Source organism: Actinomadura rupiterrae, from assembly GCF_024172125.1.
Classification (GTDB): domain Bacteria; phylum Actinomycetota; class Actinomycetes; order Streptosporangiales; family Streptosporangiaceae; genus Spirillospora; species Spirillospora rupiterrae.
In genome coordinates this window covers 1-44750 of the sequence record NZ_JAMZEA010000022.1, presented here as the reverse complement: position 1 = coordinate 44750, position 44750 = coordinate 1, and the positions used below count along the sequence as shown (strand labels likewise).

Annotated in this window: 44 protein-coding genes; 15 read left to right on the top strand and 29 right to left on the bottom strand. The window is 71.8% G+C overall.

Going from position 1 to position 44750, the window contains the following annotated elements; genetic code table 11:
* From FHU30_RS45450 to FHU30_RS45440, 3 genes are all read left to right on the top strand, one after another.
* Positions 1-289 (top strand): SAM-dependent methyltransferase (locus tag FHU30_RS45450; protein WP_253883946.1); only part of this gene is annotated, 289 nt, incomplete at its 5' end.
* A 111-nt stretch (positions 290-400) separates the two neighbouring features.
* Positions 401-1603 carry an MFS transporter gene (locus FHU30_RS45445; protein ID WP_253883945.1) on the top strand — a complete coding sequence of 401 codons (1203 nt, stop codon included), beginning with the start codon at positions 401-403 and terminating at the stop codon, positions 1601-1603.
* Positions 1604-1646: 43 nt separating this feature from the next.
* Entirely contained in the window at positions 1647-2561 is a 915-nt protein-coding gene (locus tag FHU30_RS45440) for a leucine-rich repeat domain-containing protein (RefSeq protein ID WP_253883944.1), read from the top strand.
* Here the strand turns inward: FHU30_RS45440 and FHU30_RS45435 are convergent.
* The 14 genes from FHU30_RS45435 to FHU30_RS45370 all read right to left on the bottom strand — a co-directional run bounded on the left by FHU30_RS45435 (position 2558) and on the right by FHU30_RS45370 (position 14938).
* A complete protein-coding gene (locus FHU30_RS45435; protein WP_253883943.1) occupies positions 2558-2968 on the bottom strand; it encodes an ASCH domain-containing protein in 411 nt (136 codons plus the stop codon). The genes FHU30_RS45440 and FHU30_RS45435 overlap by 4 nt on opposite strands.
* A gap of 38 nt (positions 2969-3006) precedes the next feature.
* Positions 3007-3306, bottom strand: coding sequence for a putative quinol monooxygenase (locus FHU30_RS45430; RefSeq protein ID WP_253883942.1), 300 nt, complete (start codon positions 3304-3306; stop codon positions 3007-3009).
* 27 nt (positions 3307-3333) lie between these two features.
* The gene (locus tag FHU30_RS45425; RefSeq protein WP_253883941.1) at positions 3334-4698 is read right to left on the bottom strand and encodes an NADH-quinone oxidoreductase subunit N; all 1365 of its coding nucleotides are present in this window, start codon (positions 4696-4698) and stop codon (positions 3334-3336) included.
* Positions 4698-6200, bottom strand: a complete 1503-nt coding sequence (locus FHU30_RS45420; protein ID WP_253883940.1) for a complex I subunit 4 family protein — start codon at positions 6198-6200, stop codon at positions 4698-4700. The genes FHU30_RS45425 and FHU30_RS45420 overlap by 1 nt, the downstream gene beginning before the upstream one ends.
* Complete coding sequence (locus FHU30_RS45415) at positions 6197-8029, bottom strand: NADH-quinone oxidoreductase subunit 5 family protein (protein WP_253883939.1); 1833 nt, start codon at positions 8027-8029, stop codon at positions 6197-6199. Before FHU30_RS45415 ends, FHU30_RS45420 begins: the two co-directional genes overlap by 4 nt.
* Entirely contained in the window at positions 8026-8331 is a 306-nt protein-coding gene (gene nuoK / locus FHU30_RS45410; protein ID WP_253883938.1) for an NADH-quinone oxidoreductase subunit NuoK, read from the bottom strand. Before nuoK ends, FHU30_RS45415 begins: the two co-directional genes overlap by 4 nt.
* Complete coding sequence (locus tag FHU30_RS45405) at positions 8328-8912, bottom strand: NADH-quinone oxidoreductase subunit J family protein (protein WP_253883937.1); 585 nt, start codon at positions 8910-8912, stop codon at positions 8328-8330. Before FHU30_RS45405 ends, nuoK begins: the two co-directional genes overlap by 4 nt.
* A gap of 12 nt (positions 8913-8924) precedes the next feature.
* Positions 8925-9836 (bottom strand): complex I subunit 1 family protein, encoded by a 912-nt coding sequence (locus tag FHU30_RS45400; protein ID WP_253883936.1) that lies wholly within the window; start codon positions 9834-9836, stop codon positions 8925-8927.
* On the bottom strand, positions 9829-10923 hold the full coding sequence (locus FHU30_RS45395; RefSeq protein WP_253883935.1) for a hypothetical protein: 1095 nt from the start codon (positions 10921-10923) through the stop codon (positions 9829-9831). Before FHU30_RS45395 ends, FHU30_RS45400 begins: the two co-directional genes overlap by 8 nt.
* Complete coding sequence (locus tag FHU30_RS45390) at positions 10914-11261, bottom strand: NADH-quinone oxidoreductase subunit A (protein ID WP_253883934.1); 348 nt, start codon at positions 11259-11261, stop codon at positions 10914-10916. Before FHU30_RS45390 ends, FHU30_RS45395 begins: the two co-directional genes overlap by 10 nt.
* A gap of 195 nt (positions 11262-11456) precedes the next feature.
* On the bottom strand, positions 11457-12071 hold the full coding sequence (locus FHU30_RS45385; protein ID WP_253883933.1) for a response regulator: 615 nt from the start codon (positions 12069-12071) through the stop codon (positions 11457-11459).
* Positions 12068-13291 carry a sensor histidine kinase gene (locus tag FHU30_RS45380; RefSeq protein WP_253883932.1) on the bottom strand — a complete coding sequence of 408 codons (1224 nt, stop codon included), beginning with the start codon at positions 13289-13291 and terminating at the stop codon, positions 12068-12070. The genes FHU30_RS45385 and FHU30_RS45380 overlap by 4 nt, the downstream gene beginning before the upstream one ends.
* Positions 13288-14028: an ABC transporter permease gene (locus FHU30_RS45375; protein ID WP_253883931.1), complete on the bottom strand. Its 741-nt coding sequence runs from the start codon at positions 14026-14028 to the stop codon at positions 13288-13290. Before FHU30_RS45375 ends, FHU30_RS45380 begins: the two co-directional genes overlap by 4 nt.
* Before the next feature lies 1 nt (position 14029).
* Positions 14030-14938, bottom strand: a complete 909-nt coding sequence (locus FHU30_RS45370) for an ABC transporter ATP-binding protein (RefSeq protein ID WP_253883930.1) — start codon at positions 14936-14938, stop codon at positions 14030-14032.
* 424 nt (positions 14939-15362) lie between these two features.
* On the opposite strand from FHU30_RS45370, the gene FHU30_RS45365 reads away from it, so the two are divergent.
* The 7 genes from FHU30_RS45365 to FHU30_RS45335 all read left to right on the top strand — a co-directional run bounded on the left by FHU30_RS45365 (position 15363) and on the right by FHU30_RS45335 (position 20617).
* Positions 15363-15485 (top strand): lasso RiPP family leader peptide-containing protein, encoded by a 123-nt coding sequence (locus FHU30_RS45365; RefSeq protein ID WP_253883929.1) that lies wholly within the window; start codon positions 15363-15365, stop codon positions 15483-15485.
* A gap of 178 nt (positions 15486-15663) precedes the next feature.
* Positions 15664-17478, top strand: coding sequence for an asparagine synthase-related protein (locus tag FHU30_RS45360; protein ID WP_253883928.1), 1815 nt, complete (start codon positions 15664-15666; stop codon positions 17476-17478).
* Complete coding sequence (locus tag FHU30_RS45355) at positions 17475-17894, top strand: lasso peptide biosynthesis B2 protein (protein WP_253883927.1); 420 nt, start codon at positions 17475-17477, stop codon at positions 17892-17894. Before FHU30_RS45360 ends, FHU30_RS45355 begins: the two co-directional genes overlap by 4 nt.
* Positions 17891-18487: a MauE/DoxX family redox-associated membrane protein gene (locus tag FHU30_RS45350; protein WP_253883926.1), complete on the top strand. Its 597-nt coding sequence runs from the start codon at positions 17891-17893 to the stop codon at positions 18485-18487. The genes FHU30_RS45355 and FHU30_RS45350 overlap by 4 nt, the downstream gene beginning before the upstream one ends.
* Complete coding sequence (locus FHU30_RS45345) at positions 18484-19485, top strand: ATP-binding cassette domain-containing protein (RefSeq protein WP_253883925.1); 1002 nt, start codon at positions 18484-18486, stop codon at positions 19483-19485. Before FHU30_RS45350 ends, FHU30_RS45345 begins: the two co-directional genes overlap by 4 nt.
* A gap of 59 nt (positions 19486-19544) precedes the next feature.
* Positions 19545-20309, top strand: coding sequence for an ABC transporter permease (locus FHU30_RS45340; protein WP_253883924.1), 765 nt, complete (start codon positions 19545-19547; stop codon positions 20307-20309).
* A 26-nt stretch (positions 20310-20335) separates the two neighbouring features.
* Entirely contained in the window at positions 20336-20617 is a 282-nt protein-coding gene (locus FHU30_RS45335) for a lasso peptide biosynthesis PqqD family chaperone (RefSeq protein WP_253883923.1), read from the top strand.
* Between the two features lie 6 nt (positions 20618-20623).
* Here FHU30_RS45335 and FHU30_RS45330 read toward each other — a convergent pair whose 3' ends face one another.
* From FHU30_RS45330 to FHU30_RS45320, 3 genes are all read right to left on the bottom strand, one after another.
* Positions 20624-21319, bottom strand: coding sequence for a DUF4389 domain-containing protein (locus FHU30_RS45330; RefSeq protein ID WP_253883922.1), 696 nt, complete (start codon positions 21317-21319; stop codon positions 20624-20626).
* Between the two features lie 151 nt (positions 21320-21470).
* A complete protein-coding gene (locus tag FHU30_RS45325) occupies positions 21471-22193 on the bottom strand; it encodes a response regulator (protein WP_253883921.1) in 723 nt (240 codons plus the stop codon).
* Positions 22190-23458 (bottom strand): sensor histidine kinase, encoded by a 1269-nt coding sequence (locus FHU30_RS45320; protein ID WP_253883920.1) that lies wholly within the window; start codon positions 23456-23458, stop codon positions 22190-22192. The genes FHU30_RS45325 and FHU30_RS45320 overlap by 4 nt, the downstream gene beginning before the upstream one ends.
* Before the next feature lie 132 nt (positions 23459-23590).
* Between FHU30_RS45320 and FHU30_RS45315 the strand changes: the two genes are divergently transcribed.
* Complete coding sequence (locus tag FHU30_RS45315; RefSeq protein ID WP_253883919.1) at positions 23591-25141, top strand: nitrilase-related carbon-nitrogen hydrolase; 1551 nt, start codon at positions 23591-23593, stop codon at positions 25139-25141.
* Here FHU30_RS45315 and FHU30_RS45310 read toward each other — a convergent pair.
* On the bottom strand, positions 25122-26606 hold the full coding sequence (locus tag FHU30_RS45310) for a sensor histidine kinase (protein ID WP_253883918.1): 1485 nt from the start codon (positions 26604-26606) through the stop codon (positions 25122-25124). The two genes, FHU30_RS45315 and FHU30_RS45310, sit on opposite strands and share 20 nt — an antisense overlap.
* Positions 26603-27331, bottom strand: coding sequence for a response regulator transcription factor (locus FHU30_RS45305; protein WP_301324570.1), 729 nt, complete (start codon positions 27329-27331; stop codon positions 26603-26605). Before FHU30_RS45305 ends, FHU30_RS45310 begins: the two co-directional genes overlap by 4 nt.
* Positions 27332-27477: 146 nt before the next feature.
* Here FHU30_RS45305 and FHU30_RS45300 point away from each other — a divergent pair, with 146 nt between their 5' ends.
* From FHU30_RS45300 to FHU30_RS45290, 3 genes are all read left to right on the top strand, one after another.
* Positions 27478-28932, top strand: coding sequence for a ferredoxin reductase family protein (locus FHU30_RS45300; protein WP_253883917.1), 1455 nt, complete (start codon positions 27478-27480; stop codon positions 28930-28932).
* A 299-nt stretch (positions 28933-29231) separates the two neighbouring features.
* Complete coding sequence (locus tag FHU30_RS47550; protein WP_253883916.1) at positions 29232-29456, top strand: FMN-binding protein; 225 nt, start codon at positions 29232-29234, stop codon at positions 29454-29456.
* Entirely contained in the window at positions 29449-30198 is a 750-nt protein-coding gene (locus FHU30_RS45290) for an FAD:protein FMN transferase (protein ID WP_253883915.1), read from the top strand. The genes FHU30_RS47550 and FHU30_RS45290 overlap by 8 nt, the downstream gene beginning before the upstream one ends.
* A gap of 52 nt (positions 30199-30250) precedes the next feature.
* Here the strand turns inward: FHU30_RS45290 and FHU30_RS45285 are convergent, their stop codons facing one another.
* From FHU30_RS45285 to FHU30_RS45245, 9 genes are all read right to left on the bottom strand, one after another.
* A complete protein-coding gene (locus FHU30_RS45285; protein ID WP_253883914.1) occupies positions 30251-30916 on the bottom strand; it encodes a hypothetical protein in 666 nt (221 codons plus the stop codon).
* A gap of 1296 nt (positions 30917-32212) precedes the next feature.
* The gene (locus FHU30_RS45280) at positions 32213-32392 is read right to left on the bottom strand and encodes a hypothetical protein (RefSeq protein ID WP_253883913.1); all 180 of its coding nucleotides are present in this window, start codon (positions 32390-32392) and stop codon (positions 32213-32215) included.
* A gap of 307 nt (positions 32393-32699) precedes the next feature.
* Entirely contained in the window at positions 32700-33284 is a 585-nt protein-coding gene (locus FHU30_RS45275; RefSeq protein ID WP_253883912.1) for a hydrolase, read from the bottom strand.
* An 837-nt stretch (positions 33285-34121) separates the two neighbouring features.
* Positions 34122-35245 (bottom strand): IS3 family transposase gene (locus FHU30_RS45270; protein ID WP_372503897.1). Its coding sequence is split into 2 segments (ribosomal slippage): positions 34122-35026 and positions 35026-35245, totalling 1125 coding nucleotides; the frame shifts between segments, so codons are not numbered across the junction.
* A 1383-nt stretch (positions 35246-36628) separates the two neighbouring features.
* Positions 36629-37090 (bottom strand): MarR family winged helix-turn-helix transcriptional regulator, encoded by a 462-nt coding sequence (locus FHU30_RS45265; protein ID WP_253883911.1) that lies wholly within the window; start codon positions 37088-37090, stop codon positions 36629-36631.
* Between the two features lie 1187 nt (positions 37091-38277).
* A complete protein-coding gene (locus tag FHU30_RS45260; RefSeq protein WP_253879859.1) occupies positions 38278-38853 on the bottom strand; it encodes an IS630 family transposase in 576 nt (191 codons plus the stop codon).
* Positions 38850-39365, bottom strand: coding sequence for a winged helix-turn-helix domain-containing protein (locus FHU30_RS45255; RefSeq protein ID WP_253879857.1), 516 nt, complete (start codon positions 39363-39365; stop codon positions 38850-38852). The genes FHU30_RS45260 and FHU30_RS45255 overlap by 4 nt, the downstream gene beginning before the upstream one ends.
* A gap of 54 nt (positions 39366-39419) precedes the next feature.
* The gene (locus FHU30_RS45250) at positions 39420-40328 is read right to left on the bottom strand and encodes a TIGR03854 family LLM class F420-dependent oxidoreductase (RefSeq protein ID WP_253883910.1); all 909 of its coding nucleotides are present in this window, start codon (positions 40326-40328) and stop codon (positions 39420-39422) included.
* Between the two features lie 60 nt (positions 40329-40388).
* Complete coding sequence (locus tag FHU30_RS45245; RefSeq protein ID WP_253883909.1) at positions 40389-41540, bottom strand: hypothetical protein; 1152 nt, start codon at positions 41538-41540, stop codon at positions 40389-40391.
* Between the two features lie 217 nt (positions 41541-41757).
* Here FHU30_RS45245 and FHU30_RS45240 point away from each other — a divergent pair, with 217 nt between their 5' ends.
* On the top strand, positions 41758-42609 hold the full coding sequence (locus FHU30_RS45240) for a DUF72 domain-containing protein (protein ID WP_504928397.1): 852 nt from the start codon (positions 41758-41760) through the stop codon (positions 42607-42609).
* Between the two features lie 13 nt (positions 42610-42622).
* Here the strand turns inward: FHU30_RS45240 and FHU30_RS45235 are convergent, their stop codons facing one another.
* Positions 42623-44638: an ATP-binding protein gene (locus FHU30_RS45235; RefSeq protein ID WP_301324568.1), complete on the bottom strand. Its 2016-nt coding sequence runs from the start codon at positions 44636-44638 to the stop codon at positions 42623-42625.
* Between the last annotated feature and the right edge of the window lie 112 nt (positions 44639-44750).

Here is a 44750-nt window from a genome sequence, read left to right as displayed (position 1 = left end):
GCGGATCGTCCGGGCGTACATGGACGCCGTCCCGTCCGGCAGCCACCTGTTCCTCTCGCACTTCTGCCGCTCGGGCCCCGAGTCGGAGGAGCTGGAGAAGACCTTCCTGCACTTCCTCGGCACCGGCCGCTTCCGCACCCCGGAGGAGATCGCCGTCTACATGGACGGCCTGGACATGGTCGCCCCCGGCCTGGTCTACCTCCCCGAATGGCGCCCGGACGCCCCGCTCGACCACGAGCTGTCGATCAGCGAGCGGCTGATGGTGGGAGCCATCGCCCGCAAGCCGTAACCCGCGGGCCGCAGCCCGCGCGTCCCGGTTTCAGCAACGCTTGTTGCCCGTTCGGAGGGCCGGGGATCAGCCTGAGTCGTAGTCGATCACTACGACTCAGGAGAACCCCCCATGCCGAAGAAGGCCACCACCTCCCGCGCGGGACGCACCGTCCCGGACGCCGCGCCATCGAGAGCGCTGCCGCTGCCGGTGTACCTGCTCGCGTTCAGCCTGTTCGCGATGGGCAGCACCGAGTTCCTCGTCGCGGGCGTGCTGCCGCACATCGCCGACGACCTGCGCGTCTCGCTGCCGTCCGCCGGATGGATGATCTCCACGTTCGCGATCGGCGTGGTCCTCGGCGGGCCGCCGCTGGCCGTCCTGACCCTGCGCTGGCCCCGGCGGACGACCCTGGTCACCGCCCAGCTCGCCTTCGCCGCCTGCCTCGCGGCCGGCCTGCTCGCAGGCGACTACGCCGTCCTGCTGGCGACGCGGTTCGCCTGCGGGCTGGCCTACGCCGGGTTCTTCGCGGTCGCGACGGTCACCGCGGTCGCCCTCGTCCCGCCCGACCGGACGGCCCGCGCGTCCGGCGTGGTCGTCAGCGGGCTCAGCCTGGCGATGGTGCTCGGCGGCCCGGCGGGCGCGCTGCTCGGCCACTTCACCGGATGGCGCGGCGGCTTCTGGGTCATCGTCGCGCTCACCGCGACCGGCGCGCTGCTGACGCTCGCCGCCGTGCCGGCGACCCGTGCGGCGGCCGAGCCGAGCGTCCGCCGCGAACTGCGGGTGCTGAGCCGTCCGGGCCTGTGGGTCGTGTTCGCGGCGACGCTGCTGAGCACGGCGTCCTACATGGTCACCTACAACTACCTCGCGGCCCTGCTCACCGACGTCACGGGCATTCCGGACGTGTGGGTCCCGGCCGTCCTGACCCTGTTCGGCGTGGGCGCGTTCGCCGGCCTCACCGTCGGCGGACGCATCTCCGACGGCCGTCCGCACCGCGCGCTGCTCACCGGAGCGCTGGGCATCGCCGCGGTCTCGGCGCTGCTGGCGCTGCTCGCTTCGCATCCCGTCGCCGCGGTCGTGCTCGTCCCGATGCTCGGGGTCGCGGGCTTCGTCCTGAACCCGGCGCTCTACGCCCGCGTGTTCGCGATCGCGGGCGAGGCGCCCACGCTCGCCGGCGCCACCACCGTCTCGATGTTCCAGCTGGGCATCAGCCTCGTCCCGCCCGTCGCGGGCGCCGTCCTCAACGCGGGCTCGGGCCTCGCCGCCATCCCCTGGACCGGCGCGGCCCTGGCCCTCCTCACCCTCGCCGCCGCCCTCCTCGACCGCGCCAAAAGTTGATCTTCCGGACATGCCGACCGAACGGTCACTAGACTCGTCCGCCATGCCCGGATATATCCGTACCGAGGAGTTCCACGGCCTGCCCGTCGCGGAATTCAACCCGGAAGGCCATCGGCAGATCGTCCGCCCGGGAGTGGCCTGGCGGCTCTCCGCCGCGATCTCTGGGCCGCCCGAGTTCGGGGAGACCTTCGAAAGCTTCCTGAAGCGGGTCGACTCCACGCAGGTCACCGCGCTGCTCGTCGCCTTCACCGGTTTCGACGGCCCGTCCGCCGCCGAGCATCTCCTGGACAGCGCGGACCGCTTCCCCAACCTGCGCGCGCTGTACCTGGGCGACGAGCAGGACTTCCCCCTCATCTGGCAGGACGACATCACCCCCGTTCTCGAACGCTTCCCGCTGCTGGAGCGGCTGGACGTCCGCGGAAGGCAAGGGCTGGAGCTGCAACCCTTCCGCCATGAGGCTCTGAGAACGTTCCGGGTGGAGTCATGCTGCCTGCCGTCCGGAGTGCTGGACGCGATCTCGAACAGCGATATGCCCGAACTGGAACACCTCGACCTGTGGCTGGGCGTCGACAACGTAGCCGGTCCGGCCGACCTGGAACAGCTCGCGAGCGGCGCACGACTGCCGTCACTGCGGCGTCTCGGCCTTCAGAACAGTGACCGCCAGGACGAGGTGGCCGAGGTGATCTCGTCTGCTCCCGTCGTGGCCCGCCTGGAGGCGCTGTGTCTCGCGCGGGGTACTCTCACCGACCTGGGGGCCGGGCACCTGCTGTCCGGCCGGCCGCTCACCCGCCTGCGGCAGCTGGACCTCCACCACCACTACCTGTCCGACCACATGATGCGACGGCTTCGGGACTCGCTTCCGGACACCGAGATCGATCTCGGCGACGGGCGCGGCGAGTACCACGGGCCTTTCGAGGACGAGACCTACCACTACGTCGCAGACGGGCGGGACTTCTAGCCGACGACGCGGAAGCGTTCCGCGACGATGAGGGTTTCGTCGTCGATGTCGGGGACGTGGCCGAGGAACTCGGCGACGCCTTCGCTCTGGAAGAACTCCTCGTGGGCCTTCCGCCATTCGGCGGCGTTCGCGTAGCCGCGGCCCTCGGCGCGGGCGAAGTCGTCGTCGATCTCCTTGATGGGGACGACGCGCACCTCGGTGAGCTCGATCGTGAGCGCCGGGAGGCCGTCCGAGTCCAGCACGGCGAAGCGCTGCCCTTCCTCCGGCAGCGGCTCGCCGGCGTGCTCGTAGATCTCCATGAGGCCGGTCAGGGCGGTCTTCCGGCCGTCCTCGATCGCCGCCACACCGCGGTCCCGCTCCGGGCCGGGGAAGGCGAGTTCGAGCGCCGGAAGTTCGTCGTTCTCCATCGTCGAAGCCTATGCGGCCCCGATTCCGGTGATCGCGTTCAGGGGGTCTCGTAGCGGGCGACGGACGGCGGGTCTCCGGGTGCCCAGAGCTTCATGAGGGGCTCGATGAGCTTGGTGTACTGGGTGCGTTCCACTTCCTGGTGCCGGTCGAGCAGGGCCTGGTCGGTCCAGCGTTCCAGGATGACCAGCTTGTCCGGGGCGTCGAGGCTCTGGAACAGCTCGTACTGTTCGCAGCCTTCCTCTTGCTGGACGGCGCTGCGCAGGGTGTTGAACGCGGCGGCGAACTCGTCCGCCCGTCCGGGCGCGACGTGGATGGTGACGACGTGGTGTACGGCCATGTGTCCTCCCGCCGCACACGCTAGCGGTCAGTTGAGGGACAGGGCTATGCCGCTGCCGATGCCCAGGACGAGTGTCAGGGCGGTCGCCAGGTAGGCGACCATCGCCGCCGGACGGGACGGAACCGGGCCCTCGTCCGCGCGCGCGAAGCACGGGACGATCCAGCGCAGGTAGTAGAAGACGCTGGCGACCGTGTTCACGGCGGCGACGACGGCGAGCCAGGTGTAGTGGCCGTCGAGGGCCGCGCCCAGCATCAGGACTTTTCCGACGAAGACGGCCGTCGGCGGTGTGCCGATCAGGCCCAGCAGGCAGATGACCAGCGACAGGACGAGCAGCGGCGAGCGGGGCGCGAGCCCGCGGTAGTCGCCGATGCGGTCGCGTCCCACGGCGACCACGACCGCGAAGGCGCCCAGGTTCGTCAGGGCGTAGGCGGCGATGTAGTAGAGCAGGGCGGGCTCGGCGAGGTCGGTGCGTCCGGCCATCGCGACCGGGACGAGCAGGTACCCCGCCTGGCTGATGGTCGAGTAGGCCAGCAGGCGGCGGACGTTGTCCTGTCCGAAGGCGGCCAGGTTGCCCAGCGTCATCGTCGCGGTCGCGACCAGCGCGAGGGTCAGCGCCCAGGAGTGCGGCGTGACCTCCGCGCCCAGGCGGAAGAGCGCGGCGAACGCTCCGATCTTGGGGATCGTCGTGACCAGCGCCGCCACGACCGGGGACGCGCCTTCCGCCACGTCCGGAACCCAGAAATGGGCCGGGACGCCGCCTGCCTTGAACAGCAGGCCCGCCACCAGCAGGATGGCGCCGACCGTCACGACCGTGTTGTCCGGCAGGTTCCGCCCGAGCGTCTCGTAGGACGTGCCGCGTCCGAGGCCGTAGAGCAGCGTCACGCCGGTGAGCATGAGCAGGCCGAAAAGCGCGCCCATCAGGTAGTACTTCAGCGCGGCCTCGGTGCCCTGGGCGTCCTTCCCGAACCCGGCCAGCGCGTACGACGGGATGCTCGCCAGCAGGTAAGCGGCCACCAGCACCAGGAGATCGGACGAAGCGCCCAACGCGACCGTGCCCAAAGCCGTGAAGACCGTCAGCACATGGAACTCGGTCTCGCGGCGGTGCCCGCGCAGCGGTTTGAAGGCCAGCGCCATGACGAGCAGCGTCGAGCCCAGCACGGTCACGCGCGTGACGTGCGTGACCGGGTCGAGCATGAACGCGTCGAACGTCATCACGCGCGGCCCCGGCACGGCGAACGCCGCCGACACCAGGCCCGCCAGAACCCCGAGCGCGCAGACCAGGACCGCGGCCCACTGCCGCTGCCGCGGGACGAACATGCCGGTCAGCAGGCCGAGGACGGCGCCGAGCAGCGTGCACAGCTCCGGCAGCAGGTCGGCCGGGTTCTCGCGCATCACCGGGCGACCAGCGCGATCACCGCGGACGGCACGGGCTCGACCAGGTCCAGCAGGAACCGCGGCGCGATCCCGATGACCACCGCGAGCGCGAGCAGCGGGACGATCGCCGCGCGCTCGGCCCGTCCGGCGTCGGTCACCTCGGCGGTCAGGGTCCCGGGCGTCCCCAGCAGGACGCGCTGCAGCACCCGCAGGAACAGCGCGGCCGTGATCAGCACGCCCAGCACCGAGATCCCGCCCGCGACGGCCGCGCCCGTCGTGCCTGCACCGATCACGCCGGTGAAGATCTGGAACTCGGCGATGAACCCGGACAGACCCGGCAGCCCGAGCGAGCCGAACGACGCGACGGCGAGCATCCCGGCGAAGACCGGCGCGGCCTTCGCCACGCCGCCGTACTCGTCCATGTCGTAGGACGACGTGCGGTCGTACAGGACCCCGCACAGCAGGAACAGCGCGCCCGTGAGCAGGCCGTGGCTGACCATCTGCGTGACCGCGCCCGTCACCGCCAGCCGCCGGGCCGCCCCGTCCCCGGCGAGACCGGCCGCGCCGACCGCGAGGACGATGTAGCCCATGTGGTTCACCGACGTGTACGCGACCAGGCGCTTGAGGTTGCGCTGCGCCAGCGCGACGAGCGCGCCGTAGACCACGCTCACCACGCCGACGATGACGATCACCCACGCGTAGCGGCGCCAGGCGTCCGGGAGCATCGGCATCGCGATCCGGACGAACCCGTAGGTGCCCATCTTCAGCAGCACGCCCGCCAGGATCGCGGACCCGGCGGCGGGCGCGTCGGTGTGCGCGGGCGGCAGCCACGTGTGGAACGGGACGGTCGGCGTCTTCACCGCGAGCCCGACGGCGATCGCGAGCAGGACGAGATCGGCCAGGCCCGGCGAACCGGCGAGCGGCGGGTTCCGCGCCAGCTCGACCATGTCGAACGTCTTCGGGGACGAGCCGAGGTACAGGCCGATGAAGCCCAGCAGCAGCGCCAGCGACCCGAAGAAGGTGTAGAGGAAGAACCGCAGCGCCGAGCGCAGCCGGTCGCCGTGCCCCCAACCCGCGATGACGAAGTACATCGCGACGATCGACAGGTCGAAGAACACGAAGAACAGCAGCAGGTCCAGGGCCGCGAACAGGCCGAGGCTGACCGTCTCCAGGAACAGGAACAGCGCCGCGAACGTCCGCGCCCGCTGCGTCCGCCGCGCCTGCTTCAGCGAGTACACCGCGCAGCACAGGAACAGCAGGGCGGTGAGGGCGAGCAGCGGCAGCGACAGGCCGTCCACGCCGAGGTGGTATCCCGCCCGGACGGACGGGATCCAGCGCGCGTTCTCCTCGTAGCCGACGCCGGGGTCGTCGTAGCCGATCCAGAGCCCGGCGACGAGCGCCAGGTCGGCGGCGGACGCGGCGACCCACGTCCAGACGGCGGCCCGGTCGCCCAGGCGCAGCAGGAAGAGCGCGAGCGCGGCGGCCAGCGGGAGGAAGATCACGAGGGAGAGCACGGTCACCCGACCAGAACGACGACGAGGGCCAACACGACGAGGAGGACGGCGGCCTGGGCGTAGTAGGTGTGCACCTGGCCGGTCTGCGGGCGGCGGGCGAGGGCGCCCAGCCGCCGGACGGCGCGGCCGAGGCCGTCCACCAGGCCGTCCGCGGGGAACTCCAGCCGACGCGACGCGACGGACGCGGCGGCCCGTCCGCCCGCCGCGACCATCCGGACCGCGCCGTCCAGCACGCGGTCGTCGAACCGGGCGAGCGCTTCCGCGAACGCGAGCACGGGCCGCGCCACGAGCCGGTCGGCCGCCCGTTCCAGGTAGAACCAGTTCGCGGCGACCCTGAGCTCAGGGACGGGACGCCGCGACACCGCAACGGCCACCACCAGGGCGATCGCACCGGAAAGCAGCAGCTCGACCGCCGTGGGACCGTGCTCTCCGGACGCGCCGAGCAGCCTTTGCCACGGTCCAAGGACGCCGGGCAGCGCGACGATCCCGAAGCCCGCGCCGATCGCCGCCAGCACCGGCATCGGCAGGAGTTCGGCGAGGCCGACGTGCCGCGTCCCGCGCTGATCGGTGTCGTCCCTGGTCAGCGCGTCCTCGGGGCGCCACACCGCGACGAGGGCCTTCACCGAGTACGCCGCCGCGAGGACGCCCGCCGCCAGCCCCACGGCGTACAGCGGCGTCGGCGCGGACGCCAGGACGACGTCCTTCGTCACCCACAGCGACAGCGGCGGAAGCCCGGCGAGCGCCAGGGCGCCCGCGCCGAACGTGACGCCGACGAGCCGGAACCGGCGCGCCGCGCCGTGCAGTTCGCCGAGATCCTTGGTGCCGAGGGCGGTGAGCCAGGCTCCGGCCCCGAGGAAGAGCAGGCACTTCACGGCCGCGTGAGCGACGAGCTGCGCCGCCCCGCCCGCGACCGAACCGACGCCCGCCGCGAGCACCATGAACCCGATCTGCGCGCAGGTCGAGGCGGCCAGCAGCTGCTTGAGATCGCGCTGCGCGACGGCGACCGCGCCCATGACCAGCGCCGTGAGCGCGCCGACCCAGGCGACCAGCGCCTCCGCCCACCCGGTCGCCTCCAGCAGCGGATGGACGCGGATCAGCAGGTACGCCCCGGCCGCGACCATCGTCGCCGAGTGCAGCAGCGCCGACACCGGGCTCGGACCCGCCATCGCCCGCGACAGCCAGAACGAGAACGGCAGCTGCGCCGACTTCCCGAACGCCGCCAGGACGATCCCGGCGGCGACCAGGTCGCGCCAGGGGGACGCCGCGTCCGCGAGCGCGCCGAGCGAGAGCGAGTGCGTGCCCGCGACCGCGCATCCGGCGGCGAAGTACAGCCCGAGGTCACCGGCGCGGGTCGTCAGGAACGCGACGTTCGCCGACTCCACGCGCTCGGGGTCGTGCCACCAGAACCCGATCAGCGCGTAGGACATCGCGCCCATGACCTCCCAGGCCATGAGCAGCACCGCCAGATCGGACGCCGTGACCGTCACGAGCATCGCCCCGGCGAACACCAGCATCAGCCCGAAGAACCGGGCGCGCGGCTCGTCCGCGCCGATGTCCCCGGCCGCGAAGACCAGCACGGCGAGCGCGGCGGACGCCACGGTCAGCACCATCACCGCCGACAGGCCGTCCACGTGCAGGCCCGCCGGAAGCCCGGCGAACAGCGGGAACGTCACCTTCGGGCGCTGTGCCGCCGCGGCGACCGCGAGGACGAGCGTGCCGAGCGCGACGAGGACGCCGGCCAGGGGCGCGATCCTGTCCGCGCGGCGTCCGGCCAGCAGGAGGAGCGCCCCTGCGGCCAGGGGAAGGACGGGCAGCGCCCAGGCGAGCGCGCTCATCCCTTGAGATCCGATGCGTCGTCGGTGACGTCCACGTCCCGGGCGCGGAACAGGGCCGTCACCACGGCGAAGCCCATGGCCATCTCCAGCGCCATCACGGTCACCGCGACGAGCACGAGGACCTGGCCGTCCGCCGAGCCGGGCGCGACGTAGAACCAGAACGCGCCACCGGCCACGACCAGGCCGTTCACCATGAGCTCCAGGCCCATCATCAGCATCACGACGGACTGCTGCGACAGCGCCCCGTACAACCCGACCGCGAACAGCGCTGCCGCGAGCAGCAGGAACGTCTCCAGGTTCACGCCGCACCCCCGTGCCCGTGGTGCTCATGCGCGTGGTGCTCGTGCGCGTCCTGGGGCTGCGGCTCGTGCTCGTGTTCGTCCTGGTCGTAGCGGCCGCGGTGGGTGGCGAGGACGACGGAGGCGATCATGGTGGCCAGGATGGCCAGCCCGATCACCATCATGACCAGCATCTTCGGGCCCATGAGCGCCTCGCCCAGCGCGCGCGTCGGGTCGGCCGGCGGCGCGCCCTCGCGGTGCGGCCAGCGGACGGTGAGGATCCCGCCCGCCAGCAGGACGAAGACGCCGGCGGAGATGCCGAGCGCGTTGCGGTGGTTGTGCACCATCGTCATCGGCATGAGCCCGGCCGGGTTCATCATGTACATGATCATGAAGACCGCCATCACCAGCATCTCCATGATCATCATCAGCACCACCAGGACGCCCAGGTAGTGCAGGTCGATGAGCAGCAGCACCGCGCCGACGCAGAGGAAGGACGCGAGCAGCGCGAAGGTGGCCCGCGCCATCGAGTCGACGACGAACACCGCCGCTCCGGTGCCCACGGAGAGCACGGCGAGGATCCAGAACGCCGCGTCACGCCACATCTCGGTTCCTCCTCACAGCGCGATCAGGCTGGTGACCAGCAGTTGCAGGAGCGTGGGGGGGATCAGGACCGTCCACGCGAAGCCCATGAAGCGGTCCATGCGCAGGACCGGCACGCGGTGGCCCGCCCATACGAGCGCGGCCAGGACGGCGAGCGTCTTCACCAGCGTCCAAAGCCACGCCGGGAGCAGCGGTCCCGCTCCCCCGCCCAGGAACAGCGGGACCGTGGCGGCAGCCGCGACCGCGAGCATCGCGTAGCGTCCCGCCAGGAAAACCAGTCGATCGGCTCCGGACAGCTCGGCCATCGCGCCACCTGCCAGATCGCGTCCGACCGGGGACGCCAGCGGACCCCAGAACGCCATCGCCAGCGCGGACAGCAGGTACACGGCGAACGCGACCGGCATCTGCACCGCGAACCAGAGCCCATGCTGCGCGGACACCGCGTCCGCGAAGCGCAGCGACTCCGCGCCGACGCCGACCGTGATCAGCGCGAACATGTGCGGCAGCTCGTACGCGAGCCCCTGCGCGATGATCCGGTAGCCGCCGACCAGCGAGTACGCGGAGTTCACGCTCCAGCCCGCGAGCCACACTCCCGCCCAGACCGCGACCTCGGCCGCGTTGAACCACACGATCCCGATGGACGAGTCGGACGCCGCGTCCGCCCCGCCCAGCGGCAGGACGGCCGCCGCGAGCACCGCCGCCACCGGAAGAACCGCGATGCCGGTCCGTCGCAGCAGGCGGTCAGCGGCGAGAGTGTTCCTCCGCTGCCGGACGAGCAGCCGCGCGGCCTCGCGCAACGGCGCGTCCCAAACGCGCCAGGCGCCGGGACTCCCTGCGGCGGACGCGGCGAGGACGGCGTCGAACGCCGCCGCCGCGAACGCCAGAAGCGCCACGAGCAGCGGGACGACCAGCACGGACTCAGACATGCGTCACCTCCGCGCCCTCGGTCTCGGGGTCGAGCGCGGCGACGATCAGCCGCACCGCCGCGACGTCCACGCCGACGAGCAGTTCGCCGAGCGGAGCGGGATGCCTGGCGGGAGGCGTCTCTCCGCTGATCCCGGCGAGCAGGTCGGACATGCGCGTCCAGGCGTTGAAGTCGCCGAGGCGGACGTCCTGGAGCATCCAGCGCAGCGTGCGGGAGCGCCGCGTCCGGCGGACGAACTTCTCGATGCGGGCGGGTTCGGCGCGTCCGTCGAGCATCTCGTCACGCAGCAGCCGAGCCTGGGCGGCCTGGCCTGTCCATCCGGCAACGGAGAGCAGGCGCGCGAGTGAGTCAAGGCGGGCGGCCGGGACGTTCGACTCGTCCCAGAAGCGCTCGCCGCCCGCGCCGCCGCCGAGGGTCTCGACCTCGGCCGCCTGCACGACGTCCCCTTGCAGGGTCAGCGTCACGCGAAGCCCGGCGGGCCAGTCCGCGAGCACCGGCCCGAACGGAACGTGCAGAACATCCAGCTTGAGCCCGTCCCGGTCCGGCGCCCGACCCGCCATCGCCAGCCCGTGCGGCGCCCCCATCATGTGATGCTCATGACCCCCGCCATGCCCCTCATGCCCGCCATGCCCACCCATGTCACCGTGGTCCATCCCGGCATGTCCCATCCCGTGCCCCATGCCTTCATGACTCATGGAGTCGTGACCCATGGCGGCGTGGTCCTCGGGTTCTTCGGCGGTGAAGGACGTGCGGGTGGCGGCGTCGTGGAGTTGGGTCGGCTCGTCGGCCAGGTCGGCGGACGGGGCGTCCAGCGCGGCCAGGACGCCGGACGGGTCGAGGGCGTCGGCGCGGGCGCGCGGGCCGGGCATCTCGTCCCACACCGTGTCGATCGCCCGCGCCAGCCCGTGGCCCGGGCTCCCGCACACCACGAGCAGGTCGGCCTCAGCGGGCGACAGCGCAGGGCGCCAGCCGCGGTGCCGCAACTCCGCCTCGGCGGCGAGCCGCACGGCGGTGAAGCCGGGGACGGGCACGACGAGCGGGCGCGGGCGGCGGGCCGCGTAGCGGAGCAGGACGCCTCTCAGGCCCATCGGAACGCGCCTTCCCGCCACGCGTACAGGACGCCGACCAGCAGCAGCGCGAGGAAGCCGAACATCTCGACGACGGCCTTCGGCCCGACGGACGTCACGACCAGCGCCCACGGGTACATGAAGACCATTTCCATGTCGAAGGCCAGGAAGACCATCGTGACCACGTACCAGCGGACGTGGTAGCGCGACACGGCGTGCTCGGCCGGAAGCCCGCCGGACAGGTAAGGCCCGGCGACCGGCGAACCGGGCAGGGCGGTGAACGCCGACACCGCGTACGCGGCGCACACGAGCGCGGCGGCGAGGCCGAGCAGCGCGAGCGCGGCGACGAACGGCTGCATCCGCGCTCCCCTCCGGCCTCCCGGCCATCCAGCGGTCCCGGGGTGGCGGACAACGCCGCCACGTCGGGAAATGTCCCTATGCCTCTACCCGGCATCCGTATGCCGTACCGGCAGCGAGTATGTCCTACACAGTGTCGGAGGTACAAGTCCGAGGTCAACGCGCCGGACGGTGCGGAAGATCACTCGGGGGCGCGGTCAGCTGAGCAGGCCGCGGCGGTAGCCCTCGGCGACGGCCGAGGCGCGGTCGCGGACGCCGAGCTTGCCGTAGATGTGCAGCAGGTGCGTCTTGACCGTGGCCTCGCTGACGAACAGCTCGCGCGCCGCGTCCCGGTTCGTCGCTCCGCTCGCGACGAGTTCGAGCACCTGGCGCTCGCGGGCGCTGAGCGCCTGGTCGGACGGCCGCCGGACGCTCGCCATCAGCCGTCCCGCGACCGACGGGGACAGCACGGACTCGCCCCGGTGCGCCGCCCGGACGGCCCGGACGAGTTCCTCGCGCGGCGCGTCCTTCAGCAGGTAGCCGGTCGCGCCCGCCTCGATCGCGGGCAACACGTCGGAATCGGAGTCGAACGTGGTGAGCACGAGGACCCGCACGTCCGGACGGGTCGCGCGGAGCCGCGCGATGGCCTCGACACCTCCGGTGCCCGGCATCCGCAGGTCCATCAGCACGACGTCGGCGCGGTCCGCGAGCTCGACGGCCGCCGCGCCGTCGGCGGCCTCGCCGACGACCTCGAAGTCCGGCACGGCGCCGAACACGCCGCGCAGGCCGTCCCGGACGACGGGATGGTCGTCCACGATCAGCAGCCGGATCACCGGGTCCCCTCCCCCGCCGGGACGGCGGGCGCGGTCGCGTTGACCGCCGTCCCCTCGCCCGGCGCGCTCTCCACCGACAGGCCGCCCGCGACGCGCAGCATCCGCTGCCGCATGGACGACAGGCCGAAACCCTCGCCGGACACCCCGTCCGGGACGAAGCCGACGCCGTCGTCGCGCACGTCGAGCAGCACGACGTCGTCCAGGTAGGACAGGGTGAGCCCGACGCGGCCGGCCGAGGCGTGCTTGGCGACGTTGGTCAGCGCCTCCTGCGCGACGCGGAACAGCGCGACCTCCACGTCCGGGTGCAGCGGGCCCGGTGTCCCGGTCGTCTCGACGCTGATCGGGACGCCCTGCGAGGCCGCCCAGCGCTCGCTCATCCGGCCGATCGCCTGGGGCAGCAGCGCCTGCTCCAGCGGCTGCGGCCGCAGCGCCTGGACGGACCGGCGGGCCTCGGTGAGGTTCTCGCGGGCCAGCGCCTGGGCCTGCCGGGCGTACCGGTCCCATTGGCCGGGGTTCTGCAGGGCGGCTTCGAGCTGGGCGACGATGCCGGTGAAGCCCTGCGCGAGCGTGTCGTGGATCTCCCGGGCCATCCGCGCCCGCTCGTCCAGCGCCCCGGCCTCGCGCGCCTGGGTGAGGAGCTGCGCGTGCAGCCCGGCGTTCTCCTCCAGGGCCGCTTCGAGCCGCGCGTTCGCCTCGGTCAGCTCGTCCAGCATCTCCCGCTGCCGGGCGTTCTGCTCGCCGAGCCTGCTGGTGAGGAGCACGAGCCCGCCGCCGATCGCGGTGCCCGCCAGGCCGAAGACGGCGTAGAGCGGGAGCATCCGGACGGTCAGGTTCTGGAAGCCGCCGATGTAGGTGGCGGCGACCAGGAACGCGGTGGCGGTGACACCGATGTAGCGGCCCCGGCCGGGCAGCCATCCGGCCTGGAGGTAGCCCGTCCAGGCGAACAGGCCGAAGAGCGTGGACCGCCAGAGCAGCAGGCCGAACAGGACGAGCAGCCCGGCGAAGTAGACCCAGGCCGCCGCCGACCGCGACGCGACGACCGGCCGGAGCGTCGCCATCCCGAGCATCCAGGCGGCCGCGAGGGCGGCGAGGCCGAGCGTGGTCAGCGCGCCCGCCGCGCCACCGGGCTCGACGAGCATCGCCAGCAGCGTCGAGGCGGCGAGCGCGACGTAGAGAACGGCGTGGACCAGCCGGCCCCGCCACCGTTCCCAATCCGTCATCGTGCCTCCCACCTGAAGAACCTCACCGCCGCCACCAGGGCCAGCACAGCGTACGCGGCGAGCGCGGCGAGCTGCGCGGGGCGGGGGTCGAGGCCCTGCCAGGAGTCCCGGACCGTCTTCAGCGTCGCGCCGAGCGGGGTGAAGTCGCCGACCGCGCGCATCGCGGCGGCCTCCTTCTCGCGCGGGATGTACACGCCGCCGAGGAGCATGCTCGGGAAGAACAGCACCATCCCGAAGGCCGTCCCGGCGCGTCCGCTGGGCGCGACCGCGGCCACGACCAGCCCGATCCCGAACAGCGCGCCCATGCCGAGCAGGACGGCCAGGACGAACCAGCCGAACCGGACCGGAACCGGGGTGCCGAAGAGCGCCGAGCCGAGCAGCACGACCGTCGTGACGGACACCACCGCCGACGCGGACATGATGATCAGCTGGGCGAGCAGGAGCCGGGACGGCCGGACCGGCGTGGTCCCGAGCCGCCGCAGCACGCCCTTCTCCCGGTAGTCCGAGATCACGCTCGGCAGGATCGTGAAGCCGAGCACGACCAGGACGAGCCCGACGTCGATCGACGCGATGTACTCGGCCGCGCTCTGCCCGGCCAGGTCCTTGCTGCCCTTCGTCCCGCCGGGCATGTAGCCGAACCCGAGCAGCAGCGCGACGGGCAGCGCCATGACCAGCGCGGGCCCGACCATCTCTCGGACGAACAGCCGGAACTCCATCAGGGTGATCTTGGTCAGCATCTCAGCTCTCCAGGGTGCGCCCGGTGAGGGCGGCGAAGGCGTCGTCCAGGCTCGTCCGCTCGACCCGCAGGTCGGCGGCGATGATCTGGTTGCGGGCGAGGACGGAGGTGACGGCCTGGAGCACCTCGGCCGTCCCGGTGACCACGAGCCCCTCGCCGCGCCTGACCACCGACCGGACCTCGGGCAGGTCGCGCAGCAGCGCGTCGGGCACCGGGCGGGACGGCCGGAACCGGATGCACTGCTCCGGCTCGACGCGGGCGACGAGCCCGGCGGGGCTGTCCACGGCGACGACGCGTCCGGCGTCGATGACGGCGAGCCGGTCGCAGAGCCGCTCGGCCTCCTCCATGAAGTGGGTGACGAGCAGGACGGTCACGCCGCGCTCGCGGATCCGCTCGACCATCGCCCAGGTGTCGCGGCGGGCCTGTGGGTCGAGCCCGGTGGTCAGCTCGTCCAGGACGGCCACCTTCGGATCGCCGATGAGGGCGAGCGCGATCGACAGCCGCTGCTGCTGCCCGCCGGAGAGCTTCGCGAAGCGGGTGCCGCTCTGGCTTGTGAGGTCGAGCAGGTCCATCAGCTCGGCCGGGTCGGCGGGACGGTTGTAGAACGAGGCGTAGAGGTCCAGCGCCTCGCGCACCGTGATGCGGTTCGGCAGGCGGCTCTCCTGGAGCTGCGCGCCGAGCCGGGCGCGGACCTCGGCGGCGTCGCGGACGGGGTCGAACCCGAGCACCGACACGGTTCCGGCGTCGGGCCGGCGCAGGCCCTCGACGCACTCGACCGTGGTGGTCTTGCCCGCGCCGTTCGGGCCGAGGATCCCGAAGACCTCGCCCTCCTCGACCGCGAACGACACGTCCTGGACCGCGACCTTGCGGCGGTAGCGCTTGTGGAGGTTGCGCACCTCGATGATCGGCATCTTCTCCCCGTTTCGGCTGGCGACCGGACCGCCTTGACCGGTCCGCCCGGTCGGCGATGGGTTCGATGATGCGGCGCGGGCGGCGCCCGGCGGATCGACCGGTCCGGCACGAACGCGGTGGATCCCGTTATCCACCGATCGGTGGATGCCGCCGGCCGCGCGGTCAGCCGGTTTCGCGCGAGCGGTTGATACCTCCGCGCCACTTGACCGCCGGACGGCCCGTTCAATTCGTCCCGATAAAACCGGACGAAACTACCGGTCCGCTTTACTCGGAGGACACATAAGAATGTCCGGGACCGGATGCGGACACGTTATCAGGTGGCCCTTTGAGGAATGCGTTAAGTAAGCTCCGCAGTGGCAGTCAGCCAACGAGTAAAGAACGATCGACCGTCGGTCGTTCTACCTCCTGAAAGGAGCGCCGCCAATGCGCTACCAGGCCCCCGAGCTCACCCGGCTCGGCAACTTCACCCAGGTCACGCTCGGCCACCCCAGCTGGGGCTTCGAGTGGGACGGCCACTGCGTCTACTTCAACTGCGTGGGCGACTGACCCGCTAGGGCTCCGCTCCGGCCCGGACTGATCGGAGCGTGAAACCCGGGGCGCCGGCACCGGAATTCCGGTGCCGGCGCCTCACTGGCCGAGAACGCGAAAGCCTTTCTCTGCATCCGAGAGCCTCTCTCCTCTTTCGAGCAATTCCACCCACCGCCGCCTGCACCGGGAATTCGTCGTGCGCTTTATCGTGCTTCCCGACCGTCCGGTCGGGCCCGCCGCCTCCGCCCTCGCGGCCGGCGGCTCCGCTCCCCCGCTCCGGCACCCGTCCGGCCGCCTCTGGATCGCGGGCGACTGGTCGCCCGCGGAGATCCGGTACGCCGCGCTCGGCAGCCGCGCCGCCGTGCTGTTCGGGCCGTCCACCGCGACCGTCCGGAGCCTGAAGCGGATGCTCGCCCGGGCCCGGACGCCCGCCGAGGTCGCCTCGGCGGCGCGCGCGTTCGGCGGCTGCTTCCACCTCGCCGTCAGCATGGACGGGAGCTCCTGGGTCCAGGGGTCGCTGTCGTCCGCGCGGCAGGTCTTCCACGCGCGGGTCGCGGGCGCGGTCGTCGCGTCCGACCGGCCCGAACCGCTGGTGCGGGCGCTCGGCGCGACCGTCCGCGACGAGCTGCTCGCCGTCCGGATGATCGCGCCGTGGACGCCGTGGCCGCTCTCCGAGGAGAGCCTGTGGCACGGCGTCGAGTCCCTGCCCGCCGGCCGCGCCCTGGAGGTCGACCCGGACGGCCGGGGACGGGTCGTCCGCTGGTGGCGGCCGCCCGAGCCGCGGCTCTCGCTTCCGGAGACGGCGGCCCTCGTGCGCGAGGCGCTGCGCGACGGCGTACGCGCGCGCGTACGAGACGCGGACGTCGTCAGCGCCGACCTGTCCGGCGGCATGGACTCCACGAGCCTGTGCTTCCTCGCCGCCAAGCACACCGGCCGGCTCGTCACGTCCCGGATGGAGGCGAACGACCGGGCCGACGAGGACGGCACGTGGGCCGACCGCGCCGCCGGGATGCTGCCCGGCGAGCACCTGGTGTTCCGCCGCGGGACGACCCCGGCGTGGTTCACCGGCGTCCTCGACCACACCGACGACCTTGAGGAGCCGTATGCATGGATCCGGACGCGGGCCGCGCTGCTCGCTACCGCGCAGCGCGTCGCCGCGCGCGGTTCGAGCGTCCACCTCACCGGGCACGGCGGTGACGAGCTGTTCCTGGCCAAACCCGTCCACCTGCGGGAACTCGCCCGGCGGCGGCCGCTGGCGGCCGTCCGGCACCTGCGTGCGTACCGCGCGCTGTACCGCTGGCCGATGGGACCGATGCTGCGCGGGCTGAAGGAGGACGCCTCGTTCGGCGAGTGGCTCGCGGCGTCCGCGGGCGCGCTCGCCGCGAAGCCGGGGTCGGCGGCGTCCGCGCCCGCGTTCGGCTGGGGCCTCGGCGGGATCATGCCGCCGTGGGCGACCCCGGACGCGGTCGAGGCGGCGCGCGCCGTGCTGCGCGACGCGGCCGGGCGGACCCTGCCGCTCTCGCCCGAGCGCGGCCAGCACTCCCTCATCCAGGACGTCCGCGGATGCGGCGCGACCATCCGGCACGCGGCGCGCATCACCGGCATGCCCTGGGAGGCGCCCTACCTGGACGACCGCGTCGTGGACGCCGCGCTGTCCCTGCGCTACGAGGAGCGCGTGGACCTGACCCGGTACAAGCCCGTCCTCTCCCACGCCCTGCGCGGGCTCGTGCCCCCGGAGTTCCTCGGCCGCACGACCAAGTCCGAGTACGGCGCGGAGGCGTACCGCGGCCTCCGCGAGAACCGCGACGACCTGCTGTCCCTGTGCGAGGACTCCTACCTGGCCCGGCAGGGCCTGGTGGACGTCCACGACCTGCGCCGCGCCCTGACCGTCCCGCCGCCGACGGCCCTCGGGTTCGTGCCGCTGGTGAGCACGGTCGCCTGCGAGGTCTGGGCGCGGTCGCTCGCGGTGCGCGCGGGCGGCGTCCGAACCAGCGAAGGAGAGCTCGCATGACGATGCCCATGACGTTGGAGCCGACCGGGCGGGTGCCCTGGCGGCGCAGGCTCGCGGCGCGGCTCGCGGTAGCGGTCGCGCGTCCGGTGTCGGCGCTCCCGCCCGCCAAGTTGCGGGCGGTGCTGGCGGCCGTGAGCAAGGGCGCGCGTCCCGCCGGCGCGGACCGGGCGGAGGCCGCGCGGGCGGCCGTGGTCACGGTCAGCGTCCGCTGCGCCGGGCAGGTGTGCCTCCAGCGGTCGGTCGCGACCGCGCTGCTCTGCCGCCTCGGCGGGACGTGGCCGGACTGGTGCACCGGCGTCCGGCTGCACCCCTTCAAGGCGCACGCCTGGGTGGAGGCCGAGGGCCGCCCGATCGGCGAGAACGCCGAGGTCGGCGCCTTCGCCAAGGTGCTGGTCATCTCGGCGGGCCGCCGGTGACGGCCGCCGCGGCGCTCATGCCCGCCGCCGCGCCGGGAGCGGCGCTGGGGTTCGCGCAGGGCGCGGTGGTGTTCGTGTTCGGGTACGCGTGCTTCACCAAGGTCCGGGACGGCGAGGGGTTCGGGAACTTCGTCCGGACGGTCCGGAGGCTCACGATGCGGGACGGGCGCGCGATCACGGTGCTCGCCGCGGCGTTCGCGTGCGCGGAGGCGGCGGCCGCCGTGCTGACCGCGCTGCCGGCGACCGCGTTCGCCGGGTTCGTCCTGGCCACGGGGCTGCTGGCGTTCTTCATCGGGGTCGTCGTGCGGGCGGTGCGCGGCCGGGTGTTCGCCGAGTGCGGCTGCTTCGGCGGGCACAGCTCAGCGCTGAGCTACCCGCTGATCCTGCGGAACGTCCTGCTGCTGGGGTTCTCGGTGCCCGGCCTGCTGATCTCGGCCGTGCGCGCGCCGGACCTTTCGGTTCCGGCCGCTCTCGCGGCGGCGGTCGGCGTCACCATCGCGTTCCTGCTGGTCAGGTACTACGACACGATCGTGCGGCTGGTACTGCTGCGGCTGTTCCCGGACGTCCGCGCGTCCCGGCAGGAGGCTTCATGACGTCGGCGATCGGGACAAAGGCGGCGTCGGCCACCGGGACGGACGCGATCGAGACGTTGGCGATCGGCAAGCGGTTCGGGCCGGTCGTCGCCCTCGACGGCGTGGACCTGACCGTGCCGCGCGGGACCGTCCTGTGCCTGCTCGGCCACAACGGCGCCGGCAAGAGCACCCTCGTGGACGTCCTGACCACGCTCGCCCGGCCGACGTCCGGCACCGCGCGCGTCGCCGGGTTCGACGTGCTGGCCGAGCCGCACAAGGTCCGCCGCCGCATCGGCGTGACCGGGCAGTTCGCTGCCCTGGACGACCGGATGACGCCGCGCGCGACGCTCGTCCTGCTCGCCCGCCTGCATGGCCTCGGCCGCCGCGCCGCGCACGCCCGCGCGGACGAGCTGCTGGAGCGGTTCGGCCTGGCCGAGGTCGCCGCGCGGGCGCTGCGCGCCTGCTCGGGCGGCACCCGCCGCCGCCTCGACCTCGCCGCCGGCCTCACCGGACGGCCCGAGGTCGTCGTCCTGGACGAGCCGACCGCCGGGCTCGACCCGGTGTCCCGGCTCGCGCTGTGGGACGTCGTCCGGGGCCTCGCGCGGGACGGCGCGGCGGTGCTGCTGACCACCCAGGACCTCGCCGAAGCGGACCGGCTCGCCGACACGATCGCCGTGCTGCGTCGCGGGCGGGTCGTCGCGTCCGGCACGCCCGGCGAGCTGAAGGCCAGGGTCGGGAGCCGCTCGGTGACGGTCCGTCCCGCCGACCCCGCCGCGGCCGAGCAGGCGCTCCGCGCGGGTGGCATCACCCCGGCACTGGATCCCGCGCGCGGCACGCTGACCGTCCCCGCCGCCTCGTCCCGGCAGGTCAGCGACGTCCTACGCGCCCTGGACGCAGCCGGCATCGACCCCGGCGACCTCACCCTGAGCGAACCGGGCCTGGACGAGGTCTACCTAGCCCTAGCCACCCCTGACAGCGCGGGCTCAGCGCGCGACGACTCGGTTCGGGGGGCGGCGTGACGGCGGTGGTGGGGCGCGGCGGCGGGCGCGCGGGGCGTTCGCGCGGCGGCGGTGCGTCCGTGGCGACGCAGATGTCCGTCCTGACCGTGCACACCGTCCGGACGCTATTGGCCGACCGGCGGCTCCTGCTGATCACGCTGCTGGAGCCGCTGCCGATGCTGCTGGTCTTCGGCCAGGCGCTCTCGGGCCTGGCCCGCGTCCCCGGGTTCCCTCGGGGCGTCGCGTACATCGACTACCTCGTCCCGGCGCTGATGGTGACGACCGCCCTCCAGTCTGGCCTCCAGTCGGCGACGCGCCTCACCGACGACCTGCGCGGCGGGCTCGTCTCGCGCTTCCGCGCGATGCCGCTGTGGCTGGGTTCGGTGCTGGTGGCGCAGAGCGCGACCGGCCTGGTCCGCGGTGTGCTCCGCCTGGCGACGCTGGTCGGGCTCGCGTGGGCGGTCTTCGGCTACCGCTGCCGGGGCGGGCCGCTCGCGCTGCTGCTCGCCGTCACCGTCGCGCTGGCCGTGGCGTGGGCGCTGGGCTGGGCGTTCATGGCGCTGGCCTGCTGGTTCCGGCGCGCCGAGACCCTCCAGGCGGCGGCGGGGCTGGCGATGTTCCCGCTGATGTTCGCCTCGAACGCGTTCCTGCCCGTCGCGGCGCTGCCGCCGTGGCTCCGCGTCGTCGCGCAGGTGAACCCGCTCACGCACGGCGTCGCCGCCGTCCGCGCCCTGACGCTGGGGCGTCCCGCGCTGCCCGCCGTCGCCGCGACCTTCGCCCTTGCCCTGCTGGTGACGGCGGTCGCCGCACCGATCGCCATCCGAGGCGTCCGCCGGACCGCCTGACCGTCTCCAACCCCCGAGGAGCACGCATGACCGTCCGACTCCCCGATCACATCTCCCTCGTCTCCGTCCCCGGCCCGGAGGACGGCGACCGTCCGGCCGCCGTCCTGCTCGACGGGCGCACCGGCGAGTACTGGCAGCTCAACGGCACCGCCCACCTCATCTTGAGGACGCTCCTGGACGGCGCGTCCCGCACCGACACAGCCCGCGCCCTCGGCACCGCCCACCCCGAGGCCGCCGCCCGCGCCGATTCGGACGTCCGCGACATCATCACCCGCCTCACGACAGTCGGCCTTCTGGAGGTGAGCTGACGCGCCTTACAGCTCCGGTTCCATCGGCCCCTGGTCAAGGCGGAAGGGCGGGTAGACGTCGGTGAGCAGCAGCACATACGCCGACACTCGCAGGCTCCACCGGTTCAGCCCCATCAGCAGGTGGAACAGGCCGCGCGGGTAGCGCCCCGTGAACAGCAGCGCGAACACCACGATCAGCACGACGGCGCCCATCAGGCCGGGCGACCGCCACCCGCTGCTCGCGTGCGCCGAGTACACACCGGCACCGCTGAACGCCGCCAAAACCAGGTAGTGCGGGATCGCCAGCAACCACCACTTCACCAGCACCAGCCCGCGCGAGAGGTGCTCCGGATAGGCGACGCGGAGGCGGGCTGGATAGTCCGGAGCCTCGCCCAGGGTGAACGGCGGGTACCGGTCGGTCGCGAGGACGCCGTAGCCGTAGTAGGTCACCCGCCAGTTCCAGCGCAGCACGCCGACCGTGAAGTCGAACAGCCCGCGCGGGTAGCGCCCGTTGACCAGGATCGCGAAGAACGCGATCACCGACACCGGCACCACCGCGACCCAGAGGACGAACAGCACGATGTAGTGCGGGATCAGCAGCAGCCACTTCACGATCCACAGCGCCCGCGAGGGCGTCGGGTCCGGCGTCCCCTCCACCAGGAGGGGACGCGCGGGCGGCGCGGCGGGAGGAGCGGGCGGCGGCATCGGCGGTGGAAAGTTCATGGGAGGGCCTCCCTGCTTGCTCGGTCGCTTGAGAGTGCGCCCGAGCGGGCCTCCAGGGAAGTCCGCCTGACCTGGTCCGGCCAGCCCGTTCCACCAAGGCGGCAGCGTTCAGGAGTCCATCCGGCCGGGGGCTACTGGGCCGGGGTGGTGCTCAGCGGGTGAGCAGGCCGGCCTCGTGGGCGAGGATCGCGGCCTGGACGCGGTTCTGGAGGCCGAGGCGGACGAGGATGCGGTTCACCCGGCTCTTCACGTTCGCCTGGCTCAGGTCGAGTTCGGCGGCGATCTGCTGGTTGGAGCGGCCGCGCGCGACCAGGAGCAGGACGTCCAGCTCGCGCTCGGTCAGCACGTCGAGCGGGCCGCGCACCGCCGGACGGTCGGCGACCGCCCCGGACGGCAGCGCGGTGAACATGCCGATCAGGCGCTGCGTCACGCTCGGCGCGAGCATCGCCTCGCCCGCCGCGACGACCCGGACGGCCCGCGCGAACTCCTCGGCCGGGCTGTTCTTGAGCAGGAACCCCGACGCCCCGGCCCGCAGCGCGGAATGCACGTACTCGTCCAGGTCGAAGGTGGTGAGGACGAGTACGCGCGGCGGCGCGGCACCCTCGTCGGGCCAGCCGTCCAGGATGCGGCGGGTGGCCTCGACTCCGTCCATACCGGGCATGCGGACGTCCATGACAACCACGTCGGGGCGCAGCCGCGCGGCTGCCTCGACCGCGCTCGCGCCATCGGACGCCTCGCCGACCACCGTGAGATCCTCGCGCCGGTCGAGGACGGCGCGGAGCGCGGCGCGCACCATGTCCTGGTCGTCCACGAGCAGCACCCGGATCGGCGTCGCCGCACCCGCGGAGTCTTCGGACCTCCTCGGCGTGGTCATCGGCCTTCCTCCAAGGGGAATGCGGCGGCGACGCGCCAGCCTCCGTCCGGCGCGGGGCCGGTGTCCAGGGTTCCGCCGAACGCGGCGACGCGCTCGCGCATGCCGACCAGTCCGTGCCCCGAGCCCGGCACCGGCCGGTGGTCGTCGCCGGGCGGTCCGTTCTCGACCTCGATGCGCAGCTCGGACGCGTTGCACCGCACGTCCAGCCGGACCTCGACCCGGCCCGCGTGCTTCAGGACGTTCGTGATCGCCTCGCGCACGACCCGGTACGCCGAGGCCTGCGCGGCGGCGGGAAGCGCCTGCGCCGCGGGGTCGGCGCTCGCGGTGACGCGGCACCCCGCGGCCTCGGCGGCCTGGACGAGCCGGTCGAGATGCGCGAGCGACGGCTCGGCGCCCTCGCCCTGCCCGGCGACCGCGAGCAGGCCGAGGATGCGGCGCATCTCGACGAGCGCGGTGTCGGCGGTTCCGGCGATGCGCGAGACGCCGCGCAGGGCGAGTTCCGGATCGTCCGCGAGGACGTCCTCGGTCGAGCGCGCCTGGACGGCGATCGCGCTGACGTGGTGCGCGACGACGTCGTGCAGCTCGCCCGCGATCCGCGCCCGCTCGGCGATGACCGCCTGCCGGGCGTTGGTCTCGCGCTCGGCGCGCAGCCGCTCGTTCAGCTCGCGCATCCGGCGGGCGTCGGCGTCGATGCGCCGCCGCCCGTAGCCCAGCAGGAACGCCACGACGAAGTAGGCGACGAACGCGGTGGCCGTGTCGGGGTTGAGGGAGTCGAGGCGCGGGACCGTGGCGTGCCCGGCGGCCACCTCGCCCGCCATCGCCGCGACCGCCGCCGCACCGGTCGCGGCGAGCGCCTCGCCGGCCGGACGGTACCGCGCGACCGCGTACACGCCGAAGATCAGGAAGTACGGGCCGGGCGTCTTGCCGGGCACCGCGTCCAGCGCCTCGAACAGCACGAACAGCGCGGTCATCACCACGAGGACGCTCCGCGGCCACCGCCGCCGCCACAGCAGCGGCACGGTCTGCCCCGCCCACAGCAGCACGCCGAGCGCGCTCGGCGCCGGATGCCTGGTGGACAGGGTGACGGCGTCGAACAGGCTGAGCCCGCCGCCGAGCGCGACGTCGGTCAACCTCGGCCGCCCGGCGAAACGCGCCCGCACACCGCGAATCCCGGCAAAGCGGCCAGGAAGAGCGGGCAAGCGGAGCCGGGCGCTGCGGAGGGCGGCGAGGCGGATCCGAGCGCTGCGGTGGGCGTCGGTGCTCATGGCCGCTCATGCTATTCAGCTCCGGGGCGGGTCCGGATCGTCCGTGCGGCGCATCGAAGGTTGCGCGGGGAGTCGCCGAGTTCGTCAGCCGGGAGGACGCGCCGTGAGGGGCGCCTACCTAGCGTTTTACCCATGAAGAGAACCCTCCTCCTGGTCAGCGGGACCGCGCTGATGCTGCTCGCGGTCGGCGGCCGATGGGACGTCGCCCTCGCGGCCTGGATCTTCCCCGTCCTGCTCCTCCGCTTCTCCCGGACCGGCCGCGCCTGGTCGGCCGTCGCCGGGATCTGGGCCGCCAACGTCGCGGCCGCCCTGTTCTGGACCTGGGAGTCCGCGCTCGGCGGCGGCCCGGTCGTCATCGCCGGGACGGTCGCGATCGGCGCGCTCCGGACCGTCCCGTACCTGCTGGACCGGTGGCTGGTGCGCGGGCTGCCCGGCTGGGCCGGCCTGCTGGTCTTCCCGGCGGGCGTCGCCGCGTCGGAGTTCCTGCTGACACTGGTCACGCCGTTCGGGACGGCGTTCGGCGTCCTCGCGGTCACCCAGTACGGCGAGCTGCCGCTGCTCCAGATCACCGCCGTGACCGGCTCGTACGGCATCGGGTTCCTGATCGCGCTGGCCGCCTCCGCCGCGAACCTCGCCTGGACGGCGCGTCGCGCGGTGCGTCCGGTCGCGGTGGTCGCGGGCGTCATGCTGGCCGTCGTCGGGCTCGGGGGCGTGCGGCTGGCGTTCTTCTCGTCCGCGCAGCACACCGTGCGGATCGCGGGCGTCGGTCCGCGTCCGGAACTGCGCGAGGCGCAGCGCGCCGTCCTCGGCCACTTCCCGGACGGGCGGCGGGGCATCGCCGCCGCGCCCGCCTCGACCGTCCGGCCCGCGATGCGCGCCGTCCAGGACGACCTGCTCGCGAGCACCCACCGGGAGGCCGCGGCCGGCGCGAAGATCGTCATCTGGCCGGAGAACGCCGTGTCCGCGCAGGAGGCGGACGAGCAGGCGGCCATCGACGCCGCCCGCGCCGAGGCCCGCCGCGACGGCGTCTACCTGGAGATCGGCGTCAACGTCTACAGCACGACCGGCCCGGCCTTCGGCAAGGACGAGACGCTGCTCATCGACCCGAAGGGCACGGTCCTCTGGACCTACCAGAAGGCCCACCCGATCCCCGGCTCCGAGACGTTCAAGCCCGGCGACGGCCGCGTCCCGGTCGTGTCCACGCCGTACGGGCGGCTCGCCAACGTCATCTGCTACGACGCCGACTTCCCCGCGATGATGCGGATCCGCGCCGACATCGTCCTCGTCCCTTCGCACGACTGGCGCGAGTACGGCGACGCGCACACCCGCAAGGCGTCGCTGCGCGCGATCGAGGGCGGCTACGCCCTGTTCCGCCAGGACGGCCAGGGCCTGACCAGCGCGTTCGACCGCCAGGGCCGCGTCCTCGCGACCACCGACACCTTCGCCGCGGGCGAGGAGACGACCGTCGCCTACGTCCCGACCCGCGGCGGGACGACCGTCTACGACGTCATCGGTGACACGTTCGCCTGGCTCTGCGTTGCCGCGCTGGCCGTCCTGACCGGCTACGCCCTGATGCGTCGGCGCCCCGGGGACGTCGTACCCGTCCCGTCCTCGGGCACTGGCGGCCTGGGCGCGAGAAGGTCGGAATCCGGGGCGGCGGAGGTCAGCCGGCCGGGAGGGTGACGCGGAAGACGGTCCCGCTGGAGGACGAGAGGAGTTCGGCGCGGCCGCCGTGCGCGGCGGCCACGCCGCTGACGATCGCCAGGCCCAGGCCCGTGCCGCCGGACGCGCGGGAGCGGCCCCGGTCCGCCCGGACGAACCGGTCGAACACCTCGTCCCGCAGCTCGGCGGGCACGCCCGGCCCGTCGTCCTCGACCTCCAGCACGGCGGACTCGGCGGACCGTTCGAGGCGGACGTCCACCCGCGTCCCGGACGGCGTGTGCGTGCGGGCGTTGGCCAGCAGGTTCGCGAGCATCTGGTGCAGCCGGTGCTCGTCGCCGCGCACCACGACCGGCTCCTCGGGCAGCTCCATCGTCCAGCGGTGGTCCGGGCCCGCCGCGCGGGCGTCGGCGACCGCGTCCAGCACCATCCGGGTCAGGTCCACCGGCTCGTCGGCCAGCGGACGGCCGGTGTCCAGGCGGGCGAGGAGCAGCAGATCCTCCACCAGGTCGCCCATCCGGACCGACTCGGCCTGGATGCGTCCGAGCGCGTGCCGCACGTCGTCCGGCACGTCGTCCGGGACGCCGTCCGGGCGGCGCAGCGCCAGCTCGGCGTGGCCGCGGATCGTGGCGACGGGGGTGCGCAGCTCGTGGCTGGCGTCGGCGGCGAAGCTGCGCAGCCGCTCCTCGCTGGCATGCCTGCGGGCCAGGGCGTCCGCGACGTGGCCGAGCATCCGGTTGAACGCCGCTCCGACCCGTCCGACCTCGGTGCGCGGATCGGCGTCCGGGACCCGTTCGGGCAGCGCCACCGCACCGCTCGCCAGCGGCAGCTCGGCGACCCGCGACGCCGTCGCGGCGACGCGCCGGAGCGGCCGCAGCGTCAGCCGCACCCATCCGGCCGCGGCGACCGCGGCGAGCACGAGCACCGCGCCGAACACCGCGGCCTCGACCAGCTCCAGGCGCCGCGTCGTCTCCTCCACCGACCGCAGCGGAAGCCCGGTGACCAGCACGTCCCCGTCGTCGCCGCGGTAGGCCGCGACCCGGTAGCCGCCCAGCGCCGACAACCGGAGGGTATGCGGCCGCCGGTCAGCGGGCAGCCGCGCGAGCGCGCGGTCGTCGGCGGCGGAGTGAGGAACCCTGACCACCACCCTGTTCCGGACGACCCCGGTATCGGTCACCCGCCCTCCGACCAGCCGCGCCGCGTACGACCGGGGCGGGACGCCGCGCGTGTCGGGCGTGCGGTTGTCGGCGTCCGGGCGCCGCTCATGCTCCAGCCCGACCGCGAGATGCGGGCCGAGGTCGGCGATCTGCTGGTCGACCCGTCCGACCAGGAACCCGTGCAACGCGGCGACCGTCGCGATCCCCACCGCAAGGCAGCAGAACGCCAGCAACGCGACCAGCCCGAGCGTGAGCCGGCTCCGCAACGTCCGCGGGAACACCCCGCTCAGTGCATGCCCGCTCTTGCCGGTCGCGGATCGGGGTGGGGTCACCGGGGCTCCGGTTTGAGGACGTAGCCGACCCCGCGGACGGTGTGGATCATCGGCGCCCGGCCGGCGTCGATCTTCTTGCGCAGGTAGCTCACGTACAGCTCGACGACGTGGGCGCGCCCGCCGAAGTCGTAGCTCCACACCCGGTCGAGGATCTGCTCCTTGCTCAGCACCCGGCGCGGGTTGCGCATCAGGAACCGAAGCAGCTGGAACTCGGTCGGGGTCAGCTCCACCGGGTCGCCGTCGCGGGTGACCTCGCGGGCGTCCTCGTCCATGCTGAGGCCGCCGACGGTGAGCAGCGCGGACGCGGCGGCGCGGCGGGTCAGCCCGGCCCGGCGGAGCAGCCCGCGCAGCCGCGCGAGCACCTCCTCCAGGCTGAACGGCTTGGTCACGTAGTCGTCCCCGCCCGCCGTGATCCCGGCCACGCGGTCCTCGACGGCGTCGCGCGCGGTGAGGAACAGCACGCACACCTCCGGCGCGGCGGCCCGCAGCTCCCGCAGAACGCTCAGCCCGTCGACGTCGGGGAGCATGATGTCCAGCACCACCGCGTCCGGACGGAACTCGCGGGCGGCCGCGACCGCCCCCGCGCCGTCCCCGGCCGTCCGCACCTCCCAGCCCTCCTGGGCCAGCACCCGCCCCAGGACGTCGGTGAGGTCCGGCTCGTCGTCCACCACCAGCACCCGGACCGCCGAGCCGTCCGCATGCCTCAGCCCCTGAACATCGTCCATGATCCCCCAGTCTCACCCGCGTTCCTCTGCGTTCCCTCTGAATCCGCTCAGAACACGCGAGGGCGGCGCGAGGGCGGCGCGAGGTCAGAGGGTTCTCAGAGGTTCGGCTGGCACTGTGACGGGGCGCCGATCGAGAGGAGGCCCCGTTGACAGCAGTCCGTCCCGAACACAACGCGCCAGGCGCCCAGCGCAACCCCGCCGCCGTCCCGCACCCGCACGCCGGGCCGCGCCGGCGCGGAGGGCCGCGGCAGCGCGGAGGGCCGCGGCAGCGCGGAGGGCCGCGGCAGCGCGGAGGGCGGCCCGAGTGGTGGGCGCTGGGGCTGGTCTACGCGGGCGGACTCGCGGTGCTGGCGCTGTGGTGGCACGGGACGTCCTCGGTGGTGGGCGCGGCCGGATGGCTGACGGACGCCGCCCGGATCACCGGCCTGCTGGCGGCCTACGGATGCGCGGTGATGCTCGCGCTGATGGCCCGCGTCCCGGCGCTGGAGGGGGGCGTCGGGACGGACCGGCTCGCGCGCTGGCACGCGGCGGGCGGCCGGTACACGGTGTGCCTCGCGGTCGCGCACGTCCTGCTGGTCATCTGGGGGTACGCGCTGACGTCCAGGTCGGACGTGATCCACCAGACGGGGACGCTGGTGTTCCACTATCCGGAGATGCTGAAGGGCACGCTCGGCACGCTGCTGCTGTTCGCGGTGGGGATCGCCTCGATGCGGGCCGCGCGCCGCAGGCTCCGGTACGAGACGTGGCACCTGATCCACCTGGGCACCTATCTGGCGATCTTCCTGGTGTTCTCCCACCAGGTCGCGAACGGCGCGCAGTTCGTCGGGCAGCCGCTGGCGAAGGCGTTCTGGTACGCGCTGTTCATCGGCGTCTCGCTGGTCCTGGCCTGGTTCCGCTTCGTCGTCCCGGTCGCGCGGAACCTGCGGCATCGGATGCGGGTGGCCGAGGTCCGCTTCGAGTCGCCGGGCGTCGTCTCGGTGTACGTCACCGGCCGCCGGCTGGACGGTCTCCGCGCCGCGCCCGGCCAGTTCTTCCGATGGCGGTTCCTCGTGCCGGGCATGTGGTGGGCGGCGAACCCGTACTCGCTCTCGGCCCCGGCGCGGGACGGCCTGCTGCGGATCACCGTGAAGGCGTCCGGGGACCACAGCCGGGCGCTGGCACGCCTCCGTCCCGGCACGCGGATCTGGGCGGAGGGCCCGTACGGCGCGCTCACCGAGGCCCGCCGCTCGCGGCGGGGCGTCCTGCTCCTCGCGGGCGGCGTCGGCATCACACCCCTGCGGACGCTCTTCGAGACGATGGCCGGCGACGTCACGCTGATCTACCTGGCACGCCGTCCGCAGGACTTGGCGCTGCGCGGCGAACTGGACGCTCTCGCCGCCTCCTCCTCCGCCGCTCGCCGCCGGGTGCTGTGCTTCGTGGACGACCCGTCCGAGTACTCGCTGCCCCTGACCCCCGAGGCCCTGCGCGCCGTGGTACCCGACGTCGCCGAGCGGGACGTGTACCTGTGCGGCCCGCCCGGCATGGCGGACGCGGCTCACCGGGCCTTGCGCGGGGCGGGCGTCCCGGGGCGCCGCGTCCACCACGAATCGTTCGAGTTCTGAGAGGAATGCCTATGCGCCGAGCCGTCCTTGCCACGAGCGCAACGGTCGCCGGCATCGGCCTGCTGCTGGCATTGAAACCGCATCACAACAGCCCAGCAGCCGCCCTGGCCCCGTCGCCATCCGGGAGCGCCGGACCATCCGGGGGCGCCGGACCATCCGGGGGCGCCGGACCATCCGGGAGCGCCGGACCATCCGGGAGCGCCGGACCATCCGGGGGCGCCTCGTCCAAACCCAGTGCGACCGGGAGGAACGGAACCTTCACCGGAGACGCCATCGACACGCGGTACGGTCCCGTCCAGGTGCAGGTGACGATCAAGGACGGGAAGCTGGCGGCGGTGAAGGTCCTCCAGGTGCCGTCCGAGAACGGCCGGGACCGGGAGCTCGCGGACATGGCCATCCCCCGCCTCACGCGAGCGGCCCTGGCGGCCGGGAACGCGAAGATCGACACCGTCTCCGGGGCGACCTACACCAGCGAGGGCTACGTGAACTCGCTCCAGAGCGCGCTGGACAAGGCCCATGCCTGAGCTCCGCGTCGTCCACGTCATGGGCACGGTCGTCTCGTTCGCCATCCGAACGCCCATGTCGTCCCAGATCCACCGCGCCCTGGACGAGGCGGAGACCTGGCTGCGACACGTGGACGCCGTGTTCTCGACCTACCGCCCCGACAGCCAGATCTCCCGCCTCGCCGCCGGAACCCTTTCCCTCATCCGCTGCGCGCCCGAAGTCCGTGAGGTACTGGCCCTATGCGCGGACATCGAGGCCGAGAGCAACGGCCACTTCACTACGACACCGCGTGGACGGCTCGACCCGTCCGGCCTGGTGAAGGGCTGGGCCACCGAAACCGTCTCGGACATCCTCTACGCCGCGGGCGCGACCGACCACTGCATCAACGCAGGCGGCGACGTCCAAACCCGATCCTCGCTCCGGGACGCGCCGTGGCGGATCGGAATCGCCCACCCACACCACCCCGGCGACCTCACGGCCATCGTCACCGGGACGAACATGGCGGTCGCGACGTCCGGAACGTCCGAGCGCGGCGAGCACATCATCGATCCCCACACAGGCCGGGCCTCGACCGGCCTGGTCTCGCTGACCCTGGTAGGCCGCCACCTGACCCGCGTGGACGCCCTGGCCACCGCAGGTTTCGCCATGGGCGAGGACGCCCGCGACTGGATCGCGTCCCTCCCCGACATCGAAGCATTCGCCATCACAACCACCGGCCGCGCCTGGCAAACCCCCGCCTTCCCGGTATCCACACCCGCCTAACAAAGCCCCCCTTCCCGCACCTGCCGGCGAGCGCGGCACCGTCCCGCCCCGATCAGCATTCAGGAATCGGAACGCCGATCACGTCATTCGCCTTGTCGTCGCCCTGGGGGCCGAGGTAGTAGGCCGACACCCAGGCGCGACCGTGCCTCCCCGCATAGACGCGGTCGAGATCCGTCCACAGCCAGTAGTGGTTGTAGGACGAGCCGACCTTCGTGATGTCACCCCACCTGCGGCAGTAGACGTAATTCCGTCCCTTGCTCAGCACGCCCTCGGCAGTGCTGCCCTCGCTGGTGGACGCGTACCCGGTGGCGTTCGCGAACGTCACGACATTGCGCTTGCCGCTCCCCGCGCCCCCGCCCCCAACGCGGTTCGGACGGCGCCCATGGAAGCGGCTTCCAGCCCGGAGTCCATAGGCCAGGACGCGATGGTCGGTGCCGTACCCGCCGCGCTGCTCGTACGCCCAGTAGGAGCTGCGCCGCGCATTCGCCCACGCCTCGAAGATCACTACATGCCCGATGTGCCGGGGCCCGCTCGGATCGATGATCAGGTCCCCCCGGAGGAGTTGACTCATCTCGACCGGCGAGCTGTAGGACGACGAGTTCAGCGCCGTGGTGTTGGGATCACGCAGCCCTCGCGGCGCGAACCCCAGCGCCATGGCCGCGTACCCGCTGCAGTCCGTGCGGTGGCCGGCATGGACGCCCTCCATGCTGTACCGCACGCGCTTCGACGTGTGCGGATGCCAGAGGTTCGCACGCGCAATCACCTGCTCCCGAGCACTCCAGGCAGGCGCAGCACCCCCCACCTCAGCAGAACGCACCGCTTGCCGAGACGATCCACCACCCCCATACGCCCCCGTCCCACCGGCCACGGCCAACGCCCCCGCAACCCCAAACACCAACAGCCGCAACCCCCACCGCCCGCGACCACCCCGTCCGTCCTCATCACCAGCAAGACCCCCCTCCGCCCCAGCGCCACCAGCGCCACCGACACCGCGATCACTGCGGCCAGAACCGCTCGCAGCGCTGACTGCGCCAACTCCGCAACCCAAGTCGGCCGTGTCGGCGGTACGGTCAGGGCCGACCGCACCGACGTGGTGCTGGACACGAACGTCACCGTCGTGACCAACAGCGTCAGCAGCCCCCACACCGAGGTCACCGCAGGCCGCCTGAGCCACCCACCCATGGGCGCAGACACAGCCGGCCCCAGCGCCGCCAACCGCGCAAGCAGTGTCAACGGCACCAACGTCGATGCCGGGAGCACCGACAGCGCAAGAGCCACAAACCGCGTCGTCGGCATCAATGTTCGGGGCCCGCTCTGCGCTCACCGAGCCAGCACGACGCGGGACCCGGACCACGTAGGTGGGACGGGCGGCGCCGACGGCACCGGCGTTGAGAGTGGGCTTGGCGGCGCCGTCGGTCTCAGCGCCGCAGTCGGCGCGGGCGGCCTGGCATCCGCTCGGGTGGTTTGAGGTGCGAGCGGGGCCGCTGGGGCTGGCGAGGCTGGTACGGCCTTTCCGGTCGAGATGTTCGTCGTGCATTGGATTTCCCCTTTTCCGGACGGGCCGCCTGACGCGACCCGTGATCGTCCGGTGAACGGGGTGACGGACGATTCTGTGTGACCCAAAATGGGCGATATGAGTCACAGCTCCGCATGCGGCCGACAGTGCGCGAGTTTCTCAAGCGCACGGGCTCTGGAACGTGACACCGTGCCTTCGGTGTACCCCGAGAATCCGCACTGTCTCATCGATCATGTAACCGTCCGTAACGACCACCGCGACCGCGCCGCCCTGCCCCACAGACAGGCCGCCCAGCACCCGGCCAGAGCCGGACTCGCCTTTGCGCCCCGCAACCCGCCGCCGCAACGGCTGCTCAGGACCCCAGAAGTCACCCAATTCGGGACAAATCGGCACCTACAAGACAACCAGTCGCAACACCAGCGCCCGCAGCACCCCCAGTTGCAACACCACCAGTGACAACACGAGCGGTTGCGACACCAGCAGCCCCGACACGTGCGGTCACACGATGCGAACGGTCGCGATGCGAGCAGTCGCGGTGAGCAGTCGCGGTGAGCAGTCGCAGGTCAACCCGACATCGCAGATCACCCTGACATCGCGGGTCACCTTGACGTCGCGGGTCACCCTGACGTCGCAGGTCACCCTGACGTCGCAGGTCACCCTGACGTCATAGGTCGCCACTTTGGCTATCGCGGGGTGCGCATGAGCCCACGGCCGGGCTCGGGACGGTCGAGCAGCGCCGAGCCTCCGCCACAGTTTCGGGTGAGCCCCGCGGAAGTCGTCACCGCCACATCCCGCATCGCGCCCCCGCCAACGGCGCCGTCCGCAGCTCCAACCTCAGTAACAGCGCACAAAGCTCCCCGCCAAGGTCGACCTCCAGCGCATCCGAGAACGAGCCCGCCTTCCCGCATCGATCGATTCGCGCGGGGACATCAAGGACGAATCGGACGACCCCCGGATGGCGGAGGCCAGCCCAACCACTTTCAAATCAGCGAGAACCAGCAAGCATCCCAAGGATTTCGGCGGTGCTCCCGATCTCACCCAGCCGCGGAAAGATCTTCGTAAGGCTGTGCTCGTGCGACTCGACCGTCCGGTCGGCCATCGCGTCGGTCACGAGCGTGACGTTGTACCCGTGTTCATACGCGGCACGTGCGGTGGACTCGACGCCGATGCTCGTGGCAACACCGCCGAGCACGATCTGAGTGACGCCGCGTCGGCGTAGCTGGAGGTCGAGATCGGTGCCATAGAACGCGCCCCAGTTGCGCTTGGTGACGCGGATGTCGGACAGTTGCGGATCCACCTCGTCCACGATCCGGTCCCAGCCCGCCGGCGGAACGGTGCCGCCCGGCAGACCGACCTCGGTGCGCCCGGTCGGCGCATCCGCGCCATCCGGCGCGAACGACACATTGACGAGGACGACCGGTAGACCCTTCTCCCGGAACGCCGCGGCCAGCTCAGCCGAGCGACCAACGACCTCCGGCCCCGTGAACGGAACGGTCGGAGAATTGACGATCCCCTGCTGCAGATCGACCAGAACCAGCGCAGTGCGCTCATCAAGCTTGCTAACGGCCATTACCAAACTCCTTGTCCATCAAAACGTTCAGCCGAACACCACCCCGAGCCACCCGCCCGGGCCATCCCCACACCACACCCCCTCACCCCTCACCCCGCACCACACCCTCACCCCGCGCCACACCCTCACCAGACGCGCTCGTTCCGCACAGACGCGCTCGTTCCGCACACCCCCACCGCTCCGCACACCCCCACCGCCCCGCACGCCCCTCCGCTCCCCACGACATCCCTCTGCCTCCGCACTACACCCCCACCTCGACACACCACCCTGGGGGGACCTCCGCGAACCCACCCTGAACACCCACACGAACGCACCAGCTCAGCCCTCCGGCCCCGCTCTCCACGCCAGGAACTCACTCAAGTCACGACCCCACCTGGCCCTGTTCAAACCCGGCTCGAACCCGACTCAGATCCGAATCAGGGCCAGCTCAAAGCCGACTGAAGGCCAGGTCAGGGCCATTCCAGACAGGGTCAAACCCGCCTCCGGGCCTTATCAGGGCCGACTCAGACCCCGCCCGGTTCCGCCCAAGGCGCCACCTCGGCCCCGCCCAAGACACCCCGCCGCGCTCCAAACCGGGCGGGGCCTGGGACGGCCAGGATCGGGTCCTGAGCCGGATTTGAACTTGCCTGACTGAGTGAGCCTGGGCAGGTGGAGCGCGGCCGGTTCCGCCCAAGGCACCGCCCCGGCCTCGCTCAAAGCACCCCGACGCGCCCACCTGCCCAGGCTCGCCCAGGCAAGGCTCCGCACAGCACTTCCCTGACCAGCTGCACCCGCCAGATTCGCCGCCCCAGCCGCTGAGGGGCCTCGCGTTTTCCGGACACCTGCTTGATGGGTGATCTACGCGGCTTGCTGCCGGTCCAGGTACTCGTTGTGGACCTCCCATGGGGTCCGGTACCCGTTCGCGGAATGTAGCCTGCGTCGATTATAGAAGCCCTCGATGTAGCGCATGCACGCCCGGCGGGCCTTCGCGCGCGTGGCAAATACCATACGGTTCAGCCACTCGTTCTTCAACGCCCCGAAAAACGACTCGGCCAAGGCATTATCCCAACATACGCCCGTCCGGCCCACCGACCGGCGCATTCCATGCCCGGCCAGGTGCCGACCGAACTCGGCACTCATGTAATTCGACCCGCGATCGGAGTGGAAGACACATCCGGGCTCGATGTCGATGTTCCTTGCGGCCGCATCCAGGGCGTCGGTGAGCAGCGAGGTTTTGAAATGGTCGCCCATCGCCCACCCGACCACCATCTTGGAGTGGCAGTCGATCACCGTCGCGAGATACGCGAAGCCCTCCCAGGTGGGAATGTAGGTGACGTCCCCGACCAGCTTGGTGCCCGGCGCGGCGGCGGTGAAGTCGCGGCGGACCAGGTCGGGGACCGCGCCCGGGCCGTCGGCCCGGGTCGTGACCGGCCGCCACGGCCGCGGCTGCACCGACTCCAGACCCAGCTCGCGCATCAGCTGCCGGACCAGTTCCGGCGACACCCGAACACCCGACCGAGCCAGAACCGCATGCACCCGCCGATAGCCATAGGTCTGGTGGTTGGCCGCAAAGACCGCCTCGATCATCAACTTGAGCCGCTCGCGGCGTTCGCGGGTCGCCAAGGCCGGCCGCCGCCGCCACTCGTAGAACCCCGAGCGCGAAACATGCAGCCAGGCGCACATATCGATAATGCTGTGGTTGGCCTTCTCCGCGTCGATGAACTCGTACTTGGCGGTCACGGGTGTTCCCTGGCGAAGAAGGCCGCGGCTTTTTTCAGGAAGGCGTTCTCCTCGCGCAACCTCCGGTTCTCGCGTTCGAGTTGGAGTTCCCGCTCGGTCCTGCCCTCGCCCGGACCCGATGCGGCCTGCGTGTCGGCGCCGTGCGTCAGCCGATACGCCTTCACCCAGGATCCCAGGGTGGTCTCGTGCACATCCAGGTCTCGTGCCACATGGGTGATGGGCCGCGGACCGTCCAGCACCATCCGGACGGCCTCGTCCTTGAACTCCTGGGAGAAGTACCGCCGTTTACGCCTTGCCAATGACCTTCCTTCCGGTTCGTCCACAATCCTAGCTATGGACGTGTCCGGAAGATCCGGGGCACCTCACGCACCTTCTCGACCGGAAGCGCCCAGCCCCTCCAAGGGCACGCATGCTCGAACACACCTCCCCAGCCGCGCTCCCTCGAACACGTCCGCTCAGATACGTCCGTTCGATCACGCATGCACGATGGCGCGCGTCCGAACACATGTGGTCGCCGACGCTCGCTCAAGCATCCGGCACGCAAACGCACCGAGTCGCACAAACACGCTCAAGCGCCCCACTCCGCAAGGGCCAGTCCCGGTTTCCCACGCCCAGCCATCGACGTCCCCGGAAAGCAACGCCAGAGAGCAAGGCCAGCATCAGTTCCGGCCGTGGACCCCACCGTCAGCCGGACCATTTGCCCTGATGCCAACCGCATGCGCGGGAGACACCCGGCCAGAGCTCGCCACCACCTGGTGACACACCCGCACCGATCCCAGCACTCCAGGGCATCTCAACCAGTCAACCCTCCCCACCGAACACGAATGGTCGCGACACGACCAGCCGGACACACACGCTCAAACACACTGGCCTGGCTCGCTAAGTCCACGAACCGTCCGCACGCGTCGCTCACATGAGCCAGCCGAACCCACACGAACAGGCCGGACGCGTAACCACGCGGCCCGATTGCCGTGCCGACAATGCTCGCCCACACCCATTCGAACCCCCTTGCTCGCTTGTGACCACCCGAGCACACATGCTCGGGAATGCTCGTCCGAGCACGCATGCCCGGTTGCAGGCACTCCCGAACACATCTGTCCGCGCCACGGATGACCGGACACGTACACTCGACGGCACGCGGCCGAATACACAGTCGCTACCTACTCGACCGCCAGCGCATGCCCGGGCATCCGATCACGCACAACCATGCCTGCCCGACCGAATACACATGGTCGGATGACGATGGTTTGAACACGCGTGCTGGCTACACGCTCATTCGAACTCGCCCGACCATTCGAAAGCACCCCACCTCAGCAGGCAGCACAATCCGACACCCCCGGGCGCGTTGCCCGGGCGCGTTGCCCGGGCGCGTTGCCCGGGCGCGTTGCCCGGGCGCGTTGCCCGGGCGCGTTGCCCGGACGCGTTGCCCGGACGCGTTGCCCGGACGCGTTGCCCGGACGCGAGGCCCGGACGCGAGGCCCGGGAAGCACGGCCAGCGAGGTCCAAAGCCGACCGTCCGGAGATGCATCCTGTTCGAGTTGAGCGCCGGCTTCAGCGTCCGGACCTGCTCTTCGAACTCCGCTGTTCTGTTGTGGTTGTTTGGACCTGGCGATCAAGCCGCCCGGTCATGATTGGGCGAGTCGGTCCATCAGGGTGAGTGCTTCTAGGAGGGTCTGCCGCTCGGCCTCGGTGAAATCCTGTTGCAGGGTGCGGGCCATCCATTCCTCGCGGGCCTGCCTGCTGCCTGCGATGAATTCGAGGCCGCGGTCGGTGAGCGAGACGAGCTGACGGCGCCCGTCGTTTGGGTCGGCTTCACGCCGAACCACACCGTGTCCTTCCAGCGCGGCGAGGGTCGCTGCCATCGACTGCGGCCGCACCCCCTCGGCAACGGCGAGTTCGCTCGCCGTCATCGACTCGCGCTGGGCGAGCCTGCTCAGCACCGACGTCTGGGACGGCGTGAGCACCTTGTCGCCGCCGATCTCGCGGAGCCGGCGTCGCAGCCGACTGAACACCACCCGCACTTCGCGGGCAGCGCGAACGGCCGACTCCCCCACCTGCTCCGGAGCCTGTTCAGCTGACCTCTCCATGACCCCAGCGTATATCAACAGTCTAACCTGTCAAGCCTGGGCTGATCAGCTCAGGCTGTTCAATTGCCTAGACCCGCGCCACCCAGTTGGCCTGTCCGGCAGGTGGCCCGCCCCAGCCGGCGGCCTGGTCCCAGGCGGCGGCCTGCCCCAGCCGACGGCCCGCCCCAGCCAGTGGCCCGTCCCAGCCGACGGCCCGCCCTAGTCGGCGGCCTGTCCCGGCCAGTGGCCCGTCCCCCAGGGGTCGGTCGCGCCAATTTGGCGCACCCCAAGCCGGGGCTCACCCCAACCCGTGGCCCGTCCCAGCAGGTGGCCTGTCCCAGCCAGTGCAGACGCTTTGGAGTTCCGTCCCCGGAACCCAGCCAATGAGCAGGCTGGATCGCGTCCGGTCTCACCACAGGACGGCACGTGCCCAGTGGCGGAACGCCGCCCGTGCACGTCCGAGCACGTGGAGGGCGCACACAAGCTCTGCGGCTCGGGCCACCTGCGTCCAACGGCAGAGCGCGGACGAGCATCAAACGCGCAAACAGCGCACATCACGTCGCGGAGCACGGCCCGTGTTGCGTCCACTTGCCGCCGGCTCGACTGCTGGCCGCCTGCCCGACTGCGTTCTCCGAGCAACCAGCTCGCCGTCCAGACGCCCTCGGCTCGTCGTGACGGCGCTTAACACAGGCCGAGCCGCGGACCAGCCTCCTGAGCAGGGCCGACGGGCGTGCGCACCGAGCGAGTCGATCAGCATCGCTGCGCGCGGAAGGGACGAGCGCGGATGTCTGGGACGGAATCAAGCGCCCCCGACTGGCCTAGGAACGAACGTGCACGAGCGCTCTGGGAACGAGCATTCCAGTCGCCTCGGAAGCGAACGTGATCGGAAAACGGTCAGGCAGGGTGCAGCGTGGGGACTCGACGCGCCATGATGCATGGGGCTCGACGCGCCGAGAAGCCGATTCGCGGGGCGGCTGTTTACGCACGTCGATCTGGTCGGCTTTGGGGCAGGGTGATTAGGGCCTGTTTCGAAGTGGCCTCGGCCATGCGCGCGAACGCGTGACCAGCGCGGTGCCGCGACGCCGGAGGCGAGCGGCACCGCGCTGATCGCGAAGCGATGCCGCGTTCGCCCAGGCGCGGTCACGGAGCGAGCCGCTAGGCGAGCGCAGTGGGCCGGGACTTTGGAACACAGCCTACTGAGGTTTTCGTTAGTTCTGTGGTGTGTGCGGGTGGATGGTGAGTCCGGTGTGGGTGAGGAAGGAGCGCGGTAGTTGTTGGTCGGCGCAGACGCGGTTGATGCCGCGTTCGGCGGCGTCGGCGACATCGGCGAGGTGGTCGCCGGCGAGGTTGGCCAGCTCGCGTTTCTTGATCGATGACCACAACAACTCCACCGGGTTGAGTTCGGGGGCGTAGGCGGGCAGCCGTTCCAGGGTGAGCCAGTGCTGGTCGGCGACCCAGGCACGCATCGCGCGGCTCCAATGTGCGGCCAGCCCGTCCCAGACCAGCACCACGTGTTCACCGACGTAGAACCTCTTGACCTGCTCCAGCACAGTGATCAGTGCGGCGGTGTCGTAGTTGCCCGGCTGAAGGTGGAAGCACAGCCGGGCGCCGCGGTCGGCGTCGGCGGCGTGGTAGCCGAGTGCGGCGGCCATCGAGGCGCGTTTCCAGTTCAGCCGGTGCCGCAGGATGGGTGTGCGGCCGCGGGGCGCCCAGGTGCGGCATACCTGGGGTAGCAGCGAGACGCCCGATTCGTCGAAGAACACGATCCATGCCCGGTTCTTCACGGCCCCCTTTTGATCCGCGGCCACTCATGCGTGAGCCACCGGGCGATCTCGGCCTCGTCCCGTTCGACCGCCCGCCGCGCGGGACGTTGCAGGCTCCAGCCCAGCCGCACGGTCAGCAGCCGCCATACCGAGGTCGCAGCCAGCCGCACCCCGGTGATGCGTTCGACCACCATTCCGACCCGCTCCAGCGTCCACACCTCGGCCTCAAAGCCATGCGCCCGGGCCCCTTGGTCCAGCGCGGCCCGCACCCGTTCGACCTGGTCATCGTCGAGTTTGCGCGGTCGTCCGCTGGCCGGGCGCCGCCGCAACGCCGCGGCCCCGCCCTGTTCCCACAGCCGCTTCCAACGCCGCACGCTCTCGGAATGAACCCCCAGGATCCGCGCGACCTCGACCTGGCGCACACCCTGTTCGAACAACTCGACCGCACGCATCCGCCGCGCCTCGGCAACCTGCGGCCGGGTCAGCGGCGGAGCCGAGGACACGGGAACAACCAACGAAGACTCGGAGGGCACGCCACGATACTCACACCGCAAGAACCCCTCACACCCACAGAACTAACGAAAACCTCAGTAGTTCTGGAGGGGTAGCAGCTCGGCTGTGAGGGCGTCCAGAAACTCTGTGCGGGAGGTGACGGTGCCTGCCGGGCGGATGACGAACTTCGACAGGCCGACGTCCACGAACCTTCGGAGCTGGGCGCGGGCGTCGGACCATCCCCAGCACAGCAGGGTCCGTGGGTCGCCCACCTCGGGACGGTCCTCGTGCAGGCGGGCGAGGAGGGCGTCGACAGCGCGCTGGTCCGCGTCCTCGGTGACGACGGTCAGGTAGGTGCCGTAATGGTCGTCCTCAATGGCGCGTCCGGCACGGTCCGCGGCGGCGAGGATGTGCGCGCGGCACGCGCCAGCCTCGACCGGGGTGACGGCGCTGCCGAGCCAGCCGTCGCCGAGGCGTCCGACGCGGTCCATGCCCGCGGGGGCACGTCCGCTGAGCCAGAGATCGAGGGGTTTGGGGGGAAGTGGCGCGACGGACGCCGCGTCCAGTTGGAAGAATTCGCCCGCGTAGGAGACGACCGGCTCGGTGAGCAGCGCCCGCACCACGCGCACCGCCTCCTCGAAGACCCGCGCCCGGCTGCCGCGCGAAACCGCATAGACCGGACGGTCGGCGGGCCGCGCCGCGCGGACCCCGAAAACGGGCAGGACGCGTCCGGGCGCGAGCGCGGCGAGGCTCGCGAGCTGCGCGGCGACGACGGCGGGGTTGCGCCCGGGCAGGACGAGGACGCTGGTGCCGAGCTTCAGCCGGCGGGTGCGGCCGGCGGCGTGCGCGATGCCGATCAGCGGGTCCACGGTCTCCGGCGACGAGACCAGGTCGGACAGCCAGAACGAGTCGATCCCGCGCGCCTCCAGGTCGGTCACCAGGTCGTCCTGGACGGGGTCGGCGAGGCGCTCGGGCACGGGCCCGACACCGATACGGATCTTCATACCGCCATCTGAACCCCGACCTTGCCGACCGTCAAGATCCGGGACAATCCGGATGTTCACTTATCCGATCGGAATCGACCTTCCGAGGCTGGCGGACGAGCCGGACGCGCCGGGCGCGCCGGGCGCGAGCCCCCAGTCGGTGATCTGCCCGGTCGCGGCATCGACCACGACGGTCAGGGTCCGTCCGGTGACCGGCCGGTCGCTCTTCCCCGCCACCGGATGCCGAGGCGCGGTGAAGTTTCCGCGCAACTGAATCACGAATACGGCCTCGTCGGAATTCACCCGGCTTCCCGTCGCTGCGGCCGCTCGCTGGCGGGTCGTCCTGACGTAAGAAAGCCCCTGCGGATGCCGTTCGCCTGTTCTGGCAGCGGCCGAACGTCCGATCTCTCCGAGCATCCTTTCCGCAGCGCTCCGCTTCGCCGGGATGGGCGTGTCCGGGGCGGGCTTCTCCGGCTGGGCACCAAATCCTCCGCATCCCGTGTTGGCCCAGAAGTAGCCTCGTGTCGCATACGTGGACCACAGGCCCTTGGAATTCGACGACCGATAGACACTGGGCGTGACGGGATGCCAGGCACCGTTCTTGTACTGAAAATTGCCGGACGACCCGTTCACTGTCGTCCGCGTGGTGGTGGTCTCGGCGCCGGTGTCGACGCTGAGCCCGTTGACCCCGTTGGAGCTGGACGTCCCGGCGTACGCCTTGCCAAGGTACACGTTCCACTTGGACCCGCCGGCGTATGTCACGTTGACGTTCGTCGTCCTCCGAACCTTCGCCTTGCCGAGGTAGTGCTCGTAGTAGCTGTTGTTCGGCCGCTTGTCCGCCCAGTACCAGAGCAGGCCCCGATATCCGCCCTGAAGAGTTCCGGAAGTCATACCGATCTCCACCCAGGTGTCGAAGGAGACCTTGGGCGTATTGGTCTTCACCCACATCTCATAGTTCGCGAATTGCGTCGCGGTGTTGGCAACGCTCAGGCAGTCGACCTTGATATCGGCGCTGGCGGCCGTCAAACGAGGACGCGGCGAGGCACTGTCAATGGCATAGCAATGGCTACTTCCGGAACAACTCGCCGCCGCGGACACGGTCCGTCCGGCGAACCCGGCGCGTTCGGCCGACGCCGCGTCCGCCGTGCTCCCGAGAACGGCCGCCGTCGTCCCGGCAAGCGCCAACCCCGTCGCGGTAAGCGCCAATCCCGTCCCGAAACCCCTGAACTTCACGTCACGTCCTCTCCACCACACCGCCGCCCGAAACGATCTATACCGTCCAGCCCGTCCCCGCAGCCGCCGGTGACCGTTCGTGGCCACCCTGACGCACTCTGCCGTCCAACTCCACCACCCGAACGTCCCGCATCAGGACCGCACCCGCCGCGCCGCTCTCCGCCCCGCCTTTGAGGGCGTGCCCGAGGCATGTCTGCGCTCGGATACGGTCGTGCGCATGCGGCTTCATGTGGGATGTGCGATGTGGTCTCTTGCGTCATGGAGAGGACGGTTGATCCCGCATCCGCTACCGCCGCATGAGCGTTTGCACGCTTACGCATCGTGGTGCAATGCCGTTGAGGGAAACACGACCTTCTACGCGACGCCGTCCGTCGAGACCGTCGCCTCTTGGGCCGAGCAGACGTCGCCGGACTTCCGCCTCGTGGTGAAGCTGCCCAAGACGGTCACCCACGAGCATCGCCTCGTCGGCGGCGAGGACGAGCTGCGCGCATTCCTCACGGCCATGGAGCCGCTCGGGCCTCGCGCGCACGCATTGTGGGTGCAGTTGCCCGGCTCATTCGGGCCGAACGATCTGGGCACGCTGGCGTCATTCCTGCGCCGCCTGCCGCAGTCCCATCGGCTGGCGGTCGAGGTCCGGCACCGCTCATTCTTCGAGGACGAGCGGGCCGAGCGAATGCTCGAACGCGTCCTTGCCGGCGTGAACGCCGAATGGGTGCCTTTCGACACGGTCACCATGTTCGCCAGCCCGCCCACCAGCGACGCCGAGCGCGACGCCTGGATGAAGAAGCCGCGGCTCCCGCGTCGCTCGCGCGCGCTGACGGACCGTCCGATCGTCCGCTATCTGGGCCGCGACGATGTGTCCCGGACGGTCGAGGGCTGGAAGTATTGGGTGGACGTCACGGCAGCCTGGCTACGCGAAGGGCGCTCCCCCACCGTTTTCATCCATACGCCTGACAATGCCGAAGCCCCTACCCTCGCCCGCCGCTTCCACGAAGAAGTGAGCGTCCAAGTCCCCGAACTGGAGCCTCTCCCCACGCCTCTTCCCGCCGAGCCACCGACGCTTTTCTGAACGATGCAGCGAATCAGGGCGGCAAGGCCCGGAGGCTCTTGGCGAGGTTTTCTCGGCACGTGGCTTCGGAAAGGGCTGCCTTCTGCGAGGCGAACAGATCGATGGCCAGGCGGAGTCTGGCGACGGCCTGGGCGTGCTCGCCCAGGCCCTGGTGGGCGTAGCCCCACTGTTCGTGGAACAACGCCGCGCCCAGGACGTGGTCGATGCTTCGCATCAGCGCCAGCCCCTCCTCGCAGAGGGCCGGGATCCGATCGTAGAGTCCAGCCCCCTGGTAGACCCGGACGAGGCTGACCAGGGCGATCCCCTGGAAGGCGGGTTCGCCTAGTTCACGTCCGATCGCCAATGCTCGTTCGCACGCGTCGACTGCTCGTTCGTGATCGCCCAGCTTGCTGAAGCAGAGGCCGAGGACACGCAGGCAGCTCAGCTCGGCGTGCCGCTCGCCGGTCTGTTCGGCCAGCGCAAGGCCGCGTTCGGCGTCGCGGAGGGCCTCCTCGGGATGGTCGAGCTCCTGCCGGCAGTAGGCACGCAGGCCGAGCACGCGGGAGAGGTCCCGGTAGTTCTCTGATCGTTCGAACACCTCGACCGCCTCGTCCGCCATCGGGACGGCGTCGGCGTGCCGCCCCTGGTCGGCCGCGACGACGGCGGCGCCTCGGAAGCGGGCGTAGGCGGCGGTTCCGGCGTCCCCGGCCTCGGTGGCGGCGCGCGCGACGAACCGCCACAGGTACTCGACCTCGAAGTGCTGGCGGTGCAGGTGCGCGTGGGCGGCGAGCCGCATGACGATCCCGGTCGCGAGCCGGTGCCGGTTGGCGGCGCAGGCGACCTCCACGATCGTCCGCAGGTTCGGCATCTCGCTCTCGATCCACGCGGCCGGGTCCGGCGCGACGAGGCGTCCGATGAGGTCGGCGCCGACCACCGCGCGGCGCCGAAAGCGCGCTGGCGCGGGGAAGTACGGGTCGCGCGGAGCGCGGTCGTCGGCGGCGTCCGAAAGTTCGAGCCACGCGACGATCAAACGCTCAAGCGCGGGTTCGGTGTTCGGATCGTCGCGCAAACGCTCAGTTGCGAACTCGCGCATCAGATCGTGCATCCGGTACCGGGGCTGGCCGATCCGGTCCACGCCGCAGGCGGTGAGCAGGCAGCGGTCCACCAGTTCGGAGAGGACGTCGCTCGCGTCGGCCGTGTCGAGCAGGACGTCCGCGACCCACGACGCGAACGAGTGCGGGCCCGCGAGCGCCAGCATCCGGAACGCCTGCTGTGCTCGTTCGTCCAAAGCGGCATAACCGGCCTCGATGTGAGCACGGACGGCCGTGTCCCCCGCGACCATGTGGTCAAGGCGTCCGGGCCCGTCCAGGAGGCTCGCGAGATGCGCCAGGGGCCAGGACGGACGGGCCACAAGCCGCGCCCCGGCGATCCGCAGCGCGAGCGGGAACCCGTCGCAGGCCGCCACGATCGCATCGGCGGCCGGACGCTCCGCCGCCACGCGCGCCTCCCCGACGATCTCGGCGAGCAGTGCGACACCCTCTTCGGATGACATCGGACGGATGTCCACATTGTGCGCGCCGTCCAGCCCGAGGTGCCGGGACCGGCTGGTGACCAGCAGCGCACTGCCCGGCTCACCCGGCACCAGCGGCCCGACCTGCGCCGCGTCCGCCGCGTCGTCGGCGAAGATCAGCACCCGCCGCCCGGCCAGCCGCGACCGGTAGGCGGCGGCCCGCTCGGCCAGGCCGTCGGGCATGTCCTCCGGCCGGACGCCGAGCGTCCGCAGCACCTCGCCCAGCACGGCCACGACCTCACGCGGAACCATCGACGCGCCCGCGAGCTGAACGTGGATCTGCCCGTCCGGAAACGCGTCCTCCACCTGGTGCGCAACATGCAGCGCGAGCGCCGTCTTGCCGACTCCCGGCGGCCCCATCACATGCACGATCGGCGGAACGTGCGCCGACTTCCGCAGCAGGCTCGCAATGGTTTCACCCTCGGCACCACGGCCGGTGAAGTCGCGCAGATCAGCGGGAAGCTGCCGAAGCGGCGGCAATTCCCCAACAAACCAGGACCCACCAGAAACGTCCCCGCTCCCCGCCCCACCCCGCAGCAGGCCCAAACCACTCGCGCTACCTACGCCCCTCAGCCCGTCCGCACTACCTACC

Coding starts and splice junctions, on each gene's coding strand:
- FHU30_RS45440 (WP_253883944.1), top strand. CDS start 1,647: ATGCCCGGATATATCCGTACCGAGGAGTTCCACGGCCTGCCCGTCGCG.
- FHU30_RS45320 (WP_253883920.1), bottom strand. CDS start 23,458: ATGAGCACCGACGCCCACCGCAGCGCTCGGATCCGCCTCGCCGCCCTC.
- FHU30_RS45325 (WP_253883921.1), bottom strand. CDS start 22,193: ATGACCACGCCGAGGAGGTCCGAAGACTCCGCGGGTGCGGCGACGCCG.
- FHU30_RS45290 (WP_253883915.1), top strand. CDS start 29,449: ATGCCTGAGCTCCGCGTCGTCCACGTCATGGGCACGGTCGTCTCGTTC.
- FHU30_RS45315 (WP_253883919.1), top strand. CDS start 23,591: ATGAAGAGAACCCTCCTCCTGGTCAGCGGGACCGCGCTGATGCTGCTC.
- FHU30_RS45330 (WP_253883922.1), bottom strand. CDS start 21,319: ATGAACTTTCCACCGCCGATGCCGCCGCCCGCTCCTCCCGCCGCGCCG.
- FHU30_RS45250 (WP_253883910.1), bottom strand. CDS start 40,328: ATGAAGATCCGTATCGGTGTCGGGCCCGTGCCCGAGCGCCTCGCCGAC.
- FHU30_RS45335 (WP_253883923.1), top strand. CDS start 20,336: ATGACCGTCCGACTCCCCGATCACATCTCCCTCGTCTCCGTCCCCGGC.
- FHU30_RS45375 (WP_253883931.1), bottom strand. CDS start 14,028: ATGCTGACCAAGATCACCCTGATGGAGTTCCGGCTGTTCGTCCGAGAG.
- FHU30_RS45415 (WP_253883939.1), bottom strand. CDS start 8,029: ATGAGCGCGCTCGCCTGGGCGCTGCCCGTCCTTCCCCTGGCCGCAGGG.
- FHU30_RS45390 (WP_253883934.1), bottom strand. CDS start 11,261: ATGCAGCCGTTCGTCGCCGCGCTCGCGCTGCTCGGCCTCGCCGCCGCG.
- FHU30_RS45370 (WP_253883930.1), bottom strand. CDS start 14,938: ATGCCGATCATCGAGGTGCGCAACCTCCACAAGCGCTACCGCCGCAAG.
- FHU30_RS45445 (WP_253883945.1), top strand. CDS start 401: ATGCCGAAGAAGGCCACCACCTCCCGCGCGGGACGCACCGTCCCGGAC.
- FHU30_RS45405 (WP_253883937.1), bottom strand. CDS start 8,912: ATGTGGCGTGACGCGGCGTTCTGGATCCTCGCCGTGCTCTCCGTGGGC.
- FHU30_RS45265 (WP_253883911.1), bottom strand. CDS start 37,090: ATGGAGAGGTCAGCTGAACAGGCTCCGGAGCAGGTGGGGGAGTCGGCC.
- FHU30_RS45380 (WP_253883932.1), bottom strand. CDS start 13,291: ATGACGGATTGGGAACGGTGGCGGGGCCGGCTGGTCCACGCCGTTCTC.
- FHU30_RS45305 (WP_301324570.1), bottom strand. CDS start 27,331: ATGGACGATGTTCAGGGGCTGAGGCATGCGGACGGCTCGGCGGTCCGG.
- FHU30_RS45430 (WP_253883942.1), bottom strand. CDS start 3,306: ATGGCCGTACACCACGTCGTCACCATCCACGTCGCGCCCGGACGGGCG.
- FHU30_RS45435 (WP_253883943.1), bottom strand. CDS start 2,968: ATGGAGAACGACGAACTTCCGGCGCTCGAACTCGCCTTCCCCGGCCCG.
- FHU30_RS45395 (WP_253883935.1), bottom strand. CDS start 10,923: ATGGGCCTGAGAGGCGTCCTGCTCCGCTACGCGGCCCGCCGCCCGCGC.
- FHU30_RS45345 (WP_253883925.1), top strand. CDS start 18,484: ATGACGTCGGCGATCGGGACAAAGGCGGCGTCGGCCACCGGGACGGAC.
- FHU30_RS45275 (WP_253883912.1), bottom strand. CDS start 33,284: ATGGCCGTTAGCAAGCTTGATGAGCGCACTGCGCTGGTTCTGGTCGAT.
- FHU30_RS45365 (WP_253883929.1), top strand. CDS start 15,363: ATGCGCTACCAGGCCCCCGAGCTCACCCGGCTCGGCAACTTCACCCAG.
- FHU30_RS45240 (WP_504928397.1), top strand. CDS start 41,758: ATGCGGCTTCATGTGGGATGTGCGATGTGGTCTCTTGCGTCATGGAGA.
- FHU30_RS45355 (WP_253883927.1), top strand. CDS start 17,475: ATGACGATGCCCATGACGTTGGAGCCGACCGGGCGGGTGCCCTGGCGG.
- FHU30_RS45425 (WP_253883941.1), bottom strand. CDS start 4,698: ATGCGCGAGAACCCGGCCGACCTGCTGCCGGAGCTGTGCACGCTGCTC.
- FHU30_RS45400 (WP_253883936.1), bottom strand. CDS start 9,836: ATGTCTGAGTCCGTGCTGGTCGTCCCGCTGCTCGTGGCGCTTCTGGCG.